53 protein-coding genes (1 of these 53 running past the window's edge) are annotated in these 56715 nt (G+C 61.1%); 24 read left to right on the top strand and 29 right to left on the bottom strand.

What is annotated here, in order from left to right; all coding sequences use genetic code 11:
* Window positions 1-51: 51 nt before the first annotated feature.
* Entirely contained in the window at window positions 52-1752 is a 1701-nt protein-coding gene (locus O0882_RS09145) for an MFS transporter (RefSeq protein WP_289947220.1), read from the bottom strand.
* Between the two features lie 243 nt (window positions 1753-1995).
* Here O0882_RS09145 and O0882_RS09140 point away from each other — a divergent pair, with 243 nt between their 5' ends.
* The 4 genes from O0882_RS09140 (at window position 1996) to O0882_RS09125 (ending at window position 5188) form a co-directional block, all read left to right on the top strand.
* Window positions 1996-3174: an acetyl-CoA C-acyltransferase gene (locus O0882_RS09140; RefSeq protein WP_289947216.1), complete on the top strand. Its 1179-nt coding sequence runs from the start codon at window positions 1996-1998 to the stop codon at window positions 3172-3174.
* Window positions 3175-3302: 128 nt separating this feature from the next.
* The gene (locus tag O0882_RS09135; RefSeq protein WP_289947214.1) at window positions 3303-3605 is read left to right on the top strand and encodes a Dabb family protein; all 303 of its coding nucleotides are present in this window, start codon (window positions 3303-3305) and stop codon (window positions 3603-3605) included.
* 101 nt (window positions 3606-3706) lie between these two features.
* A complete protein-coding gene (locus O0882_RS09130; protein ID WP_289947213.1) occupies window positions 3707-4702 on the top strand; it encodes an NADP-dependent oxidoreductase in 996 nt (331 codons plus the stop codon).
* A gap of 60 nt (window positions 4703-4762) precedes the next feature.
* The gene (locus O0882_RS09125) at window positions 4763-5188 is read left to right on the top strand and encodes a GNAT family N-acetyltransferase (RefSeq protein ID WP_289947212.1); all 426 of its coding nucleotides are present in this window, start codon (window positions 4763-4765) and stop codon (window positions 5186-5188) included.
* Window positions 5189-5260: 72 nt separating this feature from the next.
* Here O0882_RS09125 and O0882_RS09120 read toward each other — a convergent pair whose 3' ends face one another.
* From O0882_RS09120 to O0882_RS09080, 9 genes are all read right to left on the bottom strand, one after another.
* Window positions 5261-6268 carry a ribose ABC transporter permease gene (locus O0882_RS09120; protein ID WP_289947211.1) on the bottom strand — a complete coding sequence of 336 codons (1008 nt, stop codon included), beginning with the start codon at window positions 6266-6268 and terminating at the stop codon, window positions 5261-5263.
* A gap of 26 nt (window positions 6269-6294) precedes the next feature.
* Entirely contained in the window at window positions 6295-7794 is a 1500-nt protein-coding gene (locus O0882_RS09115; protein WP_289947209.1) for a sugar ABC transporter ATP-binding protein, read from the bottom strand.
* An 83-nt stretch (window positions 7795-7877) separates the two neighbouring features.
* On the bottom strand, window positions 7878-8813 hold the full coding sequence (locus O0882_RS09110) for an ABC transporter substrate-binding protein (protein WP_096235540.1): 936 nt from the start codon (window positions 8811-8813) through the stop codon (window positions 7878-7880).
* Between the two features lie 56 nt (window positions 8814-8869).
* Window positions 8870-9817 carry a transaldolase gene (tal, locus tag O0882_RS09105; RefSeq protein ID WP_289947203.1) on the bottom strand — a complete coding sequence of 316 codons (948 nt, stop codon included), beginning with the start codon at window positions 9815-9817 and terminating at the stop codon, window positions 8870-8872.
* Window positions 9817-11304, bottom strand: coding sequence for a xylulokinase (xylB, locus tag O0882_RS09100; RefSeq protein ID WP_354670258.1), 1488 nt, complete (start codon window positions 11302-11304; stop codon window positions 9817-9819). Before xylB ends, tal begins: the two co-directional genes overlap by 1 nt.
* Window positions 11305-11334: 30 nt before the next feature.
* Complete coding sequence (locus O0882_RS09095; RefSeq protein WP_289947198.1) at window positions 11335-12342, bottom strand: LacI family DNA-binding transcriptional regulator; 1008 nt, start codon at window positions 12340-12342, stop codon at window positions 11335-11337.
* 211 nt (window positions 12343-12553) lie between these two features.
* On the bottom strand, window positions 12554-13291 hold the full coding sequence (locus O0882_RS09090; protein WP_289947196.1) for an NRDE family protein: 738 nt from the start codon (window positions 13289-13291) through the stop codon (window positions 12554-12556).
* On the bottom strand, window positions 13282-13572 hold the full coding sequence (locus O0882_RS09085) for a DUF4936 family protein (RefSeq protein WP_096235535.1): 291 nt from the start codon (window positions 13570-13572) through the stop codon (window positions 13282-13284). Before O0882_RS09085 ends, O0882_RS09090 begins: the two co-directional genes overlap by 10 nt.
* Window positions 13573-13579: 7 nt before the next feature.
* A complete protein-coding gene (locus O0882_RS09080) occupies window positions 13580-14695 on the bottom strand; it encodes a folate-binding protein (protein ID WP_289947191.1) in 1116 nt (371 codons plus the stop codon).
* Window positions 14696-14871: 176 nt separating this feature from the next.
* Here O0882_RS09080 and mltG point away from each other — a divergent pair, with 176 nt between their 5' ends.
* The 3 genes from mltG to O0882_RS09065 are packed head-to-tail and all read left to right on the top strand — an operon-like array spanning window position 14872 to window position 17569.
* Window positions 14872-15858 carry an endolytic transglycosylase MltG gene (gene mltG / locus O0882_RS09075; RefSeq protein ID WP_289947189.1) on the top strand — a complete coding sequence of 329 codons (987 nt, stop codon included), beginning with the start codon at window positions 14872-14874 and terminating at the stop codon, window positions 15856-15858.
* Window positions 15859-15882: 24 nt separating this feature from the next.
* Complete coding sequence (tmk, locus tag O0882_RS09070; RefSeq protein WP_289947188.1) at window positions 15883-16524, top strand: dTMP kinase; 642 nt, start codon at window positions 15883-15885, stop codon at window positions 16522-16524.
* A gap of 16 nt (window positions 16525-16540) precedes the next feature.
* Complete coding sequence (locus O0882_RS09065; protein ID WP_289947187.1) at window positions 16541-17569, top strand: DNA polymerase III subunit delta'; 1029 nt, start codon at window positions 16541-16543, stop codon at window positions 17567-17569.
* A 70-nt stretch (window positions 17570-17639) separates the two neighbouring features.
* On the opposite strand, the gene O0882_RS09060 is transcribed toward O0882_RS09065, so the two are convergent.
* Entirely contained in the window at window positions 17640-17999 is a 360-nt protein-coding gene (locus tag O0882_RS09060) for a hypothetical protein (protein WP_289947186.1), read from the bottom strand.
* A gap of 183 nt (window positions 18000-18182) precedes the next feature.
* Between O0882_RS09060 and O0882_RS09055 the strand changes: the two genes are divergently transcribed.
* From O0882_RS09055 to O0882_RS09030, 6 genes are all read left to right on the top strand, one after another.
* Window positions 18183-18815, top strand: coding sequence for a carbonic anhydrase (locus O0882_RS09055; protein WP_071077253.1), 633 nt, complete (start codon window positions 18183-18185; stop codon window positions 18813-18815).
* 81 nt (window positions 18816-18896) lie between these two features.
* Window positions 18897-19676, top strand: a complete 780-nt coding sequence (locus O0882_RS09050; protein ID WP_289947184.1) for a TatD family hydrolase — start codon at window positions 18897-18899, stop codon at window positions 19674-19676.
* Between the two features lie 16 nt (window positions 19677-19692).
* Complete coding sequence (locus O0882_RS09045; protein ID WP_289947181.1) at window positions 19693-20349, top strand: ankyrin repeat domain-containing protein; 657 nt, start codon at window positions 19693-19695, stop codon at window positions 20347-20349.
* A 252-nt stretch (window positions 20350-20601) separates the two neighbouring features.
* Window positions 20602-21525, top strand: a complete 924-nt coding sequence (locus O0882_RS09040) for a methyltransferase domain-containing protein (RefSeq protein WP_289947179.1) — start codon at window positions 20602-20604, stop codon at window positions 21523-21525.
* A gap of 100 nt (window positions 21526-21625) precedes the next feature.
* A complete protein-coding gene (locus O0882_RS09035; protein ID WP_096235524.1) occupies window positions 21626-21874 on the top strand; it encodes a hypothetical protein in 249 nt (82 codons plus the stop codon).
* 163 nt (window positions 21875-22037) lie between these two features.
* The gene (locus O0882_RS09030) at window positions 22038-22235 is read left to right on the top strand and encodes a hypothetical protein (RefSeq protein WP_096235523.1); all 198 of its coding nucleotides are present in this window, start codon (window positions 22038-22040) and stop codon (window positions 22233-22235) included.
* Between the two features lie 65 nt (window positions 22236-22300).
* Here O0882_RS09030 and O0882_RS09025 read toward each other — a convergent pair whose 3' ends face one another.
* Window positions 22301-23419 carry a phospholipase A gene (locus O0882_RS09025; RefSeq protein WP_289947175.1) on the bottom strand — a complete coding sequence of 373 codons (1119 nt, stop codon included), beginning with the start codon at window positions 23417-23419 and terminating at the stop codon, window positions 22301-22303.
* A 300-nt stretch (window positions 23420-23719) separates the two neighbouring features.
* Here O0882_RS09025 and fusA point away from each other — a divergent pair, with 300 nt between their 5' ends.
* Both fusA and O0882_RS09015 read left to right on the top strand, forming a co-directional pair.
* Complete coding sequence (fusA, locus tag O0882_RS09020) at window positions 23720-25825, top strand: elongation factor G (RefSeq protein WP_289947173.1); 2106 nt, start codon at window positions 23720-23722, stop codon at window positions 25823-25825.
* Between the two features lie 81 nt (window positions 25826-25906).
* On the top strand, window positions 25907-26437 hold the full coding sequence (locus O0882_RS09015; protein WP_289947171.1) for an SRPBCC domain-containing protein: 531 nt from the start codon (window positions 25907-25909) through the stop codon (window positions 26435-26437).
* A gap of 298 nt (window positions 26438-26735) precedes the next feature.
* On the opposite strand, the gene O0882_RS09010 is transcribed toward O0882_RS09015, so the two are convergent.
* From O0882_RS09010 to O0882_RS08975, 8 genes are all read right to left on the bottom strand, one after another.
* Window positions 26736-28085 carry an IS1182 family transposase gene (locus O0882_RS09010; protein ID WP_289947170.1) on the bottom strand — a complete coding sequence of 450 codons (1350 nt, stop codon included), beginning with the start codon at window positions 28083-28085 and terminating at the stop codon, window positions 26736-26738.
* Window positions 28086-28184: 99 nt separating this feature from the next.
* Window positions 28185-28736, bottom strand: coding sequence for a hypothetical protein (locus O0882_RS09005; RefSeq protein ID WP_289947168.1), 552 nt, complete (start codon window positions 28734-28736; stop codon window positions 28185-28187).
* Window positions 28737-28853: 117 nt separating this feature from the next.
* Window positions 28854-29213 carry a hypothetical protein gene (locus tag O0882_RS09000; protein WP_289947166.1) on the bottom strand — a complete coding sequence of 120 codons (360 nt, stop codon included), beginning with the start codon at window positions 29211-29213 and terminating at the stop codon, window positions 28854-28856.
* A gap of 47 nt (window positions 29214-29260) precedes the next feature.
* Window positions 29261-29770, bottom strand: coding sequence for a hypothetical protein (locus O0882_RS08995; RefSeq protein WP_289947164.1), 510 nt, complete (start codon window positions 29768-29770; stop codon window positions 29261-29263).
* Window positions 29771-30139: 369 nt separating this feature from the next.
* Entirely contained in the window at window positions 30140-30445 is a 306-nt protein-coding gene (locus O0882_RS08990) for a cyclic-phosphate processing receiver domain-containing protein (protein WP_211549638.1), read from the bottom strand.
* Window positions 30446-30567: 122 nt separating this feature from the next.
* Window positions 30568-31173 (bottom strand): DUF6624 domain-containing protein, encoded by a 606-nt coding sequence (locus O0882_RS08985; protein WP_289947160.1) that lies wholly within the window; start codon window positions 31171-31173, stop codon window positions 30568-30570.
* Window positions 31174-31651: 478 nt separating this feature from the next.
* A complete protein-coding gene (locus O0882_RS08980) occupies window positions 31652-32161 on the bottom strand; it encodes a hypothetical protein (protein ID WP_289947158.1) in 510 nt (169 codons plus the stop codon).
* Window positions 32158-33063, bottom strand: coding sequence for an alpha/beta hydrolase (locus O0882_RS08975; protein ID WP_289947156.1), 906 nt, complete (start codon window positions 33061-33063; stop codon window positions 32158-32160). Before O0882_RS08975 ends, O0882_RS08980 begins: the two co-directional genes overlap by 4 nt.
* 140 nt (window positions 33064-33203) lie before the next feature.
* On the opposite strand from O0882_RS08975, the gene O0882_RS08970 reads away from it, so the two are divergent.
* Window positions 33204-36404, top strand: coding sequence for a PAS domain-containing protein (locus tag O0882_RS08970; protein ID WP_289947154.1), 3201 nt, complete (start codon window positions 33204-33206; stop codon window positions 36402-36404).
* A 3-nt stretch (window positions 36405-36407) separates the two neighbouring features.
* Here the strand turns inward: O0882_RS08970 and O0882_RS08965 are convergent, their stop codons facing one another.
* Genes O0882_RS08965 through O0882_RS08950 form a run of 4 tightly spaced genes read right to left on the bottom strand, consistent with a single transcriptional unit; the run spans window position 36408 to window position 44838 of the window.
* Window positions 36408-39290, bottom strand: a complete 2883-nt coding sequence (locus O0882_RS08965) for a PAS domain-containing protein (protein ID WP_289947152.1) — start codon at window positions 39288-39290, stop codon at window positions 36408-36410.
* Between the two features lie 7 nt (window positions 39291-39297).
* Window positions 39298-40488 carry a hybrid sensor histidine kinase/response regulator gene (locus tag O0882_RS08960; protein ID WP_289947150.1) on the bottom strand — a complete coding sequence of 397 codons (1191 nt, stop codon included), beginning with the start codon at window positions 40486-40488 and terminating at the stop codon, window positions 39298-39300.
* Window positions 40478-41359: a CheR family methyltransferase gene (locus O0882_RS08955; RefSeq protein WP_289947149.1), complete on the bottom strand. Its 882-nt coding sequence runs from the start codon at window positions 41357-41359 to the stop codon at window positions 40478-40480. Before O0882_RS08955 ends, O0882_RS08960 begins: the two co-directional genes overlap by 11 nt.
* Entirely contained in the window at window positions 41359-44838 is a 3480-nt protein-coding gene (locus tag O0882_RS08950) for a response regulator (RefSeq protein ID WP_289947148.1), read from the bottom strand. The genes O0882_RS08955 and O0882_RS08950 overlap by 1 nt, the downstream gene beginning before the upstream one ends.
* 278 nt (window positions 44839-45116) lie before the next feature.
* On the opposite strand from O0882_RS08950, the gene O0882_RS08945 reads away from it, so the two are divergent.
* Window positions 45117-45569, top strand: a complete 453-nt coding sequence (locus O0882_RS08945) for an Hsp20/alpha crystallin family protein (protein ID WP_289947147.1) — start codon at window positions 45117-45119, stop codon at window positions 45567-45569.
* Window positions 45570-45652: 83 nt separating this feature from the next.
* Here the strand turns inward: O0882_RS08945 and O0882_RS08940 are convergent, their stop codons facing one another.
* The gene (locus O0882_RS08940) at window positions 45653-46999 is read right to left on the bottom strand and encodes an MFS transporter (protein WP_289947146.1); all 1347 of its coding nucleotides are present in this window, start codon (window positions 46997-46999) and stop codon (window positions 45653-45655) included.
* 217 nt (window positions 47000-47216) lie between these two features.
* Between O0882_RS08940 and cyoA the strand changes: the two genes are divergently transcribed.
* The 7 genes from cyoA (at window position 47217) to O0882_RS08905 (ending at window position 53982) form a co-directional block, all read left to right on the top strand.
* Window positions 47217-48200, top strand: a complete 984-nt coding sequence (gene cyoA, locus O0882_RS08935; RefSeq protein ID WP_289947145.1) for a ubiquinol oxidase subunit II — start codon at window positions 47217-47219, stop codon at window positions 48198-48200.
* Between the two features lie 84 nt (window positions 48201-48284).
* Entirely contained in the window at window positions 48285-50288 is a 2004-nt protein-coding gene (cyoB, locus tag O0882_RS08930; RefSeq protein WP_289947144.1) for a cytochrome o ubiquinol oxidase subunit I, read from the top strand.
* The gene (gene cyoC, locus O0882_RS08925; RefSeq protein ID WP_219134396.1) at window positions 50281-50919 is read left to right on the top strand and encodes a cytochrome o ubiquinol oxidase subunit III; all 639 of its coding nucleotides are present in this window, start codon (window positions 50281-50283) and stop codon (window positions 50917-50919) included. The genes cyoB and cyoC overlap by 8 nt, the downstream gene beginning before the upstream one ends.
* Window positions 50916-51302, top strand: a complete 387-nt coding sequence (cyoD, locus tag O0882_RS08920) for a cytochrome o ubiquinol oxidase subunit IV (RefSeq protein WP_071077270.1) — start codon at window positions 50916-50918, stop codon at window positions 51300-51302. The genes cyoC and cyoD overlap by 4 nt, the downstream gene beginning before the upstream one ends.
* On the top strand, window positions 51299-52123 hold the full coding sequence (locus tag O0882_RS08915) for an SURF1 family protein (RefSeq protein ID WP_289947138.1): 825 nt from the start codon (window positions 51299-51301) through the stop codon (window positions 52121-52123). The genes cyoD and O0882_RS08915 overlap by 4 nt, the downstream gene beginning before the upstream one ends.
* A complete protein-coding gene (locus tag O0882_RS08910; RefSeq protein ID WP_100873101.1) occupies window positions 52107-53456 on the top strand; it encodes an ATP-binding protein in 1350 nt (449 codons plus the stop codon). Before O0882_RS08915 ends, O0882_RS08910 begins: the two co-directional genes overlap by 17 nt.
* Window positions 53446-53982 carry a response regulator transcription factor gene (locus tag O0882_RS08905; protein ID WP_289947131.1) on the top strand — a complete coding sequence of 179 codons (537 nt, stop codon included), beginning with the start codon at window positions 53446-53448 and terminating at the stop codon, window positions 53980-53982. Before O0882_RS08910 ends, O0882_RS08905 begins: the two co-directional genes overlap by 11 nt.
* A 133-nt stretch (window positions 53983-54115) precedes the next feature.
* On the opposite strand, the gene O0882_RS08900 is transcribed toward O0882_RS08905, so the two are convergent.
* From O0882_RS08900 to O0882_RS08885, 4 genes are all read right to left on the bottom strand, one after another.
* The gene (locus O0882_RS08900; RefSeq protein WP_289947129.1) at window positions 54116-54550 is read right to left on the bottom strand and encodes a hypothetical protein; all 435 of its coding nucleotides are present in this window, start codon (window positions 54548-54550) and stop codon (window positions 54116-54118) included.
* 81 nt (window positions 54551-54631) lie between these two features.
* Complete coding sequence (locus tag O0882_RS08895) at window positions 54632-55039, bottom strand: hypothetical protein (RefSeq protein WP_289947127.1); 408 nt, start codon at window positions 55037-55039, stop codon at window positions 54632-54634.
* A gap of 160 nt (window positions 55040-55199) precedes the next feature.
* Window positions 55200-55940, bottom strand: coding sequence for a hypothetical protein (locus tag O0882_RS08890; RefSeq protein ID WP_289947126.1), 741 nt, complete (start codon window positions 55938-55940; stop codon window positions 55200-55202).
* A 547-nt stretch (window positions 55941-56487) separates the two neighbouring features.
* Window positions 56488-56715, bottom strand: the 3' portion of a protein-coding gene (locus O0882_RS08885) for a hypothetical protein (RefSeq protein ID WP_289947123.1). 171 nt of this gene lie beyond the right edge of the window; the window shows 228 of its 399 coding nt (coding positions 172-399); its start codon lies off the right edge, out of view; it ends in the stop codon at window positions 56488-56490.

Below are 56715 nucleotides of genomic sequence, written 5' to 3'. Positions count from 1 at the left end.
GCGGCGTTTTGCATTGCGGGCCCCGGCATTGCGGCCGGGGCTGGCGCCGTATCAATCGTCGGCGTAGATATTGTTATCCTTGGTTTCCTTGACGAACAGGGTGCCGATGACCACCGTCGCCAGGGCGATGACGATCGGGTACCACAGGCCGTAATAGATGTCGCCCTTGAAGGCCACCAGCGCGAAGGCCGTGGTCGGCAGCAAGCCGCCGAACCAGCCGTTACCGATATGGTAGGGCAGGGACATCGAGGTGTAACGTATACGCGTCGGGAACATTTCCACCAGCATGGCAGCGATCGGGCCATACACCATGGTCACATACAGCACCAGGATGAACAGCAGCAAGACTACCATCGGCTTGTTGATCTGGTCAGGGTCGGCCTTGGCCGGGTAGCCCGCTTCCTTGACGCCGGCGCCGATTTCTTTCTTGAACGCCGCTTCCTTGGCTTTGCTGTCCGCGTCGAAATTCAAGCCGTCGGCCGTCATGACGGCGTTAAACGAGGTCAATTCCTTGGTGCCGATGCGTACCTTGGCCACGCTGCCGGCCGGTGCGTCTTCCTTCGTGTAGTTCACCGAGCTGTTCGACAGGAAAGCCGTGGCGATGTCGCACGAGGACGGGAATTTCTTCTGGCCCGTCAGGTTGAACTGGAAGTGGCACGATGCGGGATCGGCCACCACCACCACTGGCGAGTTCTTCAGTGCCGCTTCCAGCTGCGGATTGGCGAAGTGGGTCAGGCCGCTGAAGATGGGGAAGTAAGTCAGGGCAGCGATCAGGCAGCCGCCGAGGATGATGTACTTGCGGCCGATGCGGTCGGACAGGCTGCCGAAGAACAGGAAGAACGGCGTGGCCAGCAGCAGGGCGATGGCGACCAGCACGTTGGCCGTTGCCAGGTCCACTTTCAGGGTCTGGATCATGAAGAACAGGGCGTAGAACTGGCCCGTGTACCACACGACGGCCTGGCCGGCGGTCAGGCCGACCAGGGCCAGGATGACGATCTTCAGGTTCTTCCACTTGCCGAACGCTTCCGTCAGCGGCGCTTTCGAGGTCTTGCCCTCGGCCTTCATCTTGGCAAATGCAGGCGATTCATTCATGGCCAGGCGGATCCACACGGAAATACCCAGCAGGATGACGGAGACGAGGAAAGGCACGCGCCAGCCCCAGGCTTCGAACTCTTTTTCACCCGTGGCCAGGCGGGTGCCCAGGATGACCATCAGCGACAGGAAGAAGCCCAGGGTTGCCGTCGTCTGTATCCACGCCGTAAATGCGCCGCGCTTGCCTTCAGGTGCGTGCTCGGCCACATAGGTGGCTGCGCCGCCGTATTCGCCGCCCAGCGCCAGGCCTTGCAGGATGCGCAGGATGACGAGGATGATCGGTGCGGCGATGCCGATGGAGGCATGGCCCGGCAACAAGCCGACGATGAAGGTAGAGCCGCCCATGATCAAAATCGTGATCAGGAAGGTGTACTTGCGGCCGATCATGTCGCCCAGGCGGCCAAAGACCAGCGCGCCGAACGGACGCACGATGAAGCCGGCGGCAAAGGCCAGCAGCGCGAAGATGAAGGTGGTGGTGGGGTCGCCGATGAAGAATTGCTTGGCGATGATGGATGCGAGCGAACCGTACAGGTAAAAATCGTACCATTCAAAGACCGTGCCCAAGGATGACGCAAAGATGACCTTGCGTTCCTCGGGTGTAATCGGCGTTCCCTTGGTGGAAAATTTCCGTACGTCGGCCGAGCCGGATGGTGATGCCATGGTTTGTCTCCCTATGTTTTATAGTGAACTGGTGCCGAGGTCTTTTTGACCATTCTTGCAACAGCTTGGGGCGAGTGTGTTCTTCGAACCTTACGTCATGCTTGCTTGAAACTTACGCCAAGCTTACAAATTACCATCCGTCACAACTTTGCGAACGACCGTACTTAAATGTGCTATTCTGCTTCCGAGACAGCATGAATGACCCATCATTGACCACATAACATTCCCACAAGGAGACACAGCATGAATGAAGCCGTCATCGTATCGACCGCCCGCACGGGCCTGGCCAAGTCCTGGAAAGGCGCGTTCAACATGACGCACGGCGCCACCCTGGGCGGCCACGTGCTGGCCGCTGCCATCGAGCGCGCGCGCATCGAGGCGGAGGAAGTGGAAGACGTGCTGGTCGGTTGCGCCTTCCCCGAAGGCGCCACGGGCGGCAACATCGCGCGCCAGGTGGCCTTGCGCGGCGGCTGCCCCGTCACGACGGCCGGCATGACCGTCAACCGCTTTTGTTCCTCGGGCTTGCAGGCCATCGCCCTGGCGGCGCAGCGCATCATCGCCGGCGAAGGCGATATTTACGCGGCGGGCGGCGTGGAATCGATTTCCTGCGTGCAAAATGAAATGAATACACATATGTACCGCGATGTCTGGCTGCAGCAGCACAAGCCGGAAGTGTACTGGCCCATGCTGCAGACGGCCGAAACCGTGGCCAAGCGCTACCAGATTTCGCGCGAGCGCCAGGATGTGTATGGCGCGCAAAGCCAGCAGCGTGCAGCAAGCGCCCAGGCGGCCGGCCTGTTCGACGCGGAAATCGTGCCGATGACGACCATCATGGGCGTGGCCGACAAGGCCAGCGGCATGCTGGTGTCGCGCGAAGTGACGATCTCCAGCGACGAAGGCATCCGCTTTGATACCACCTACGAAGGCGTAGCCAAGATCCGTCCGGCCATGCCGGGCGGCGTCATCAGCGCCGGCAATGCCAGCCAGTTTTCCGACGGCGCTTCGATGGCCATCGTCATGAATGCGAAAGTGGCGGAAGCAAAAGGATTGCAGCCGCTGGGCATCTTCCGCGGCTTCGCTGTGGCCGGCTGCGAACCCGATGAAATGGGCATCGGCCCCGTCTACGCGATTCCGAAACTGCTGAAAAAGGCGGGCTTGACTGTCGCCGACATCGGCCTGTGGGAACTCAACGAGGCATTTGCCGTGCAAGTGCTGTATTGCGCCGACACCCTGGGCATTCCCATGGAGCGCCTGAATGTGAACGGCGGCGCGATTGCCGTGGGCCATCCGTACGGCGTGTCGGGCGCGCGCCTGACGGGTCACGCCCTGATCGAAGGCAAGCGCCGTGGCGTCAAATACGTGGTGGTGACCATGTGCATCGGCGGCGGCCAAGGCGCGGCTGGCCTGTTCGAAGTGCTGTGATGTTTGCTTGAACCCAGTCTGCGGGCGGCTTCCAGGGCCGCCCGCTTGCATTGCCTGCCCTGTTCCTGCAAGGCGCGCCGATAGCGGTTACAGTAATGCTTCATTGATAAACAACCTAGCCTGCCACCATGATCAAGCACATCGTTTTCTGGAAACTGTTAGACCACGCCGAGGGCGCCGACCGCGCCACGAACGCCTTGAAACTGAAAGCCTTGCTCGATTCCTGTTCGGACCTGGTCCCCGGCATATTGAAATTCGAAGCGGCCGTGGCCCAGCCTGGCCTGGAAGCGACCTACGACATCGTCCTGTACAGCGAGTTCGCCAGCCGCGCTGCGCTCGACGCCTACCAGAACCATCCCGAGCACGTGAAAATCAAGCCGTTTTTTGGGGCCGTGCGGGAGGCGCGGCAGTGCATGGACTACGAGATTTGAAAACCCGTTAACCCCAAAGCGAAGGGCTGGGGTCAGACCCTGAGGGTCTGACCCCGGTCTTTGCTCTAGGGTTTAGATTGTTCGTCCAACAAGGAGCATTCATGAGCACCTACCAATGCATCGTCCTCGCCTCGCGCCCGACAGCCGAAGTGCAGCCAGATAACTTCCGTCTGGAAACGAAAGACATTCCCGCCATCAAGGATGGCGAATTGCTGGTGCGCAACCAGTACCTGTCGCTCGATCCCTACATGCGCGGGCGCATGAGCGCCAATAAAAGCTATGCGGCGCCGCAAGCGCTCGATGAAACCATGATCGGTGGCACGGTGGGCGTGGTGCTGGAATCGAAGCATCCGAAGTTTGTCGTGGGCGACACCGTCGTGGGGACCCTGGGCTGGACGGAAGTGGCCGTATCGGATGGCACCATGCTGCGCAAGGTCGACACGACGCATATTCCCGCCTCGGCCTACCTGGGTGCCGTCGGCATGCCGGGCATGACAGCCTGGTATGGCTTGAACCAGATCATGGCGCCGAAAGCGGGCGAAACCGTGGTGGTGTCGGCGGCCAGCGGCGCCGTGGGCAGCGTGGTGGGCCAGTTGGCGAAACTGAAAGGCTGCAGGGTGGTCGGTATCGCCGGCGGGGCAGAAAAATGCGCGTATGTCGTCAAGGAACTGGGTTTCGATGCCTGCGTCGACTACAAGGCGGGCAATCTGGAGGCCGACCTGGCGGCGGCGACGCCGGACGGCATCGACGCCATCTATGAAAACGTGGGCGGCGCCATCTTCGATGCGGCCCTGGCGCGCACCAATCCGTTTGGTCGCGTGGCCGTGTGCGGCTGGATCGCCGGCTACAACGGCGAACCGACGCCGCTCGACAACGCGCGCCTGATCCTCACCAACCGCCTCACCGTGCGTGGCTTCATCGTCTCGGAGCAGCCGGAATTCTGGCCGCAAGGCCTGGCGGAACTGGGTACCCTGGTGGCGACGGGCAAGCTGAAATTCCGCGAATCCGTGGCCGACGGCCTGGCCAACGCACCGGAAGCGTTCATCGGCCTGTTGAAAGGCCGCAACTTCGGCAAGCAGTTGGTCAAGCTCAGCTGATCTCTCTGTGGAAAGGCGGGCCGTGCGACAATAACGGCCTGTCTCTTTCTCCATTACATCATGACCAAGCACACCATCCGCCTCGGCGACTGGGCCACCCTGGGCCCCGACGCCACCGCCATCCGTTTTGAAGTTTTCGTCGATGAACAGAAAGTGCCGGCCGAGATCGAACTCGACGACATGGACGCCGTCTGCCTGCACGCCGTCGCCTATGACGACGCGGGCAAGGCCATCGGCACGGGCCGATTATTGCCGGACGGCCATATTGGTCGCATGGCCGTGCGCCAGCCGGGCCGCGGCACGGGCGTGGGCGGTGCCATCCTGACCTTGCTGATGGACAAGGCGCGCGAACGGGGCGATGCAGCGGTGGTGCTGAACGCGCAAACCGTGGCCGCGCCATTCTATGCGCGCCACGGTTTCGTGCAGCAGGGAGAACAATTTGAAGAGGCGGGGATTGCGCATGTGGAGATGCGGCTGGTGTTTTAAGCGTTAACCCAGGAGCAAGGACTGGGGTCGGACCCTACAGGGTCCGACCCCGGCAGTTCATGGGTTAAGGGTTTAATTCTGCGCGTGCGACTGGCGCCATTTATCCAGGATCACGGCCAGCACGATCACGACACCCTTCGCCACATACTGCCAGAACGACGACAGGCCCAGAATTGTCAAGCCATTGTTCATCACGCCGATGATCAGGGCGCCGATGACGGTGCCCCAGACGGAACCCACGCCGCCCATCAGGCTGGTGCCGCCCAGCACGACGGCCGCGATGGCATCGAGTTCATAACCGGTACCCCAGTTGCCGTTGGCCGCATACAAACGGCTGGCCGACATGGCGCCGCCCAGGCCGGCGAACAGGCCGCTGATCGTGTAGACAAACATCAAGACGAGGCCGACCTTGATGCCCGTCAAGCGCGCCGCCTGGATATTGCCGCCGACGGCGTAGATATGCAGGCCCAGGGTCGTCTTGCGCAGGATAAACCACGTCAGCACGACGACGGCCGCCGCCAGCCAGATCAGCCAGGGCACGGCCAGGAAGCTGCCGTTGCCCATCCATTCGAAGCTGGGGATTTCCGTGTTCAGCACGCTGGTGCCGTCGGCCAGCAGATAGGCCGCACCGCGCAGGGCCGTCATGGTGCCCAGGGTGACGACGAAGGGGTTCAGGCCGACGAGGGCCACCAGCACGCCATTGAGCGCGCCCAGCAGCAAGCCGACGATCAAAAACGTGGGGATCGAAAAGCCGGCGAACTGCGCCGACAAGGACATCAGCATGCCTGCCACGGCCGAGACGGCCAGCACGGAGCCGACCGATAAATCGATGCCACTGGTGAGAATGACGAAGGTCATGCCGGACGCCAGCACGATATTGATCGACACCTGGCGGAAGATGTTCATGGTGTTGTTGCTGGTCATGAAGGTCGACGTGCCATCGGCCGAGAAATACACGGTCAGGCCGTACATGGCCAGGTAGAGCACCACCAGCACGGGCAGCATGCCCAGGCGGCGCATCAGGTTCGAGGCATTGAAGGGTTCGCCGGCGCGCGTGGCGCCGCTGGTGGTAGTTGTCATGATTTGCTATCTCCTGTTGATTATTCTTATGCCGCTTCCAGCTGCGTGGCATAGGCGAGAATGTTTTCCTGCGTAATGTCGTCGCCCGTCACTTCGCCCGTCAGGCGTCCTTCGCACATCACCATCACGCGGTCGCAAATGCCGACCAGCTCGGCCAGTTCGCTGGAAATGCACAGCACGGCCGTGCCCGCGTCCGCCAGCTGGTGGATGATCTTGTAAATTTCGCTCTTCGCGCCCACGTCCACGCCCCGTGTCGGTTCGTCGAGGATCAGCACTTTCGGTGCAATGGCCAGCCAGCGCGCCAGCAAGACTTTCTGCTGGTTGCCGCCGGACAATCCCCCCACGATGCCGTCCGGCCCCGAGACCTTGACGTTCAGGTTGCTGATCGCCTCGCGCGTGAGCTGCGTCAGGGCGCCACGGTTGACCACGCCTGCCGTGGAGTGCCTGGACAGGATATTCATCGACATGTTTTCCATGGCCGACAATTGCATGAACAGGCCCAGGCTCTTGCGGTCTTCCGGCAGGTAGCCGATGCCGTGGCGGATGGCTGCCAGCGGTTGCTTGATGTGTACTTCCTGGCCGTCGAGCCACACTTGCCCCGATTGCTTCTTGTCGGCGCCAAAGATCAACCGCGCCAGTTCCGTGCGGCCCGCGCCGACCAGGCCGGCTAGTCCCGTCACTTCGCCCGCATGCAGGCTGAACGAGGCGGGCTTGACCTTGCCGCCGCCCACGTTTTCCACGCGCAGGCGCTCGGCGCCCCGCGTGGTGCGCCGCTGGTGTGAATAAAAGTCGTCGGCGGGGCGGCCCACCATCATTTGCACGACTTTCTTTTGATCCAGTTCGTCCTTGCCCAGTTCGCCTACATAGGCGCCGTCGCGCAGCACCGTGATGCGGCGCGCCAGGCGCTCCACCTCGGCCATGCGGTGGCTGATGTACAGCACGGCCAGGCCCTTGTCGCGCTGTTCTTCGATGATGCGGAACAATTGTTCGGTTTCCCGGTCGGACAGGGCGGCAGTGGGCTCGTCCATGATCAGGATGCGGCTTTCGTGCACGAGGGCACGGGCGATTTCCACCTGCTGCTGCTCGGCGATTGACAGGGTCGACACCATGGTGTCCGCGTCAAAGCGGGAACCGAGGTCGGCCAGGATGGCATTCGTGCGCGCGCGCATTTCGCCGCCCTTGACGGTCCAGAACGGTCCCTGTGGTTCGCTGCCCATGAAGACGTTCTGCGCCACCGTCATGTTCTTGGCCACGCTCAGTTCCTGGTAAATCAGGTTGATGCCCAGCGCGCGTGCCTCGCCCGGGTTGCGGATCTTGATCGGCTTGCCGTCGAGGATGATCTCGCCCGCGTCCGGCGTGTACACGCCTGATAAAATCTTCATCAGGGTGCTCTTGCCGGCGCCATTCTCGCCCATCACGGCATGGATTTCACCGCTGCGCACCGTCAGGTGCACGCCGCGCAGCGCGCGCGTGGCACCGAAGCGCTTCTCGATGCCGCGCATTTCAAAAATAATATCGTCGCTCATGACTGTCCTTCCTTGCTTTTGAAACTGTTGCCCGCCCTTGGGCCGGGGCCGGGGAGGGCAACACGTGGTTCAGGTCAGGCAGATCAGTTCTTTACCCAGCCAGTGTAGGTGGCGACGTTTTCCTTGGTGATGGCCGGCGTCGGCAACAGCACCATGGTCTGTTTCGGTGTGCGGCCGTTCATGATGTCGTAGCCCATCTGCACGGCGTCGGTGGCCATGCGGTACGGGTTTTGTGCCGAGGTGGCGGCAAACAGGCCGGCCTTGTTTTTCAGGGCGTTCTGGCCATCGGGCGCGCCATCGACGGCCGTGATCAGTTTGACATCCGTGCGCTTCGATTGCTTGATCGCCAGTTCGGCGCCGATGCCCGTCGGGTCATTGATGGCGAATACGGCGTCGATCTTCGGATAGGCCGTCAGCAAGTTCGACATCACGGTCATGCCGCCGTCGCGGCTGCCGCCCGCGTTCTGGTTGTCGGACAGGATCTTGATATCCTTGAACGCGGCCAGGGTTTTCTTGCAGCCGTTGACGCGGTCGATCACGGACGTGACCGGCGGGCCGTTGAGGATCACCACATTGCCCTTGCCGCCGATCTGCTTGGCCAGGTAGGCGCACGACACGTCGCCCGCCATGGTGTTGTCGGACATCACGGTGGCCGAGGCGCCCACGGCACCCACGTCGACGGCGATCACGACCACGCCCGCATTGCGCGCTTTCTTGATGGCCGGTGCGATGCCCTTGGAATCGACGGCGTTCAGGATGATGATGTCGGTCTTGTTGGCGATGAAGTTTTCGATCTGGTCCACCTGGGTGTTCAGGTCATACTTGCTCGACACCGTGGTGACTTTCACGCCCGGGCCGCCGAGCTTTTTCGCACTTTCTTCCGCGCCGCGGCCAATCGCCACGAAGAAGGGGTTGGCCAGGTCGCCCACGCTCACGCCGATCGATTTCAATGGCTTGTCGGCGGCAAAGGCGCCGCAGGCGGCGGACAGCAGCAGGGTGGCGGTAATGACTTTTTTCATGAGGATCTCCAAGGGTTTTTATTGTAAAAACAAACGGTGCTACGGGTGAAAAACTATTAAGTTCTTAACTTTTCAATCATGGCGTCCAGCTTGCCCGCATCGACGGCAAAGCCGCGTATGCCTTCGGCCAGCTTTTCGGTCGCCATCGCATCGTCGTTCAGGGCGTAGCGGAAAGCGGCTTCGTCATACGTGATGGCCGGCTGCGCCGCGCCCAGGTCGCCGCCCAGCGCGCGCTCGAATGGCGCGTCAAGCGCTTCCAGCTTGGCCAGCAAGTCCGGGCTGATGGTCAGCAAGTCGCAGCCGGACAAGGCCGTGATCTGCCCCACGTTGCGGAAGCTGGCGCCCATCACTTGCGTGGCGATGCCCTGTTGCTTGTAGTAATTAAAGATGCGCGTGACCGATTGCACGCCTGGATCGTTGGACAGGCTGCGCGCCGCTTCGTCCCATGCCGCGCCCAGCGATTTTTTATGCCAGTCGTAGATGCGGCCCACGAATGGCGAAATCAGGCGCACTTTGGCGTCGGCGCAGGCGACGGCCTGGCAAAACGCGAACAGCAGGGTCAGGTTGCAAAAGATGCCGTCTTTTTCCAGTTCGCGCGCCGCCTGGATGCCTTCCCAGGTGGCGGCGACCTTGATCAGCACGCGTTCGCGTTTTACTCCAGCCTGCTCGTACAGGGCGATCAGGCGGCGCCCGCGGGCCACGGTGGCGTCACGGTCAAAGCTCAAACGGGCATCGACTTCCGTCGAGACGCGGCCCGGCACGACTTTTAATATCTCCAGGCCGAAGCGCACCAGCACCTGGTCGACGATATCGTCCAGCGAGGCGGATTTGTGCTCGGCGACCGTACTTTCCAGCAAGGGCGCGTAATCGGGCTGCAGCACGGCCTTTAAAATCAGCGACGGATTGGTGGTGGCGTCTTGTGGCGCGAAACGCGCCAGTTGCAAGAAGTCGCCCGTGTCGGCGACGACGGTGCTGGTCTGTTTTAATTGTTGCAGCTGATTCATTACTCTTCCTTATCACTGAGTTGGTGCAAGGCTTGCACGGCGGGAAACAGGCTACGGTAGCGGCCGTAACGGATGCTCAAGGCTGCGCTGTGCGCGGCATCGGGCAGGAAAGTGTTTTTGATGGGCAAGCCCTGCGTCAGCAGGCTGGTATCTCCGATGGCGGCAAAGCCCAGCTTGGCCGCGCCCAGGCTGGCCGACAGTTCGCTGCTGTGCAGGGTGCGCATGTCGCGCCCCAGCACATTGGCCAGCAGCTGCGCCCAGTACTGGCTGCGCGCGCCGCCGCCCACCAGCATGCAATGGGGAACGACGGCGCCCGTCGAGGTGACGGCCGCCATGGCGTCGCGCAAGGCAAAGGCCACGCCTTCGAGCACGGCGTAGCCCAGCTGCGCCGGCGTGCTGTCATGGCCCAACTGCAAGAAGGCGCCGCGCACTTGCGGGTCGTTATGCGGCGTGCGCTCGCCCGACAGGTAGGGCAGGAACAGCGGTGCGGATGGCGCGATGACGGTGTCGAGCGGCAGGGCGCTTTCCACCAGCGCCAGCAGGGCTGCCTCGTCGGGTTGGCCCAGCACGCCCGTGGCCCAGCGCAAACAGCTGGCGCCGGATAAAATCGCGCCCATCGCATACCAGCGGCCGGGCAGGGCGTGGCAAAAACTGTGCACGCCGCCGGCCGGGTTGCCCAGCGGCGCTTCGGTCACACTGACGATGGCGGCGCTGGTGCCCAGTGAAATGAAACTGTCGCCGCCATTGACGGCGCCGATGCCCACGGCCGAGACGGGATTGTCGCCGCCGCCACCGGCCACCACCACGTCCATGGGCAAGGCCAACTGGTCGGCGATGGCGGCCAGTACCGTACCCGTGGCGGCGTCGCCTTCGGCCAGTGCCGGCATCTGTTCCGCACGCAAACCGCAGGCGGCCAGCATGGGGGCGAACCAGGCACGCTTGGCCTCGTCCAGCCACAGGGTGCCGGCCGCGTCGGACATGTCCGTCAGTTTGATGCCCGTCAAGCGCAGGCGCAGATAATCCTTTGGCGACAGCAGGCAGGCAATGGCGGCGAAGGCGTCGGGCTCGTGCGTTTGCAGCCACAGCAGTTTCGGCGCCGTCAATCCCGCCATGGGCAGGCTGCCCGTCACGTCCGCAAACGCGGGATAGTCGCGCGCCAGGGTCGCCGCTTCGGCTTCGGCGCGCGCATCGTTCCACAGGATGGCGGGACGGATCACGTTGTCGTTACTATCGAGCAGCACGGCGCCATGCATCTGGCCCGACAGACCGATGCACGCGATGCGCGCATAGTCCTGCGGCCAGCCGGCGCGCAGCTGGCCCAGCGCGTTGACGCAGGCGGCCCACCAGTCCTGTGGCGACTGTTCGGACCAGCCCGGCTGCGGGCGGCTCACGTCCAGGCGCACGGAGGCCTGGCCGCGCACGGCGCCAGTGCTGTCCATCAGCACGGTTTTCAGTTCGGAGGTGCCGAGGTCGATACCGAGGGAAATCGCTGGATGCATGTGTTTTACTGTAAAAGGTCAGGGGCAGCCGCAGGAATTGCGCACGCGCAAGGTCGGCGACAAGCGTTGTACGTGCTGGGCGCGGCCCGGATTGGCGATACGGTCGATCAAGAGGTCGACGGCCATGGCGCCCAGTTCTTCGAGCGGTTGCGCCATCACGGTCAGGCGGGGGCTGAAGTAATCGGCCCAGTCGAAATCATCGAAGCCGGCCAGCGCCACGTCTTGCGGAACCGCAATGTGGGCGTCGCGCAAGGCATGCATGGTGCCGATGGTCATCAGGTTATTGCCAGCCACGATGGCGGTCGGACGCTGCCCAGGTGGCAGGGCCAGCAGTTCGCGCGTCGCCGCGCCGCTGCGCTCCAGGTTGGAGTCGCCCGAGCGCAGCAGTTCAGGATCAAAGACGATGTCGGCGCGCTGCAAGGCCAGGCGGTAGCCGTCGATACGCTCGTGGGTCGTGGACAGGCCGGGCGCCCCCGCGATAAAACCGATGCGGCGGTGGCCGTGGGCCGCGATCAAGTGGCTGACCAGTTCGGCCGTCGCCTCGATGTTTTCGACGCCCACCTGGTCAAATGGTTGCGGCGACATGCGGTCGACCAGCACGGAAGCGATCTTGTTGCTGGTTAAATAGGCCAAGGCCCGGTTGTGCGGATCGCCGGACGGCGCCAGCACGATGCCGTCGACGCGCCGCTGGTGCAAGTTCTGCACCACTTTGAGTTCCTGTTCGGGATCGTCGTGCGTATCGGAAAACAGCATCATCAAGCCGTGGCGCGTGCAGGCCGCCTCGATGGCGCGCACGGTTTCGCTGAAGTAATGATTGGTGAAGGCGGAAATGGCCACGCCGATGGTGCCCGACGACGAGCCGGCCAGCGCGCGCGCCAGCATGTTCGGCACATAGCCGATCTGCTGCATGGCCGCGTTGACGGCGGCGACGGTTTTCGGGCTGACCTTGCGGGTGCCGTTGAGTACGTGCGAGACGGTCGACAGCGATACGTCCGCCGCCCGCGCTACATCTTCCATGGTGGCCATGGTGTCTCCTGATGGTTTTATTATTATTGTGTGCTGCGATAGTGTGCGGCTGTGTCGCCGCGTTTGAATCTATCGTAAACAAAAGAAAGCGCTTGCGCAAGCGCTTTCTTTTTTTGCGCGCAAACGTTTTAAGCAGTGACTGGAAGGTAATGCCGAGGCAGTGGTGGCGGTATTTGGGGTCTGACCCGGCAGGTCAGACCCCAGTATTGGCTTACTGAATCACCAGCTCATGCAGTTCGCCGGGGGAATCCGGGAACAATTTGACGACGGTGGAGGTGCGCGTGCCGTAGCCCGGCGTTTCGATGCAGACGGCGGACAGCACGCGCTCGAGGTCGAGCGGCACGCCCGTGTCCGGCAAGCGGAAGTCGGGCGCGCGCGTGGTGTCGGCCAGCATGTCGAAATACGCGTCGTCGGGTGCGCCCTGGCACAGCAGGCTGGCGAACTGGGCCTTGGTCTTCAAGACTTTCGGCCACGGCGCATCCAGCAGGGCGTTCGACAGGCCATAGATGCCCGGTTCCAATGGCTGGCCATTGCGCGCATCGCCATCGCCCCGGTTGGAAAACCAGATCAGCGTCTGCGCGTCGCCCAGCACCAGATTAAAACCGTTGTAGGCTTGGCATCCGGGGCGGATTTGCGCGATGTAGTCTTGCGGCGACATCGTGCCGGCCAGATAGTCGGCCACCAGGGCGCCGCGCGAGGGGGCGTCCGGGTTGCGGTCTTGCGGGCTGCGGATGTTGGTGATGGCGGCAAAGCGCGAACCGCCGCTGCCGGCCTGGGTGATGCCCATCCAGCTGCCGCCCGCCTGCAGGTCGCGGCCCGCATACACTTGCGGGTGCTCGGGCCAGGCACCGGCGGGGGCGCTGGCGCGTTCGTAGAATTCGTCGCGGTTGGCGGCGGCAATCAGCGGGATGTGCGGATTGACTTTCCAGGCAAAAACGATCAGGCACATGGAGGCAAATCCATGAACACTTCCGTATGCCGCGCGCCGGCCGTCAATGACAGCAAGCCCGCCTCGTCGGACGCGCTGGCCAGCAGTTCGGCAAAACCTTCGCCGACGACGGGATAGATTTCCATCCACGTCTGCAAGCCATCCTTGACTTCCGGGCGGCGCTTCAGCTGCGGCGCCACGCCGGAGGCGGCCGCCAGTTTCGCTTGCAAGGCACGGACCCTGGCTTCCAGCGCCTGGGCGTGCTCTTCCTTTACCTGATAGTAAATGTACAAATCTTTCATGGCATTCTCACAAATCGAGTGCGTCGAGCACGTAAGGCATGGGCAGGAATTGCACGGCGGCGCCCTGGGCCGAGCCGTAGCGCACGGCCCCGGCGGCGCTTGAACCTTCCGCTATCGCCCCCAGCTTCATTTCGACGAGGGCGTCGATGCCACCGCTGCCGTTCGGCGCGGCGTTGACGAGCATGCCGCAAGGCTGCTCCGGGTCGCTGACGGTGTACAGTTCGCCACCGGCCACTGCCGCTGCATCAGCGATGCTGACGAGGGTGGTGCGGCGCTTGAGCTTGCCCAGATACTGGCTGCGCGCGACGATTTCCTGGCCCGGATAGCAGCCTTTCTTGAAATTGACGCCGCCCAACAACTCGAAGTTGACCATCTGCGGCACGAATTGCTCTTGCGTGGCGGCCGTGATTTGCGGGATGCCCGCATGGATCTCCGACAGGCGCCAGGCCTCAGTTCCGCCTTTCGCCAACTGTTGCGCCAGTTGCGGCCACACGTCGCGCGCCGTGGCGGCGGACGTCAGCCATTCATAGCGGGGGCTGCCAAAGGCATCGGCCACGCGCAGCAGCGTGCCCAGCGGATGCTCGACCTTGCTGAACGGCGTGGCGGGCAGGGTGGGGAACCAGGCGGCCAGGGCCGCGCTGGCTTGCTTTCCGCCGAGGCCCAGGATGACTTGATTGGCATCATCAACGGACGCATCGTGCAGCTTGGCCTTGGCGCGCAGCACGAACATTTGTAAACGCTTCTGGATGGTCGGATGTATGGCGCGCGGCAATTGCAGATAAATGGTGGTGGCGTTGCGCCACATCAGGAAACTGGCCAGCAAGCGGCCTTTCGGCGTGCAGTAGCCGGCCAGGCGCACTTGCTGCTGGTCCAGGTGTTCCACGTCGTTGGTCAGCTGGCCATGCAGGAAACTGGCTGCCTCGTCGCCGTTCAAGCCGATCAAGCCCTGGTCCGTGATGGCCGCGACAAAACCTTCTTGCAGCTGGGATACTGTCAGGGACTGGCCGAAATCGGCGATGTGGGCGGCGGCGGTGGGGGCTGTGCTGTCAGGCGCGCCATCGATGGCAACGGGGCGGGCGCCTTGGGCGGTTAAAAATTGATTCCAGTTATTCATAATTTCCATTAGATCAGCGATTAAGCATTATCATTACGGGTTCATTATAGTGATGTCGCGCAGATCGCGTCGGCAGCGGCAAGATTGCCAGTGTTGGCGCCGCTTTGCGCGCACTTGCTTCACAAATGAACGATCATAACAAGCGCGCGCTGCCCGCCAGCGAGCGCATCACAAGAATCGGAACAATGGCTTTCTTTAAAAAACTTGTAGTCAGTTCGGTCATCGCCGCCATCGGCGTCGGTGGCACTTTTGTGTATTGGGCGCAGCAGCCCATCACCACGGAAGGCGAGGCGATCCCGTTTACGATCACGCCGGGCAGTGGCGCGCATGCGGCCGGCCAGCAGATCGCGGACGCGGGCGTGCCCATCGTGCCCATCCTGTTCAACCTGCTGGCGCGCGTCGAAGGCAAGACGTCGAAGATCAAGGCCGGTTCCTACGAGCTGAAACCGGGCACGACGCCGCAGCGCCTGATCACGCAGCTGGCGCGCGGCGAGTTCGCGCAAGAGTCGCTGACCATCATCGAAGGCTGGACTTTCAGGCAGATGCGCATGGCCATGGCCAGTCATCCGGGCCTCAAGCACGATACCGTGGGTCTGTCCGACAAGGAGCTGATGGCGAAAATCAGCCCCGAGTTTGTGCTGCCGGAAGGCCTGTTCTTCCCGGATACGTATCTGTTCGCCAAGGGCGCCAGCGAAATGCAGATTTTCAAGCAGGCGCACACGGCCATGATAGGCCGCCTGTCCGAAGCGTGGGACAAGCGCGATCCGGCCTTGCCGTATAAAAACCCGTACGAGGCGCTGATCATGGCGTCTATCGTGGAAAAGGAAACGGGGCAAAAATCCGAACGCGCCATGATCGCCGGCGTCTTCGTCAACCGCCTGAAAACGGGCATGCTGCTGCAGACGGACCCGACCGTGATCTATGGCATGGGCGACAACTACCAGGGCAAGATCCGCAAACGCGACCTGGAAGCGGACACCCCGTACAATACCTACACGCGCGGCGGCTTGCCGCCCACGCCGATCGCCCTCGCTGGCGCGCAATCGCTGACGGCGGCGCTGGCGCCGGCCCGCACGCAAGCGCTGTATTTCGTCGCGCGCGGTGACGGCACCAGCCAGTTCTCGGCCAACTTGCCCGACCATAACCGCGCCGTGAACCAGTACCAGCGCTAATATCATTATCAGATCAAGAGTTTCATGACACAACACTATCAACCCCGTTTCATCACCTTCGAAGGCATCGATGGCGCGGGCAAGTCGACGCATATCGGCTTTGTCGCCGACTACCTGCAGCAGCGGGGCGTCAGCCTCGTATCGTCGCGCGAACCGGGCGGCACCAGCCTGGGGGAAAAGCTGCGCGACCTGCTGCTGCATGAAAAGATGCACCTGGAAACGGAAGCCTTGCTGATGTTCGCCAGCCGCCGCGAACATATTGCGCAAGTCATCGCGCCGGCGCTCGAGCGTGGCGAGTGGGTCATTTCCGACCGATTCACCGATGCCAGCTTCGCCTACCAGGGCGGTGGGCGGGGCATGGACTTGCGCAAGATGGAGGCGCTGGAAGCGTGGGTGCATCCGCACCTGCAGCCGGACCTGACGTTTTTGTTCGACGTGCCGCTGGCCGTGGCCCGCGCCCGCCTGGACGCCACGCGTGAGCTCGACAAGTTCGAGCAGGAGCGATCGGACTTCTTTGCCGCCACGCGCAACGAGTATCTGCGCCGCGCGGCCCAGTTCCCGGAGCGTTTCCGCATCATCGATGCCACGCAAAGCATTGCCGATATTCAAGTGCAGCTTGCGCAACTGCTTGATGTTTTGCTTGAGCAAAGCACTGTAACACGCTGATTTAAAAGAAGATGACATGACCAGTTCTCTGTATTCCTGGCAGCAGGACGCCTGGCAGCAATTGCAAGCCTTGCGCCCGCGCATGCCGCACGCCATTCTGTTCCATGGCGCGCAAGGCATCGGCAAGGCCGACTTCATCGAGCATTTTGCGCAAGCCTTGCTGTGCGAAGACGTGCGCGCCGACGGCCATGCCTGCGGCACCTGCGCCTCGTGCGGCTGGTTTAGCCAGGGCAACCATCCCGATTACCGCCGGGTCCGTCCGGAAGCGCTGGAAGATGAAGTGGCGGACGATGGCGAAGAGGGCGAGGGCGCGAAGAAAAGCGCCAAGACCAAGACGCCGTCGAAAGACATCAAGATCGAGCAGATCCGCAACCTGGCCGACTTCATGAACATTTCCACGCACCGGCAAGGCTTGCGCGTGGTGGTGCTGTACCCGGCCGAGGCGCTCAACACGCCCGCCTCGAACGCCTTGCTGAAAACCCTGGAAGAACCGCCGCCGGGCACCGTGTTCCTGCTGGCATCGAACAGCCTGGACCGATTGCTGCCGACGATCTTGTCGCGCTGCCGCAAGTTTGCCTTGCCCATGCCCAGCCACGAGCAGGCCCTGGCCTGGCTCAAGGCCCAGGGCTTGAACGATGCGGACAGCTGGCTGCGTGAGCAGGGCGGCGCGCCGCTGGCCGCGCTGGCCCAGTCCGAATCGGGTGGCCGCGAAGAAACGGAACAATTGCTGCAAGTGCTGGCCAATCCCGGCGTGGAAGCGGCGTTGAAGGCGGCGGACAAATTGCAGAAGGCGCCGCTGGCGCCGCTGGTGGCATCCTTGCAGCGCTGGCTGTACGACGTGTTTTCCGTCAAGTTGTCCGGCACCATCCGCTACTACCCGCGCCACCGGCGCGAGCTGGAAGCCCTGGCAGGACGCATCAACGTCAGTCGGCTGATGGCCGCCATCAAGGCTGCCAACGAGCGCCGGGCGATCGCCGAGCATCCTTTGTCGCCCAAGCTGTTTCTGGAAGATATGCTGCTCGACTACGCATCAAGCTGTCAATAGAATCAAGCACTTACGTTGCCAAGTTCATCCAGATTGTTTGGTGCTTGGCGCGCTTGGCGATTGGAGTGACTCAGCCGCAGGCGCGCGTGCAACTGCGGTAGCGCACTTCGCACGCTTGCTGGCGTTCGGCGCGCCGGGCACGGAAGGCCTGGGCTTCGGTGGGGCGCAGCTGCTCCGCTTGCGCGTCGACATTCCTGCCGGCGGCAACGTAGGGATTGCTGCTGGGTTTCATCGACAAGATGGGACTGGTGTCGTTTTCCGTCGCGCCTTGCGCTTGCGCGCGGCAATCCTGGCGTGCCGATGCGCACACGGGTGCGCACAAGCCCGCCTCGGGGATGGCCTTGGGTATGTCGCGTTTGTCTTGCGCATGCGCAGGCGTTGTCAGGGCCAGGCAGGCCAGCAGTATCAAAGGGCCGGCAACTTTCAGCATGAACACTCTCCACGTTTCCGCGCGCAACCCCATGGCTGCGCACCGGCCGCTCACTATACATCTTGACAACTTTTTTGACCAGGGCGCCATGGCCGTTTGCCACGCCCGGGACCGACTCAGAATAAGGCCAGCCAGGCGCCAGATCAGCGATAATATCGGCTCTGCCAACCATTCTATTTATTTATGCGCGACATTATTGCTGGATTTCTACGCTTCCAAAAAGAGGTTTTTCCCGCGCGCCGCGAGTTATTCAAGACCCTGGCCACGGGACAAACCCCGAAGGCCCTGTTCATTTCCTGCTCGGACAGCCGCATGGTGCCGGAGCTGGTGACGCAGCGCGAGCCAGGCGAGCTCTTCGTAATCCGCAACGCGGGCAACATCGTGCCCTCGTATGGCCCGGAACCGGGCGGCGTGAGCGCCACGGTGGAATTTGCCGTGTCGGCCCTGAACGTGAGCGATATCGTCATTTGCGGCCACTCCGATTGCGGTGCGATGAAGGCGATCGCCACCTGCGCCTGCCTGGACCACATGCCTGCCGTACGCAGCTGGCTGCACCATGCCGACGCGGCGCGCATGATCAACGAGTCGGTCGAGCATCCGACGGAACAGTCGCGCATCGACGGCATGGTGCGCGCCAACGTGGTGGCGCAACTGAATAACCTGCGTACCCATCCCTCGGTGGCGCTGGCCATGGCGCAAAACCGGCTGACCCTGCACGGCTGGGTGTACGACATCGAGAACGGTTCCCTCGACGCGCTCGACGAGTCGACCGGCAACTTCGTTCCGCTGGCGGAACACCCGGCCTCCCAGCTATAAGCATCCGCACCGCCAAGGCAGGGGGGCTGCGCCCAGCGCTTCCCCTGCCAGTTTTTGCTCCCTCCGGTACAATCCCGCCTTATGTATATCGATTCCCATTGCCATATCAATTTCCCCGAGCTGGCCGCTCGCATGCCCGAGATCCTCGCCAAGATGGCCGAGAACAAGGTGACGCACGCGCTGTGCGTGTCCGTCGACTTGCCGGACTTCCCGCAGGTGCTGGCCCTGGCCGAGCAGTATCCGCACATTTTCGCTTCCGTCGGCGTGCATCCCGACTACGAAGACACGCCTGAACCGTCCGTGGAAGACCTGGTGCGGCTGGCCGATCACCCGAAGATCATCGCCATCGGCGAGACGGGCCTCGACTATTTTCGCCTGACGGGCGACCTCGAATGGCAGCGCGAGCGTTTTCGCACGCACATCAAGGCGTCAAGAATCACGCGCAAGCCCTTGATTATTCACACCAGAGCGGCCAGTGTAGACACCATCCGCATCATGCGTGAAGAGGGTGCGGGCGTATCCGACGGCGGCGTGGCCGGCGTCATGCATTGCTTTACGGAATCCCTGGAAGTGGCGCGCGCCGCCATCGACATGGGTTTCTATATTTCCTTTTCCGGCATCGTCACCTTTAAAAGCGCCAAGGATTTGCAAGCCGTGGCGCTGGAAGTTCCGCTCGAGCGCATCCTGATCGAGACGGATTCGCCGTACTTGGCGCCCGTACCGTTCCGCGGCCGCATGAACGAACCGGGCTACGTGGCCCATGTGGCGGAATACCTGTCGACCCTGAAAGGCATTCCCCTGGCCCAGGTAGCGCAGCAGACGACGGATAATTTCTTTAAGCTATTCAATCAGTTGCCGTAACTTCTTAAGGTTAACCATGATGAAAAAACTCGCGCTGGCGATGCTGCTGTGCTGCGCAGGCAGCAGCTACGCGGCGCCGGATCCGGATCCGGACAGCTTCTTCCGCGCCGTGTCCGTCAACAACGCCAGCGGCGTGCGCGGCATGCTGCTTGAGGGCATGAATCCGAACCAGCCTGATACGCAGCGGGGCGACATTCCCCTCGTGCTGGCTCTGCGCGACGATGCGGACAAAGTGTTCAAGCTGCTGCTCGACACACCCGGCATCGATATCGAAGCGCGCTCGGCCAATGGCAACACGGCGCTGATGATGGCGGCCTACAAGCACAAGCAGGAGGCCGTGAACGCCTTGCTGGCCAAGGGCGCCAAGGTCAACCAGAGCGGCTGGACGGCGTTGCACTATGCGGCCTCGGCCGGCGACTTGCCCATCATGAAGATTTTTCTGGAGCGCGACGCCGTGGTCGATGCGCGCGCGCCGGCCAACGTCACGCCGCTGATGTTCGCCGCCCGCGAAGGGCAGGAGGGCGCCGTCAAGCTGCTGCTGTCCTGGGGCGCGGACGCCAGTCTGAAAAGCGATCACGGCTGGACGGCCGCGCAGTTCGCGCAGGCGGGCGACAAGCCCGGCGTGGTGGCCATCATCGAAGCGGCACAGAAGGCGCGCGCGGGACGAAAGTAAACTTCTAGCAATATTTTCCATGCCAGCGCTGAAACTGGCATGGAATTGCCTCTCACCTCAGCCCTTTGTTCTCCTTGCCGATTAACGATAATGAGCGTGTCGCATTAATCAGGAGATCGTCGCATGGGCCATCACACCACCGTCAGGCGCCGGCTGTATTGTCGCCGCCCCGCGCGCAGCCCGTGCGATATCACTGCTTTCTGGAATGACAAAACCGATCGGCCATCGGAGCCAGACTCCAAGAGGACAGACATGCTGAATGAACGAGAAATCGAGAGTTGTTACCTGGGGCAATTTATCCCCGTCCATTACCATCACAATATGTTGATGGACCAGAACCGCATGCACGGGTTCAAGTCGGCGATCGATTACGCGGTAAAACCCGGCATGAAGGTGCTGGAACTGGGCGGCGGCACGGGCGTGCTGTCGTGGTTTGCCGCCGCGCGCGCCGACAAGGTGTGGTGCGTGGAGTTCAATCCCGACATGGTCAAGGAAGCGCGCAAGATGTTGGCGCTCAATCCCAACGGGGAAAAAGTCGAAGTCGTCCACGCGGACGCCTTTGAATACCTGCCGCCCGAGCCCGTCGACGTGGTCATTTGCGAAATGATCCATGTCGGCATGCTGCGCGAAAAGCAGGTGGAAGTGATCGAATCGTTCAAGCGCCGCTACCTGGCCCGTTTCGGCGGCCCGCTGCCCATCTTCCTGCCCGAAGCCGTCATCATGGCCGTGCAGCCCATGCAGCAGGAATACGACTTCGAGGGCTTTTACGCGCCCATCGTGCAGTTCCAGGAAACCGCGGCCATCCACCCGGGCGTGCAGGAACTGGCGCCGCCGTCCGTGTACAGCATCATCGACTTCAGCCAACCGACGGACAGCGTGTTTGGTTTCGACGGCAAGTTCGTCGTCGAGCGCAGCGGCACCCTGAACGCCTTGCGTTTTGTCACCAAGAACATCCTGGCCGTCGTGCCCGAGCGCTCGACCACCATCGACTGGCTGAACCACTACATGTGTCTGCCGCTGGCCACGCCGGTGGCCGTGAAGGCGGGCGACGTGCTGCAAGTAAGCTTCCAGTACCGCGCGGGCGGTTCGATTCCCTCGCTGGAAGCGTCGATCCGCGCGCAGGTGATTTACGATGTCAACTTGCAACCGGTAGTACAAAACGCCGTCTACGCGTAAGTATCATTAATGTAAAGGCAACGCCGCAGGCATTTCGTCCTGCGGCGTTTGTCCATTCAGGGTATATTCCGTCTTTTACCCACTGGACAGCTTTATTATCATGGAACAGATCGATCAGCGTTACCTCGTGCAACAGAACAAAATCAGCGATGGCGAGACCAAGCCACCCGTGTTTGCCAAGGTAATGCGCAGCAAGGAAGGCGTGTTTGAAGGCGTGTCCTTCATCAAGTCGAAGGAAAAGGCCAGCATCCTGACCATCGAAGAGGCCAACCAGGCCATCAAATGGGCCGGCAGCAAGAAGCCGAACGCGCATGAGTACATCACGAAAGTGATTTGCGTCGGCCAGTAAGCTGCTCGCCAACTACCGCTCATCCCCGTTTTTACCCAGTCCATCCCCGCATTGTGCAGTTCATCGCATGGCTGTTGCCGCCGTGGCGGCGCCTTACTATAGTGCTGTCACGGTAGCGGGGCAAGCACGGCTTGCTCCGCACATTTTATTCGAGGGGAACGCGATGCTGGGATTCGTGCTGTGGCTGCTGCTCTTGCTGGTGTGCTGGCCCCTGGCCTTGCTGGCGCTCGTGCTGTATCCGCTGGCCTGGCTGCTGTTGCTGCCATTGCGCCTGATCGGCATCGGCGTGGAAGGCGTGTTCGAATTGCTGCGCGCCATCGTCATGCTGCCGGCGCGCGTCCTGGGCGGCGGCCGGCGTTGAAATTTACTTCCCCACAATAAAAAATGGCGCCCTTGGCGCCATTTTCATTTCTGTCACTGTGCTGCTTACAGGTCGACCATGAAACCGGCGCCGATCGATTTCTGCGAATAGTTGTAGTCGATCAAGCTCTGGCCATAGCCGGAGAACAGTTGCAGGTAGCCTTTCAGGTTGGCCTTCAATGGGAAAGCCCAGCTGGCCTGCATCGAACCATGCTTCTTGCTGAAATTGCGGCGGGCCGTCACGGCATACTCGTGACCCTTGTTGCGGTAGCTCACGCGCAAGTCGCCATGTCCCATGTAATCGGTGATGTCGATATTGTCATTGTCGGTCTTGCCATTGTCGAGGCGGTGCCAGATGCGCGTCGTGACGGCCAGGTTGTCTTTTTCCACGCCCAGCTCCGCATACACGCGGTTCCAGCTGCGCGACAGGGTCGAGGTCTGGCCATTCGACTGGTGCACCAGGCCCAAGTTCAGGTAATTGAACTCCAGACCCGCGAAATTTTTGTTGATCGGCAAGATCAGCATCAATTCCGGCTGGTAGTTGGTCTCGCGGAAGGGGCTCGATGCCTTGCGGTTATACGCCTGCCAGAAACTTTGCTGCGTGTAGCCGAACCACATGTCGATGGGTGTGCCGGCGATGTCTTCCAGCAGCTTCATCTTGAAGCTCAGCTGGAACGTCAATTCCACATGCTGGCTCTTGATGCCGGCTGGCGTGAAATCCTGGAACGGCTCGTCGTTCGAGGCGTCGCTATAGTTGGCCAGCAGCAGATAGGTGTCGCGGTGCGGGCGGAAGTTGAACAGGCCGCGCTTCGAGGCATCGTTGAGTTCCCACGATTGTTGCGTGCGCGAAATCGGCGCTTCCGGCGGCGCCGCGCCAGCCTGGGCGATGGCGGGAATGGCGGCGTTGACGGCGTCCGGCGTGGCGACGCCTGGCGGGCTGACAAACGTGAGGGGGGCGACCTCGGCTGCTGCCGCCAGGGTGATGGCCGCCGTGGCGGAATCGCCGCCGGCGGCAATGGTGGCCTTTTCCGCCGCCTTGGCCAGGGTGTCGAAGCAGCCCAGACGGGCACTGGCGTCACCGAGCACGGCGCAACGCTGCATTTGCTGTTCCAGTTCGCCGGCCATGGCCAGCGCTGGCGACGCCAGCAGGGAGGAGAGAATTATTTTTCTTAGTCGGATAGTCATAGGCTGAGTGGGGCATGTCATTCGGTGCGCACCTGGGCTGGCATGCCGGCGGCGTCGCCTTGCACGATAAATCACCGTGCGTATTGATTTTTATTAATCTTTGTTGAATTAAAGTTCAAAAATTAAAGTCCGGGAAGTATAGCCGAATCCGCAATCAGCCTCCGTGCGCCTGGCGTGCGCGTGACGGCAAGTGTTGTACGCGTGGTAAACGGCCCGCTGCCGTGCCGCCCAAATCGATGTCTGCTACACTGGAAAACCGGCGCAAACCAAGTCGTACCGGGGCTAGCCATGGAGATTGTGATGACCCGCAAAACACCTATCGAGCGCTACCGCAACATCGGCATCAGCGCCCATATCGACGCCGGCAAGACCACCACCACCGAGCGCATCCTGTTTTATACGGGGGTCAATCACAAGATCGGCGAAGTGCACAATGGCGCCGCCACCATGGACTGGATGGAGCAGGAGCAGGAGCGGGGCATCACCATCACCTCGGCCGCCACCACGGCGTTCTGGAAAGGCATGGCCGGCAACTTCCCCGAACACCGCATCAACATCATCGATACGCCCGGCCACGTGGATTTCACGATCGAGGTGGAACGCTCGATGCGCGTGCTCGACGGCGCCGTGATGGTCTACGATGCCGTCGGCGGCGTGCAGCCGCAATCGGAAACCGTCTGGCGGCAAGCCAATAAATACCACGTGCCGCGCATCGCCTTTATCAACAAGATGGACCGGGTGGGCGCGGATTTCTTGCGCGTGCGCAAGCAGATCGGCGAGCGCCTGAAAGGCGTGGCCGTGCCCATCCAGTTGCCCATCGGCGCCGAAGAGCATTTCACGGGCGTGATCGACCTGCTGAAAATGCGCGCCATCACCTGGGACGACGCCAGCCAGGGCGTGCAGTTCAGCTATGGCGAGATTCCCGCCGACCTGCGGGAACAGGCGCAGGAATGGCACGACCACATGGTCGAGCACGCGGCAGAGGCCACCACCGAGATGACGGAACGCTACCTGAATGGCGATACGTTCACGGAAGCGGAACTCAAGCAAGCCTTGCGCGCGCGCACCATCCGCAACGAGATCGTGCCCATGCTGTGTGGCAGCGCCTTCAAGAACAAGGGCGTACAGGCGATGCTGGACGCCGTCATCGAATACCTGCCGTCGCCGATGGAAGTGCCGCCCATCATGGGCCACGACGAGCACGACAACGAGGTGGAGCGCCATCCGACGGATGAGGAGCACTTTGCCGCGCTGGCCTTCAAGATCATGACGGACCCGTTCGTGGGGCAACTGACCTTTTTCCGCGTGTATTCAGGCGTCGTGAACTCGGGTGACATGGTCTACAACCCCACCAAGAGCGCGCGCGAGCGGCTGGGGCGCATCCTGCAGATGCATGCGAACGAGCGCAAGGAAATCAAGGAAGTGTATGCGGGCGACATCGCCGCCGCCGTGGGCCTGAAAGCCGTCACCACGGGCGACACCCTGTGCGCCATCGACCACATCATCGTGCTGGAAAAGATGATTTTCCCGGAACCCGTGATTTCCCAGGCGGTCGAACCAAAGACCAAGGCGGACCAGGAAAAGATGGGCATCGCCCTGAACCGCCTGGCGCAGGAAGACCCGTCGTTCAGGGTGCATACGGACGAGGAATCGGGCCAGACCATCATGTCGGGCATGGGCGAGTTGCACCTGGAAATTCTGGTCGACCGCATGCGCCGTGAATTCGGCGTGGAAGCGAACGTGGGCAAGCCGCAGGTGGCGTACCGCGAAACCATCACGCGCACGGTGGACGATATCGAGGGCAAGTTCGTCAAGCAGTCAGGCGGACGGGGCCAGTACGGCCACGTGGTGCTGAAACTGGAACCCTTGCCGCCAGGTACGGGCTACCAGTTCGTCGACGCCATCAAGGGCGGCGTGGTGCCGCGCGAATTCATTCCCGCCGTCGACAAGGGCATCGTCGAAACCTTGAAGGCCGGCGTGCTGGCCGGCTATCCGGTGGTGGACGTGAAGGCAACGTTGACCTTCGGTTCCTACCATGACGTCGATTCGAATGAAAACGCGTTTCGCATGGCCGGCTCCATCGCCTTCAAGGATGGGATGCGCAAGGCGCATCCCGTGCTGCTGGAACCGATGATGCAGGTGGAGGCGGAAACGCCGGAAGAGTTCATGGGCAACGTCATGGGCGATTTGACGGCCCGGCGCGGCATGGTGCAAGGTGTGGACGACATCCCCGGCGGCGCGGGGCGCATCGTCAAGGCCCTGGTGCCGCTGGCCGAAATGTTCGGCTATTCCACCACCCTGCGTTCGTTGACCCAGGGCCGCGCAACCTACAGCATGGAATTCAAGCACTATGCGGCCGTGCCCAAGCATATCCTCGACCAGGTGGCGGCAGGCAAGACGCGGTAGCGGCCGCCGGGCGTGCGGGCCTTCCCGTTTATCGGTGCCGCTGGTACATTAAGGGCCAGTTCACCAACACAGGGAGAGAGCATGAGCACCGCAGAACAGAAGCAGGAAGGACAGCACCGCGACAGCAGCGACTTTGTCATCACGCAAACTTTCGACGCGCCGCGCGAACTGGTGTTCCAGTCGTGGGTGGAACCGGAGCGCCTGGCCCAGTGGTGGGGCCCCGTCGGCTTCGAATTGAGCGTGCTGGCGCTGGACTTGCAGCCGGGCGGCATTTTTCATTACGGCATGCGCGCCGACAATGGCTACGAAATGTGGGGCAAGTTCACCTACCAGGCCATCGAAGCGCCTGAACGCATCGTCTCGATCCTGTCGTTTGCCGACAAGCAGGGCAATGCCGTGCAGCACCCCGTCAGCGCCACCTGGCCGCTGGAATCGTTCAATACCATGACCCTCACCGAGGAAAATGGCAAGACGACGATGACGTTAAGGTCAACGCCGCACAAGGCGACGGATGAGCAGCATGAGACGTTCAGGCAGGGGTTTGAGTCGATGAAGCAGGGGTTCAAGGCGACGTTTGGCCAGCTGGCCCAGTATCTTGCCCGTGTTCAGTAATATTTAAGAACAGCGGGCCGGAGTCGCGGGCCTGAGAAAACGGCCATGGCTGCGTTGCTTGGGCTCGCCGTACTAAGCGTACTGTCTTCGCCCGCGCGCCTTGCCCTGGCCATTTTTCAGGCTCGCTGGGCCCGGGGAGCCTTTGTTTTGGGCGCGGGCGAGTTCTTGCTGTCGTTGCCGGTTCGCGGTTGAGGGACGTCTGCATTCGCCCTATTGTGTTGAAAAACTCTTGGTCAAGACCTGTCACAATGCAATAAATGTACAGGAAAATTGTACGCAGTGGCGGTGCTGGGCTCGCTTAGCTCATCACTAGTGTCACCTTCTGTTTTGGCGGAAGCAGCTTTTTGGCCATTCTCCGCAGATTTTGTGCCGTCGCCGCCAGCAGAAACTCATCGTGGGCACCGCTGGGGCCACGCAAGCGCAATTGGCTGAGTTTAAGGATGCGTTTGAGGTGAGCAAATAGCATCTCGACCTTTTTCCGTTCTTTACGCGATTGTCGATAAGCGTCTGTCTTGCCAATGGCTCGCGCCACGTCGCGTGCAGGTTCATGCGGGCTACGGTCGATTTTACGGATGTTCATGTTGGGACAGCATTTCAATTTGAGCTGGCAGGCTTGGCAGTCATACAGGCTGGCCCGATAGCGAAATGGGTTTTTCTGCAGGCTACGCTGAGCAGGTTTCAAGTACTTGCCAGCAGGGCAAACATAACGATTGTTTTCTCCATCGAAGATGAAATCGGTACGGCTGAAAGTGCCGTCGTGATGCTCGGATTTATCCCAGACAGGGACGTGTGGGGCGATCTTCTTTTCATCGACCAGCCATCCCAGCATTGCAGCCACACCGTAATTCGTATCGCCCACCAATCGCTGTGGCTTGATAGCGAATTTCTCCTCAACCCGGTTGATCATCGTTTTGGTCGCTTCGACCTCGGCTATCTTGTTTACGGCTGATGCCTCGACATCGACAATCATTCCCGCTTTCAAATCGATCAGGTAATTTGTTGAGTAAGCAAAAATAGCCGGCCCTGCAGCGGCAGTCCAGGTTGCAGACGGATCCGTCAGCGAGATTCTTTTGGGCAGCACTGGATTCGCTTGCTCCAAAGCTGCCAGATATTCTCGCACCGGTCGACTTGCCTGCTCAGGATCACCCCAATCGATAGCGGAATCGCCTGAACAGGAACGTTGCCGCTGGGCGTCAGCCTTGATCATGCTGGCGTCGGTTGCAAACCCCTCGCCCTGTACCAGGCCTTCTGCCATGCAACGTCGAAGAACCGCATCGAATAGCTGGCGAAATGCATCGTGATCGCGAAAGCGGCCGTGTCTATTTTTGGAAAAACTTGAGTGATCCGGCACCTTGTCCTTCAGACCCAACCGGCAGAACCAGCGGTAAGCCAGATTCATGCCGACTTCTTCGCACAGCCTCCGTTCAGAACGTATGCCATAGCAGTAGCCAATGATCAGCATGCGGGCCATGAGCTCGGGATCGACCGATGGCCTACCGGTATGGCTGTACGACTGAGCCAAGTTCTCGCGAAACGTGCTCAGGTCGAGGTACTGGTCCACCGCTCTTAGTAGATGGTCTTCGGGAACGTATTCGTTTAGACTAATCAAGACGAACAGCTCCCGTTTGGTTTCCTGACGTCCCATCATCGCAGCCTCCGTCTTTTCTTTGCTTAGACAGCGGCAAATCGTGAAGATCGCGTGCTCAACTGGAGTTTTTCAACGCAATAGCCCCAAAGCGGACATTACTTATGTCGCGGAGCATTCGACACCACGCAAGCGAAGCGAACGACAAAGCGTATCCACCTTAAATTCATTATCTTGCACGCTCACAAAATATCTTTCATTTTGCAGAGCCTCAAATCCAGACGGCAGCGCCCAAATTGGCTCAAGATAATTTCTGAGTGAGCCTTCTAAATAATAGTCAAATCCGTCTATAAATCCGCGTTTGGCGTCATTGGCAAAGACGCAGTCGAACCCCTCAATCCATTTTGCGAACTGGGTACTAATTCTGTGTAGCCCCGGATATAAACGACGTAACGGCGTCGTCAGAAATCGAACCTCGCCGATGGTCCAAATGACGTCGCGGCGAACCTTGGAGAGCAATACAGTCGCCAAAGGCGAAGCATCGTCATCAATCGAGCCGTCAGAGCGGTACTTGATCTCACCGAAATCCTTGAAGTGCAGAGCAGCGCCCCAGTCAGTAAGTGTCACCGCTGGGGGTGCTGCGAGCGCACGAAACCAATCAAGTATTTCAGAGCAGGCTTCTGGACTGGCGGCAAATCGATATGTCATAGCCATCTGGATAGAGCTCCTTTATGAGGTGATTCGCAGACGAATTCCTACGTCTGTTTTTGGCCGGTTGCCGTCGTTGGCAGGTGCCGCCCCAAGGCAGTCGTACCCGAGCGAACCATGGCGTTAATCAAAGACCGTCCAGGGATTCATTACTGCCGGAGAGAACCAGGCTATTCCCTGTGCGGCCAAGATACGTTCTTGCTCAAACCATATTCGGTGACATTGACCACGATTGACTGCCGGTCCAGCAACGATCTTCGCTTCCTCCTTCGCAGCGCGAATTTGCTCCCACAGCGCTGGTTCATCTTCGATTGGGTCGTACAACTGGCTCTTTCCAGATTGGTTTAGTGCAGCCTTGAGTACTCTCGACCGCAACAAGGGTTCCATTGATAACAGTGCTGTCTTTGCCGTCATCACTGGGCAGCCGGTTGCCTTGTGATACGCAATGAGATCCGAATTTCTGAGCGGTTCGTCGTTTGTCATGGGTTATAGATACAGGTCGTGCAATGTCCGCTTCTGGCCGACACCCGTCAGGTCGGTGAAAGCGACAGCACTCTATCAGAAAGAATCACGCTATCCTTTTCATGCTGCCCGTGACGCCAAGATGCATCTTCGTAGCGCACATAATACTCAGCACTACGCGCAGCCAAGGCCAACTTGCTTAACATCGACAGGAAATCTATGAGTTTGAAGGTTTCGCCCTCAAAGTCCTGGGGGAAAAACGTGATCTCACAGAATACTCTGTCTGGTTCATCCCAGTGGAAGTACGCTTGGATATGCTCAGGGTTGCTGCCGCCATTCCAAACAGTGGATAGCGAGCCAGATGCCTGTCGAAGATTGCCTTGCAACTCGGCTTTTGCAATATCATCGCCTTCACCCGTCATCGCCTGAACCAAAGTCCAAGATGATGCTAGAACCCTTAAGACGTCAATGGCTCCAGATGTCGAAATGCATTCGGCGAAGTTGATATCTCTACACGAACCATCACAGTCCAGAAGAGCGGTTTCAACGCGACGTCGAGTAAGTTCGTCTATGTTCATCAGAATTGTAGTTTGGGCGGGTAGGTCCGCTTTTGGCCGAAAACGGAAGCACTACGCGGCTCTCCAAATTGATTCGAACTCTTGATGGGAAATCGCACTGTACCCTGGCTCTGATAAATCGAGAGGTTTTTTTGATATCCCGCCAAATTCGTCGCTCTCATTGTCGGCACTATAGCAAAGCTGCGGACCAGAATCGTACTGTTCAATTTGTCGGGTAACCCAGCCCGCACCATCGACTTCAAAGTACCACCAGGACGTGCCCCATGCATCGTACCTGTCACCTCTAGTCTCGTCCCAGTGTCTTTTTACGTAACTTGGCATACTTAAATTGAGTAATGAAGGGTCATGTCAGTCGTCCGCTTCTGGCCGTCAACTGACTTTACGCTCGATAGCCATCCGGCGGATCGCAGCGATTCCAGCCTCCATCTTCTGACGTGCTGAGCTATTGGCCGAATGAACGAAGATAATTGGAGGATTAAAGCCGCGCAACGCGACCGCTTCCTCAATCCACAAGATAACGTCATACCCGGTGCCTCGTTCATCATCGCCAAGATCATGGTCGAGGCTGATCTCGACAACCGCACCGGAGGTCAATAGTGATACGGCCTCATCAGGCCAATACACTCGAGTCCATCCTTCAGGCGTATTTCGCTCGTCGTCGAGGTAGACCTTCATTTCTTATACTCCGGAGATAGTGGCAGGTGCCCCCGTCGTGATGATACCTTACAAGCTGAATTCACCGAACGTCACAGTCTCATTCCGCCCCAGAGCAGTCATTAGTTTTTCTGCTCATTCATTTAACTTTGACAATCAGGCGGAATAAAACGCCTGCGTCCTTCGGCCTCGTATTCCTCAAGACTTTGCAGTCCAATAGCCAAGCGGCGACGGTTGACCAGCTCTCGGTTATCGACCGGATCAAGTATTAAATGACAGCGATCCGACTTTGAAAATTGCGTCCCATACTCTTGCGGACGGCCTTCGTTGGCAGCGATGCGGTCGGCAAGATAGGCAAGATCACGCGGTGCTGCGATGCCGACTTTGACAGACGCCTCGAGAAGCCCTCTCGCAAGGCGTTGAAAGGCAAGGTCGCTGTCCGCATGTTGAGCCAGCAACCAGGCACTGTTACTGTCCTTCTTCGTTTTTGGCCAGCCACATGCTGCAATGATTTCCTTGAACTGCTGCAAGTTTTCGCTATCGATAGTGCGCCAGCGCCGCTGCAGGTCATCTCTTTCGGCGGCGGTGTTTTTAGGGTTCTGCTCAAGCAAGTTCGACTCTTGTCGGATTTGCTGGTCCGCACTGGCCAGCTCATTCAAGTGGGTGCCGACATTTTCACAGTCGAGTTGGTGAGCTGCTGCCTGCAAGGCAAAACCTAAAAGAACTAAAAAAACGAGTCGTTTCTGCACTGGCATTCTTTCAAGTTGGTACCGGATTGTCCGCTCCTGGCCGCTTGCCGTCGTCGGCAGGTTCCGCCCTGAAGCGAATTGAGACGCTATCGAGCGAAGTGAGGTTTGAACCTAATTCTTTTTTGACGGCCAGATAAAAGCTATTGTTGCGCAAAATATACCGACAAAGGCAGCACGCCCCCAATCGAACTCATGAGCTTCCCCAAGGAAGCGAGTGTAAAGCAAGGTTCCGGTAGCAACCCCCAAACCAACACTGACGAACTGTGGAAATATTTTTTTCATATGTTCCCTGAGTGATGCGATCTGAATCGCCACTATTTCAATATACACTGCTGCCGCAGGTGTACTACTCCAAGCGCAAGAATTTGGCAACGACCTCGTTTGGACGGTCGCGACCGACTGCGGCAATGAGCATAACGAATTAGTGAGCGAGAAAAGTCACGCATTGTCACGTCAACATGACTGGCCGCTACTGGCGTCACGACTCATCACGCTCGGCATCGCGCTCGCGGCAGCTCAGGGACGCATAGTGCGCCTTGGGCACCTTTTTCTTGATCGCCACTTCGCGCAGTGCATGTGCAAAATCAATATGATCGGTCAGTGTGCAGCGGTTGGCGCGGGCGAACTGTTGCAGATTCTTGAGGCTGCCATGGACTTTCAGCGTGATCCCGACGCCGGGGCTGGCGCAGCAGCCTATGTATTTGCTGCGGTATTCCTCTTCGATCAGCACCAGTTCGTGGCCCATGAAGGGCGCTGGCTTGTCCAGCAGGTAGTAGTCGGTGTAGTCGAAGCGCTGGCGGGGCGTCTTGCTGACCAGGCCCGCGTGCTGGTAGGCGCGGATGGCTTGGCCGGACGTGCCCGTGCGCTCGGTCGTGCCCTTTTTGAGTTGCATGGCATGCAGCAAGCCGCTTTCGAGTGAATGGGTATCTGCGGCGAACGCCATGGCGGAGCAGGCGGCAAGCAGCGTGAAGGCGATGGCGCGTTTCATTTCGCCTCCATTGCCAGCATCTGTTCGATTACCGGCAAGATCATCCGCCATGCATTCGACGTGGCCGCAATCTCGTCATAGTGGCTGGCGCCGGGCAAGATCAGCACTTCCGCATGGTCGCCGGCCAGCTTGGCTTTGGCCGCATAGTCGTGCGCGACTCTGGGCGGGGAGATGGTGTCGAGCTCTCCCGTGGCCAGCACGGTGCGGCTGCCGTTGGGCATCAGGTCGGCCGCGTTGGTGTCGCTGTAGATGTCGGGACGCTCAGTGCTGGCGCTGCCTGCCAGTTGCGCGATGTCGCGCTCGCAACTGCTCTTGATCAAGTCCTTTTCATGGCGCAGGTCGGCCAGGCCGCCCAGGCTGAGGATATTCTTGATCGGCAGGTACTGTTCGCGGTACAGGGGGCTGGTCTCCGGCAGCTTTTCCCTGCCGGCGATCCATTGCACCAGCTGGCCGCCGGCCGAATGGCCCATGGCGACGATGCGCTTCACGTCCAGCTGGTACTGGGGTGCGTGCTGCCGCAAGCTGTCCAGTGCCGCGTGCATGTCTTCGTAGGTGCCCGGGTAGCCGCCGCCCGGCTCGTCGACCCGGCGGTACTCGACATTCCACACGGCAATCCCTTGCGCGACGAGGGCGCCGGCCACGTTGCGCATCTGCTTGATGCCGCCGAAGGCCACCGTCCAGCAGCCGCCATGCACCAGTACGACGACGGGGAACGGTCCGCTGCCCTCGGGCTGGAACAGCTGCGCGTATTGCGACGGTGCGGGGCCATACGCGAGCTGCGCCGTGGGGGCGGGGCCGTTCAGGGCCAGGTAGTCGTCCAGGTTCATGGGGGCGGCGACGGCGCCGTGGACGGAGGCGAGCAGGGCGCTGGCGACCAGGGAGGATGGCAGGGACGTGGGCATCGTTGGTTTCGCTTGAGAAGAGAGCAACACTTTAGCATAGGGCCGCGTGGATGCCGGGATCAAGCGGCACGCTGTTTTCCTCCTGCAAGAGGGGTGCCCCATGGTATATTTCGGGCATCAGTTTTCCCCATATCGACACGGTGCACGCAAACAACATTCTTTCCTTGCTGGACGCCGAGCATAGTGCGCTGGGCAGTATCGCGGCAGGCGCCGACCTGGCCCATGCATTGGAGCATTTGTTGCTGGCGTTGCAAGACCTGGCCGACGGCGGCGCGCATGCCTGCCTGCTGCTTATCGACGAGGCCGACCACTTTTGCGGCTTGTCCTCGCCCAGCCTGCCGCAAGACCTGTGCCTGGCCCTGCGCCACGGCGGTGAGCAGCCTTCACCGTTCGGCACGGCGGCCTTTTCCGGCGCGCCCGTGTATTGCGGCGACATCACGCGCGACGTGCACTGGAGCGCGGGCCGCAAGGAAGCCATGCTGCACGGCTACCGCGCCTGCTGGGTCGCCCCCGTGTTCGGCGCCAAAGGGCATATCCTGGGCGTGCTGGGCCTGTTCTTCCCCGCGTCATGCCATCCCACGCAACCGGAAATCGAACTGTTGGCGCTGGCCGCGCGCGTGGCCGCGCATGTCATCGAACGGGGCCAGTTGGAAAGAGCGCTGCACGACAGCCGCGAACACTTTCATTACGCCATCGAACTGAACACGCAAGTGCTGTGGACGGCCGACACCGACGGCAAGCTCGACTATGTGGCGCAGCGCTGGCGCGAATGGACGGGCGGCAATGGCCTGGGCACCAGTTGGCTGGACGCCATCCACCCCGACGACGTGCCCCATTCCCTGGCGGCCTGGAGCGCAGCGATGAGCAGCGGCCAGCCCCTGGACCAGGAAATGCGCGTGCGCCGGCAGGACGGCCGCTACCGCTGGGTGCACTCGCGCGCGTATTGCCGGCTTGACGAGCGGGGCCAGCCCGTGAAATGGTATGGTTCCTGCGAGGATATCGACGAACACTGGCAGGCGCGCAATGCCTTGCTCGACAGCGAGGCACAATTCCGTTCGCTCGCCTCGACCATGCCCAACCAGGCCTGGCTGGCGCATGGCAGCGGCGCCACCTACTGGGTCAATGAGCAGGTGTGCGAATACACGGGGCAATCGATGAAGTCGCTGGTCACCAGCGGGTTTCGCCACTGCGTGCATCCGGACGACGTGCAAGCCACGCAGAAAAGCTGGGAGCGGGCTGTCGCCACGGCCAGCGCCTACGAACACGAGTTCCGCATGCGCCGCGCCAGCGACGGCGCCTACCGCTGGTTCCTGGCGCGCGCCTTGCCCCTGTTCGACGAGACAGGCAAGGTGCTGCGCTGGGTGGGCACGAATACGGACGTGCAGGAACATAAAAACGTGCTGGAAAAGATGGCCTACCTGAATTCCTCACTGGAAGTGGAAATGGCCAACCGTACGGCTGACCGCGACCGCATGTGGCGGCTGTCGACCGACATCATGCTGGTGGCGGACCTGGCCGGCATGATCATCGCTGTCAATCCCGCCTGGAGCCAGATCCTGGACCGCCCTGAAATCGAATCGCTGGGCATGGATTTCATCAGCCTCGTGCATCCGGACGACCGCATGGCGGCCTTGAAGGATTTGTCGCGCCTGGCCCACGGCGCGCCCACCTTGCGCATGGAAAACCGTTACCGGCGCCGCGATGGCGGTTACCGCTGGATTTCCTGGACGGCCGTGCCGGCACAAAAGCTGATCCATGCCATCGGCCGCGACGTCACCGATGAAAAAGAGGCGCGGCTGGCGCTGGTGCGCAGCGAGCAAGCGTTATTGCAGGCGCAAAAGCTGGAATCGATCGGCAAGCTGACGGGTGGCGTGGCCCACGATTTCAATAATGTGCTGCAAATCATTTCCGGCAATTTGCAATTGCTGAAACTCACGGTGGCCGATAATCCGCAGGCAGCCAGGCGCCTCGATTCGGCCGCCTCTGCCGTCGAGCGGGGCGCCAAGCTGTCGTCGCAACTGCTGGCCTTTGCGCGGCGTCAACCGTTGAAGCCGCTGGTGACGGACCTGGGACGCCTGCTGCGCCGCATGCACGAGCTGATCCGCCGCGCCCTGGGCGAGGCGGTCACCGAGGAAACCTTCATCAGCGACGGCTTGTGGCATACCCTGGTCGACCCGAACCAGATGGAAAACGTGCTGCTGAACATGGCCATCAATGCGCGCGACGCGATGGACAAGGGCGGACGCCTGACGTTCACCTTGAGCAATGTCACGCTCGATGCCGCTTACGCCAGCTTGCATGCCGATGTGCTGGAGGGGCAATATGTGCTGCTGACCATCACCGACACGGGCCATGGCATGGAGCGCGACGTGATCGACCAGATTTTCGAACCATTCTTCACCACCAAGCGCGAAGGCGAGGGCACGGGCCTGGGCCTGTCCATGGCCTACGGCTTCATCCGCCAGAGCGCGGGCCACATCAAGGTGCACAGCGCGCCCGGTGCCGGCACGACGTTTAAAATTTACCTGCCCCGTTCGCTGGAAAAACTGGCCGAGCCGCCAGCGGGCCTGACGGGCCCCGTGCTGGGCGGCGGCGAGACCATCCTCGTGGTGGAAGACGATGCGCCGGTGCAGCACACGGTGGTCGACATGCTGCGCGGCCTGGGCTACGACGTGCTGCATGCGGACGACGGTGCCTCGGCGCTGGCCCTGCTGGGCACGGGCGTGGCCATCGACCTGCTGTTTACGGACGTGGTCATGCCGGGCCCCGTCAGCAGCAAGGAGCTGGCGCAGCAAGCCAGGCTGCTGCTGCCGGAGCTGGCCGTGTTGTTTACCTCGGGCTATACGCACAATGCCATCATGCAGGGCGGGCGCCTGGACCCGGGCGTGGAGCTGTTGAGCAAGCCTTACCAGCGCGAAGACCTGGCGCGGCGCATCCGCCATGTGCTGGCCGACCGCCGCCTGGTGGGCGCGCCCGACCCGTCGGGGCGGCGCATTCTGCTGGTGGAAGACAATGACGATGCGCGTGAAATGACGACGGAAATGCTCAATATGCTGGGGCATACCGTGCATGGCGTGGCCAGCGCCGAGGCAGCCTTGCCCCTGCTGGCCATGCCGGGCCTGGACGTGCTGGTGACGGACATCAGCTTGCCCACCATGTCCGGCCTGGAACTGGCGCGCCATGCGCGCGCCCACTGGCCGCAGCTGGATGTAGTGTTTGCTTCCGGACACGACTGGGGCGCCAGCCTGATGCAGGACACCAGCGCGCGCTTCCTGCGCAAACCGTTTGGCCTGGAAGAACTGGCCGGCGCACTGAAGGCGCACCGGCAGGACGTTTACTAGGCTCTAAGCCGGCGGTAGCAAGGCGTGCTGCAATTGCTCGATGGTAAATGGTTTGACGAGGAAGCGTGCGGCCGGGTCCAGCACGCCGGAATTGGCGGGCGCATGGCCCGTGGAAAACACCACTTCCAGCTGTGGATAGTCGCGCGCCGCGACCTCGGCCAGCTCGGTGCCCGACATCTGAGGCAGGCTGATATCGGTCAGCAGCAGTTCCAGTCCCGGCGTGCCCAGCAGGGGCAGGGCTGCCTCGGCCGTGCCCACGGCCTGCACCGTGTGACCGAGCATGGCCAGCAGTTCGCCCGTCATGGCGCGCGCATCCGGATTGTCTTCCACCAGGAGGATATGGCGTCCTGCCGGCAGTGCCGGCGTAGGTTGCGGCGCCAGTTGCGCGCGGTACTGGTGCAGGGCCGTCACGTGGCGGCCGTTGGCCAGCAGGTGGCGGATGCGCCGCGCCAGGTCTTCGCGCCGGTACGGTTTGCTCAACAGCTCGACGCCCGGCTCCAGGCGGCCGCCCTGCATGATGGCGTCCTGCGTGTAGCCCGAGGTAAACAGCACGGCCAGATGCGGCAGCAGCAGCCGTGCCTGGCGCGCCAGTTCCGTGCTGGCGACCTTGCCCGGCATCACCACATCCGTAAACAGCAGGTCGATGGGGACGCCGCTGCCGACGATGGCCAGCGCGCTTTCGCCATCGCTGGCGCGCAGCACGCCATAGCCGAGGCCGCGCAGCATGTCCACCACCGTCGTCTGCACCTGCACGTCGTCTTCCACGACGAGTATGGTTTCCTTGCCGCCCAGCACGGGGCCGCTCAATTGCAGCGGCAATTCCGTTTCCGCTTCGAGCGAGCGCGGCAGATAGATGCGGAAGGTGCTGCCATGGCCGGGCACGCTGTCCACCGTCAGGTGGCCGCCGCTCTGGCGCAGGAAGCCATACGCCATGGACAGGCCCAGGCCCGTGCCTTCGCCTTCCTTCTTCGTCGTGAAGAATGGTTCGAAAATCTTGTCCAGCAAGTCGGCGGGAATGCCCGTGCCCGTGTCCGAGACGGTCAGCTGCACGTAGTCGCCGGGCGCCACGTCCGCATGGCGCGCCGCGTAGTCGCTGCCCAGCACGCTGTTGCCCAGTTCGATGGTCAGCTGGCCCTGGCCCTCCATCGCGTCGCGCGCGTTGATGGCCAGGTTGAGGATGACGTTTTCCAGCTGGTGCGGGTCGACCAGGGCGCGCCAGCAATCGTCGGCCAGCAGCAAACGCGTCTCGATGCTTTCGCCCGTGGCGCGCCGCAGCAGCTCTTCCGTCGAACGCAGCAATTGCGCCAGATCCGTCACCAGCGGTTTCAATGGTTGACGCCGCGCAAAGGCCAGCAGCTGGGCCGACAGCTTGGCGCCCCGTTCCACGGCGGCCGAAGCGCTGGCGATGCGCTTGGCGGCCAGCGGGTCGTCGTCCAGGGTCATTTGCAGCAGTTGCAGATTGCCCGAGATAATTTGCAGCACGTTATTGAAATCATGGGCCACGCCGCCCGTCAGCTTGCCCAGCGCTTCGAGTTTTTGCGATTGCAGCAGGGCCATTTCGCTGTGGCGCAACGATTCCTGCATGCTGCGCAAGGTGCTTTCCGCTTCCTTTTCCAGGGTGACGTGGCGTCCGGTGGCAAACACCAGGTCGCCTTCGGGCGCCGCCGACCAGGATAGCCAGCGGTGGCCGCCATCGCGGTGCCGGTAGCGATTTTCAAAGCTGGGCATGGCTTCTTGCGACACGTGCGCCAACGCCTGGCGCGTGGCGGCGGCATCCTCGGGCAGCACGAAGTCAAACAGGCTGCGGCCCAGCATTTCCTCGGGCAGCCAGCCCAGGATGGCGGTCGAGGCCGGGTTGACGGCGGTAAAGCAGCCGTCGGCATCGATGGCCACCATCAAGTCTTGCGCGCTGCGCCACAGCCGCTCGCGCTCGCTGTTGCGCGCGGCCAGGTCCGCTTCCAGCTTCTTTTCCACCGTGATGTCGCGCGCGCTGCAATACACCTTCTCGCCCTCGGGCACGGCCACCCACGACAGCCAGTGCCAGCCGCCCAGCTTGTGGCGGTAGCGGTTTTCGAAGCGCAGCGCCGGCTGCCCCTGGTTGGCCGCCTCCCAGGCCGCATGGGTGCGCGGCAAGTCGTCCGGGTGCACCAGTTCCAGGAAGCGCGTCGTGCGTATTTCCTCCACCGACCAGCCCAGAGTGGCTTGCCAGGCGGGGTTCGAGTGCTCGAAATAGCCGTCGAGGTTGAGCACGCCCAGCAAATCGGGGCTGACGTTCCAGGTGCGGCCGAACTCGCGCGTGCGCTCGGCAACCTGCATTTCCATGCTGGCACTGAGGGCGCGCAGGCGCGATTCCGCCTGGGCCCGCAAAATGGTCGACCAGACCCGCTCCGACACTTGCACGGCCAGTTCGATTTCGTCCGCATGCCACAGGCGCGCCGCGTTGCTATGCACGACGAACAGGGCCGCCAGCCGGCCTTCCTTGGCGATGGGAATGTTCAGGAAGGCACGGATGCCCAGGCGCGCAAACGTGGCCAGGGCGGCCGGCGTGGCCGTGCGCGGGTCGCTGGCCACATCGCTGACGGCCAGCGCCTGGCCCGCGGCCAGCGCATCGGCCAGGCGGGCGGCATAATCGCCGAGGAAATATTCGCCGGCGGCGCCGGGCGCCAGGCCATCGCTCCACGCATGCTGGAGAGTGGGGCATTGCAGGGTCTGGTCGATATCAAAACATGCCACTTGCTGGGCGCCCAGACGCTGTCCCAGCAGCTGCGCCGACAAGGCGAGAATCTCGCCCGTATCCTGCAGCAGGCGCAGCCGGCGTTCCAGTTGCAGCAAAAAGGCTACGCCGCTGGCGCCGGCCTGGCTGCGGGGGGACTGTGTACTGCTCATGCCGGGCTCAGCTGCCGGCCAGCGGCAGGGTGACGCTGAACAGGGCGCCATTGCCGGGCTGGCTTTGCAGAGTGATGGCGCCGCCATGCGCATCGACCAATTGCTTGGTGATGAACAGCCCCAGGCCCAGGCCGCCCGTGCGGTCCTGGTGCATGACGCGCTCGAAGGCGTCGAAGATGCGTTCCTGGTCGCGCGCATTGATGCCGATGCCGTGGTCGCGCACTTCGATGACGGCGCTGTTCTGCGTGTGCGCCAGGCTGATTTCCACGGGCTGGCCCTGGCCGTAGCGCACGGCATTGCTGATCAGGTTGACAACGATCTGCTCGACGCGGAAGGCATCCCAGTAACCCTGGATCGGTTCGAAGGCCATCACTTCCAGCACGCTGCCCGTCGTGGCCGCATACGGTGCCAGGTCGTCCGCCACCCGGCGCACGAGGCTGGTCAGGTCGACGGCTTCGCGGCGGATCGACAGCTTGCCGCTGGTGATGCGCGAGACGTCGAGCATGTCGTCGATCAGGCGCACCATGCTGCGGATTTGCCGCCCGTCGCGCGCTACCATCTTGTTCAGCTTGTCCGGCTCGAAGGCGGTCAGGTTGCCCCGTTCGAGGTTGACGGTGCGCATCTGTGTTTCCAGGAACAGCGTGTTTAACGGCGTGCGCAGTTCATGCGCCACCATGGACATGAATTCGTCGCGCAAGCGCAACGAGCGCTGCAGTTCGGCCTGGGTAGCGCGCAATTCCTTCAGCAGCGCTTCCTGTTGCTGGCGGCTGTGCTCCAGCGCCTGCACCTGGCGCCGCGTTTCGCTGCGCTGCTGGTGCAGGGCCACGAAGACATTGACCTTGCTTTGCACGGCATTGATATCGAGCGGCTTGTGCAGGAAATCGACGGCGCCGCTTTCATAGCCCTGGAAGGCGAAATTCATTTCCTTGCCGGCCGCCGTGACGAAGACGATGGGGATGTGGCGCGTCTTTTCCGTGCCGCGCATCAGTTGCGCCAGCTCAAAGCCATCCATTTCCGGCATTTGCACGTCGAGGATGGCCAGCGCGAAATCGTGTTCCAGCAGCAGGGCCAGCGCTTCCTCGCCCGAGGAGGCCTGATAGACGCTGCGGTCGCTCTTGCGGATCAGCGCATTGAGCGCGCGCAAGTTTTCCGGCAAATCGTCGACGATCAGCAGTTTGGTGCTTGTTTCATTCATCATGTTTCATTCCTGGCATGTGCCGTCCAGCGTAATGGGAAGCGGCGTGCGACGGCGCACGCTTGCGGTAGAGCTTTTCGGGACCCGGCAATGGCTCGAATTCGGCGGCAAAGCGGGTGAAATGTGTACTTTCCTTGCTGCCCAGGCCCAGGAAGCCCCGGTGGCACAGCGAGTCGTGGAACAGGCCCAGGGCCCGCTCCTGCAAGGTTTTATTGAAGTAAATCAGTACGTTACGGCACAAAATCAATTGCGTTTCGATAAAGACGCTGTCCGTGGACAGGCTGTGGTCGGCAAAGTTGATCCGGTCGAGCAGGCGCTGCTGGAAATGCGCCGTGGCATGCTCAACCGTGTAGTACTCGGCCAGCTGGCCCAGGCCGCCCGCAGCCAGGTAGTTGTCGCCGTAGTCGGCCATGCGGTGCAGCGAATACACGCCGCGCGCGGCCGTGGCCAGCGCCTGCGGATTGATGTCGGTGGCGTAAATCGTGCTGCGCTCGAGCAAGCCTTCCTCGTGCAGCACGATGGCCAGCGACAGCGCTTCTTCTCCCGTGCAACAGCCGGCCACCCAGATCGTCGGCGACGGATAGGTTTTCAGCACGGGCACCACCTGCTCGCGCAAGGCGAGAAAAAACGCCGGGTCGCGGAACATTTGCGTGACGGGCACGGTCAAAATCTGCAGCAGCTTGCCAAAGGCGGTCGCGTCGTCCAGCACCAGCTGCTGCAAGGCGGGCAAGTCGGCGCAGTGGAAGCGCTCGAGCGCCTGGTTCAGGCGCCGGCGCTGCGAGGGCAGGGAGTAGTCGCGAAAATCATAGCTGTAGCGCTGACAGATCGCCTCCATCAGCGCATGCAGCTGCGCGTCCGTGGTGCGCTGGGGCATCACATGCGTTCCATCTTCGGCATCCACACGCGCAGCAGCGAATACAGACGGTCCAGGTCGATCGGCTTGGCCAGGTAATCGGACGCGCCCGCTTGCAGGCATTCTTCCTGGTCATTCTTCATGGCCTTGGCGGTAATGGCGATGATGGGCAGCTTGTTGTAGCGGCCATCGGCGCGGATCAAGCGCGTCGCTTCCAGGCCATCCATGCCCGGCATCATAACGTCCATCAACACCAGGTCGATATCCTCCACGCTGTTGAGCTTGCTGATGGCTTCGAAACCGTTGCGGCCGATTTCCACCACCACGCCTTTCTGTTCCAGCGCATTCGTCAGCGCAAAGATATTGCGCACGTCGTCGTCCACCAGCAAAATCTTGCGGCCTTCAAACACGCGTTCGCGGCTGCGCACCTGCTGCAGCATGCCCTGGCGCTCGCTCGACAGTTCCGACTCCACCTTGTGCAGGAACAAGGTCACTTCGTCGAGCAGGCGCTCGGGCGAGCGGGCACCCTTGATGATGATCGAGCGCGAGTATTTCATGAGGTCCGCTTCTTCCTCGCGGCTCAGGTTGCGGCCCGTGTAGACGATGACGGGCGGGAACGAGCACAGCTCCTCATGCTCCATGCGTTCGAGCAATTCGTTGCCCTGGATATCGGGCAGTTTCAAGTCGATGATCATGCAGTCGAAAATCTGCGTTTTCAGCAATTCCAGCGCCTGCTCGCCCAGCGCCACGGCCGTGATTTCCACATCGTCGTCGCTGATCAGGTGCACCACGCTTTCGCGCTGGCGTTCGTCATCTTCGACCAGCAGGATGCGCTTCATTTTTTGCGTAAACTTCGATTCGAGCTTGCGGAACACTTCCTTCAATTGCTCGCGCGTGCGCGGCTTGGTGGCATAGCCGATGGCGCCCAGCTGCATGGCTTCCTGGATCTGGTCATTGCCGGAGACGATGTGCACGGGAATGTGGCGCGTCAGCGGGTTTTCCTTCAATTGCTGCAAGACCAGCAAGCCCGGGCGGTCCGGCAAGCCCATATCGAGCAGGATGGCGTCGGGCAGGAACTCTTGCGCCAGGCGCAAGCCTTCGTCGGCGCCGTGCGCCACCAGGCAGCGGTATTGCATTTCATGCGCAAGGTCGAACAGGATGCCGGCAAACGACGGCTCATCCTCGATCACCAGTACGGAACGCTGGCCCGTCTTGCCTGGGGGCGCGCTGTTCCGGTCATCCTGGAAGGTGGGCAGCGGCACGGGCTTGGCGACGGGCGCCGCCTTGGGCGCGATGGCGATTTTTGCGGGCGCTTGTGGCGCCGCTGCCGGCACTGTCGTCGCTTCCACGGCGCGTTCCGGCATGACGGCCGGCAGCACCAATGTAAACGTGCTGCCCTGGCCTGGCGTGCTGGTCAGCTCGATGCTGCCGCCCAGCAAGGCGGCCAGGTCGCGCGAAATCGACAGGCCCAGGCCCGTGCCGCCATAGCGTCGGCTGGTGGTGCCGTCGGCCTGGTGGAAGGCGTCGAACACCTTTTGTTGCTGGTCGTCGGCGATGCCGATGCCGGTATCCTGCACCTGGAAGCGCACCTGGCCAGCCGCATCGGCGCTCACGTGCAGGGACACCGTGCCCGTATCGGTGAATTTGATGGCGTTCGACAGCAGGTTTTTCAGGATTTGCTCCAGGCGCTGGCGGTCGCTGACGAAGGACGGCGGTGCCTCCGGCGCCACGCTGATATTCAACGCCAGTTTCTTTTGCTGCGCCTGGGCGCCGAACAGCATCTTCATGCTGCTGAGCAGTTCGTCAAAGGGCACGGCTTCCGGCGTCAACTCCAGCTTGCCCGCCTCGACCTTGGAAATGTCGAGGATATCGTTGATGAGGGTTAATAAGTCGTTGCCGGCCGAATAAATGGTTTGCGCAAACGTCACTTGCTCCGGCGTCAGGTTGCCGCTGCTGTTGTCCGACAGCAGCTTGGACAAAATCAGCGAGCTGTTCAATGGCGTGCGCAGCTCGTGCGACATGTTGGCCAGGAATTCGGATTTGTAGCGGCTGGCACGCTGCAGCTCTTCGGCGCGGGCTTCCAGCTGGGCGTGCGCCTGGCCGATCGCCATGTTCTTTTGGTCCAGCGACAGCGCCTGCACGGCCAGCTGTTCGTTCGACTGCTCCAGCGCCGCTTTTTGCTCTTCCAGGTGGGCTTGCGACTGTTCCAGCACGCGCGACTGCTCGCCCAGCTCTTCATTGGCCGTGCGCAATTCCTCCTGTTGCACTTCCAGCTCTTCATTCAGTTGCTGGGTTTCTTCCAGCACATTTTGCAGGCGCTGGCGGTACAGGGCCGCTTCCAGCGAAGTACCGATATTCGCCGCAATCAGGTTCAGCCATTCCTTGGTGCGGGCGCTGACGGGATGCGTAAAGCCCAGTTCGATGACGCCGTTGACGACGCCTTCATTGTTGACAGGCGCCAGGACCAGTTCCAGCGGCGCGCCGTGGCCCAGGCTCGAGGTCACGGTCAGATAATTGTCGGGGACTTGCCGCACATGCTTGAGACGTTTTTCGCGCGCGGTCTCGCCCACCAGGCCTTCGCCCGGCTTGAAGAGCTGTTTTTCCTTCACGCCCTGTTCATTGAAGCCGTACACGGCCGTGCGGCGCAGGCTGCCATCCTCGTCGACGACGTACAGGGTGGCCACGGCCACTTCCAGCCGGTGGGCGAGGAAATCGAGTACGTGCCGTCCCAGCTGCGGCAGGCCCAGCTGGCCACTCGTATGGGCCGCCAGCTCCGTCTGCCCCGTGCGCAGCCAGGCTTGCTCCTGCAGCACCTCGTTATCCTTGCCGCGCTGCTCCAGTGCATCGTTGTAGATATCGGACAGGCGCAGCAGTTCACGCCGTCCCAGGTAGGCCAGCAAGCCGGACAAGCCCAGGCTGAGGATCAGGAATACCACCACGGCCAGCATGGTGCGGCTCTCGGCCGTATCGGCCCGTTCCTGGCGCAGTCGTTGTTCCATGGACAGGAAGGCGAGGAATTCGCGACGGATTTCATCGAATTCCAGCTTGCCTTCACCCTGGCGCACGCGCGCGAGGAATTCCTGGTTGCTGCGGCGCTGCGCGATCACGCCTTCCGCATACTCCATCCACTGGTTTTGCAGCGCGCGGATGCGGCGCAGGCGGTCCGTCTGGATGGGGCTGTCGGACACGAGGTCCAGCAGGGTCGTCATTTCCACGGCGATCTTGGCCTTGCCCGATTTATACGGCGCCAAAAACGTTTCGTCGCCCGTCAGCAGGTAGCCGCGCATGCCCGTTTCCAGGTCGACCGATAGCTTCATGACTTCGTTCGCATTGCCGATCACCCGTTCCGAATGCTCGACCGAGCGCAGGGCCGAGAGCAGGTAGGCGATCAGGCCGACAAACACGAGGGCGGTGACGACCCCGATGACCAGCGGCAAGGTCACGTTGCGGGCGAGGATGCGGCGAAAGCTGAAGGAATCGATCGGGGTCTTGGTATTCATCATGTCCGTGGTAGGCTGTCGCGAAAAAACAATTTTAATTGAAATGCAAGTTTTCTGGAGCTCAAGCAAAGCGTGCGCTAGCATAACAGTCTTGCGCTCAATTGCCGACCCGCAAGTCGCTGCAAAGCGCGATAGCACACAGATGAAATTTAGGGAAAATCAAGCTTATTACGATTGAGGCAGATCAAAGAGATTGGCTGTTCGCATCCTAAGATGCAGGTGGTGGTGGCGTCCTGTAAACGTCGCCATGTGCAAGCCAGCCCATGCAGGAGGACATCATGGCCAATCATGTGATCCATCGCGATCCGCAGCACCCCTTGGGACGTTTCGATCCCTTCAGCGACATGGAAGAATTCATGCACGACTTTTTCGCGCCCGCCTTGCGCATGCGCGAGGGAGTTTCGTCACGCATGCGCGTCGACATCTCCGAAACCGCACAAGCCTATCAGGTGCAGGCGGACATTCCCGGCGTCAATAAGGACGATATCCACGTCTCCATCGACGGCAACCGCGTCTCCATCAGTGCCGAACTCAAGGATGAAAAAGTGACGCGCGACGGCGGGGGCAAGACCGTGCGCAGCGAGCGCGAGTACGGCCAGCAGTACCGCAGCTTCGTGTTGCCGCATGAGGTGGACGAGGCCGGTGCGCAGGCGCGCTACCAGAATGGCGTGTTGCTGCTGGACTTGCCGAAGAAGGAGGGCACGGGCGCGCGGCAACTGGCGATACAGTGATGCGGGGACGGCATAAAAAAACGCCGGACGGTGCCGGCGTTTTTCAGTTGCTTGCGCGCTGCCTCTGCCTCTATATATATATGTCAGTCGCGTATTTCCAGCGCCCGGTTCAGGCTCAGGGCAGCCAGCGAGGCGACGGCGCCCGACAGCAGGTAGAAGCTGACATAGGCGAGGCCGAAGTTGGCCGACAGGCCCAGCGCCACCAGCGGGGCGAAGCCGGCACCGACCAGCCAGGCCAGGTCGGACGTCAGGGCCGCGCCCGTGTAGCGGAAGCGGGCAGGGAAGTTGGCCGTCACGGCGCCGGCTGCCTGGCCGTAGGACAAGCCCAGCAGGCTGAAGCCCACGAGGATGAACACGTCCTGGCCCGCATTGCCGCCGCCCATCAGGGTCGGCACGAAGGCGCTGAAGATGGCGATCAGCACGGCCAGCACGCCCAGGGTGGTGCGGCGGCCCACTTTGTCGGCCAGCAAGCCGGAAATCACCACGCCGACGGCAGCCAGCACGGCGCCCAGCATCTGCACTTGCAGGAAGTCCGAAGCGGAACGCGTCTGGTAGACGGAAATCCAGGACAGCGGGAACACGGTGACCAGGTGGAACAGGGCGTAGCTGGCCAGCGCGGCGAGGGCGCCGATCAGCACGTTGCGGCCCTGGCCGCGGCCCATTTCAAATACGCTGACCGGTTGCAGCTCGCGTTCGTCGAGCAGGCGCGCATATTCATTCGTCGACACCAGGCGCAAGCGGGCAAACAGGGCCACCACGTTGATGGCGAAGGCCACATAGAAAGGATAGCGCCAGCCCCAGTCGAGGAACTCTTCATCCGTCAGGCTGGTCAGCATGTACCAGAACAGGCCGGCGGCAAGCAGGAAGCCGAAGGGCGCGCCCAGCTGGCCCAGCATGGCGTACCAGCCGCGCTTGTTTTCCGGCGCATTCAGGGCCAGCAGCGATGGCAAGCCATCCCACGAACCGCCCAGCGCCACGCCCTGGCCGATGCGCAGCACGGACAGCCAGATGATGGCGGCAAAGCCCAGGTGCGCGTAGGTCGGCAGGAAGGCGATGCCGGCCGTCGACACACCCAGCAGGAAGAGGGCGATCGTCAGTTTGGCGCTGCGCCCCATGCGGCGCTGGATCTCCATGAAGATCACGGTGCCGAACGGGCGGGCGATGAAGGCAAACGAGAAGATCAGGAAGGCATACAATGTGCCCTCGAGGCGTTCTTCGAACGGGAAGAAGACGCGTGGAAACACCAGCACCGAGGCGATGGCGTAGACAAAGAAGTCAAAGTATTCGGAAGCGCGACCGATGATCACGCCGACGGCGATCTCACCGGGGTCGATATGCGATTCGACCGTGCCGGCCCCGCTTGCGTCGCGCAGGGAGTGAGGGGAAAAATCGGCGGGTACATCCCCGCTGGGTATGCGCGTGCTGGACATGATGATCGTCTCCAATATAGTTTCGAGTTCGGCCAACGCGTAACATACTCCGGGTGTCTCACGCCCGGAGTAGGACTATTCATCAGGTAGTCGTAGGAAAAATCCGCGCCTACGCAGTGAAAGTCCGAGCAAGGGGTAGGACAAAACGTCCAATTGCCAACGCGCTCCAGTGAGAATACAGTACCATATCTTCATCCCCTGTACTGGACTTTCCTGTATGTTTTCATTAAAAGTTCGTCGCGGACTGCTACTCTTACCTCTCGCATTGTTGGCTGGTTGCAATACGGTAGTACTGAATGCGTCCGGTGACATCGCAGTTCAGCAAGGCAATCTGATTGTCATCTCGACATTGCTGATGCTGTTGATTATCGTTCCGGTAATCGCCCTGACCCTGCTGTTTGCATGGCGCTATAGAAAAAACAATACCGCGGCCAAATACGAGCCGGACTGGGACCACTCGACTCGCCTCGAGCTGATTATCTGGGGCGCGCCCCTGCTGATCATCATCGTGCTGGGCCTGCTGACCTGGATCAGCACCCACACCCTCGATCCGTACCGCCCATTGAGCCGTATCGACGCCAACCGCCCGATTCCTGCCAGCCACAAGCCGATGATCGTCGAAGTCGTGGCCCTGGACTGGAAATGGCTGTTCATCTACCCGGAGCAAGGCATCGCTTCCGTGAATGAACTGTACGCGCCCGTCGATCGTCCGATCCGCTTCAAGATCACCGCCTCGTCCGTCATGAACTCGTTCTTCATCCCCGCACTGGCAGGTCAGATCTACGCCATGCCGGGCATGGAAACGCAGTTGAATGCCGTCATCAACAAGCCTGGTGTCTACAAGGGCTTCTCCGCCAACTACAGCGGTGCCGGTTTCTCGGGCATGCGCTTCAAGTTCCACGGCGTGAATGATGCGGACTTCGATAAATGGGTGGAGTCGGCACGTGCCGGTGGCGGCGCGCTGAACCGCGACGACTACCTGTCGCTGGCCCAGCCTAGCGAACGCGATCCGGTGCGCCGCTACAGCGCCGTACCTAGCGATCTGTACAAGGCAATCCTGAACCGCACCATCGTTTCCGACGCCCTGTGCGTGACGCCGGTCGAGCCATACAAATTGACGATGGCAAAAAGCCCGGTAGCGTTTGTCACGCCAGTAGTCGCTAGCGATGCAGTGGTTGAAAAGGGCGTTCAAGCCAAGTAACAACTGCATGAATCCCGCAGCGCATTGCGCTGCAGATACTGGCGCCGCTTGCCTGGCGCCTCCCTTTTTTCTCTGAGAGTAACAATGCTAGACCATATTGATCTGACGAAGCTTATCTTCGGCCGTCTGACTTGGGATGCAATTCCATTTCACGAACCTATCCTGCTGGCGACCTTTGCAATGGTCGCCCTGGGCGGTATCGCACTCGTTGCGGCACTGACGTATTTCCGCGTCTGGGGTACCCTGTGGCGCGACTGGATCACCAGTATCGACCATAAAAAAATCGGTATCATGTACATGATCCTGGGCCTGGTCATGCTGCTGCGCGGCTTTGCCGACGCGCTGATGATGCGTACCCAGCAGGCGATCGCCTTTGGCGACAATGCCGGCTTCCTGCCACCGCATCACTACGACCAGATCTTCACCGCCCACGGCGTGATCATGATCTTCTTCGTCGCGATGCCTTTCGTGACGGGTCTGATGAACTACGTGGTGCCGCTGCAAATCGGCGCGCGCGACGTGGCTTTCCCTTTCCTCAACAACTTCAGCTTCTGGATGACCACCATGGGCGCCGCCCTGGTCATGGCTTCGCTGTTCGTCGGCGAATTCGCCCGCACGGGCTGGCTGGCGTATCCACCGCTGTCGGGCATCGTCGGCAGTCCGGACGTGGGGGTAGACTATTACATCTGGTCCTTGCAGATTGCCGGGGTCGGGACGCTATTGTCCGGTGTCAACCTGATCGCCACCATCGTCAAGATGCGCGCGCCAGGCATGACCTGGATGAAAATGCCCGTCTTCACCTGGACCGCACTGTGCACCAACATCCTGATCGTCGCCGCCTTCCCGGTACTGACGGCTGTGCTGGCCATGCTGTCGCTGGACCGCGTGGCAGGCTTTAACTTCTTCACGACGGAACTGGGCGGCAACGCCATGATGTACGTCAACCTGATCTGGATCTGGGGTCACCCAGAGGTCTACATTCTGATTCTGCCGCTGTTCGGCGTGTTCTCGGAAGTCGTCGCCACGTTCAGCAGCAAGCGCCTGTTCGGCTACGCCTCGATGGTGTACGCCACCTGCGTCATCATGATTTTGTCGTACCTGGTATGGCTGCATCACTTCTTCACCATGGGTTCGGGCGCCAGCGTCAACTCCTTCTTCGGCATCACGACGATGATCATCTCGATCCCGACGGGCGCGAAGATCTTCAACTGGCTGTTTACCATGTACCGCGGCCGTATCCGCTTTGAACTGCCTATGCTGTGGACGATCGGCTTCATGGTCACCTTCACCATCGGCGGCATGACCGGCGTGCTGCTGGCCGTACCACCAGCTGACTTTGTATTGCACAACAGCCTGTTCCTGATTGCCCACTTCCATAACGTGATTATCGGCGGCGTGGTCTTCGGTGTGTTTGCTGCAATCAACTACTGGTACCCGAAAGCCTTCGGCTACAAGCTCGACGCGTTCTGGGGCAAGTGCTCGTTCTGGTTCTGGTTCGTCGGCTTCTACCTGGCCTTCATGCCGCTGTACGTGCTGGGCCTGATGGGCGTGACCCGTCGTGTCAACCACTTTGAAGATCCATCCTTGCAAATCTGGACCATCATCGCCTGGTTTGGCGCCGTCTCGATCGCGTTGGGTATCGCTTCCATGCTGATCCAGTTCGTCGTCAGCTACCGCAACCGTCACGCCCTGCGCGACGTGACCGGTGACCCATGGGGTGGCCGTACGCTGGAATGGTCGACGTCGTCGCCTCCGCCAGACTATAATTTCGCCTTCACGCCACAAGTGCACGAACTCGATGCATGGACTGACATGAAGAAACACGGTTACCAGCGTCCGACGTCGGGTTTCACGAAGATCCACATGCCGAAGAACACCTGGGCTGGTTTCGTGATCGCCGCACTCTCCGCACTGGTCGGTTTTGGCCTGATCTGGCAAATGTGGCTCGTCGCCGGCATCGGCTTCGTGATCATGATGATTGCGATCATCGTCCATACCTTTAACTACAAGCGCGATTACTACATTCCTGTGGAAGAAGTGGTCCGTACCGAAGACGCTTACACTAAATTGCTGAGCAGCCATGTCTGATACCATCGCCCATAACACCGGCGCCGCTGGCGCCGCACCAAGCACGCGCAGCTACTTTGTGCGCGAGCACCACCCGGAAAACGGCAGCTTGCTGGGTTTCTGGCTCTACCTGATGAGCGATTGCCTGATCTTCGCCTGTCTGTTCGCCACGTACGCCGTGGTGGGCCGCAACTACGCGGACGGCCCGACGGGCGCCGCGCTGTTCGACCTGCCGCTGGTGGCCGTCAACACGGCCATGCTGCTGCTGTCGTCGATCACCTACGGCTTCGCCATGCTGGCCATGCAGCGCAAGCAATTGCGCAGCACCCTGGTCTGGCTGGGCATCACGGGCCTGTTCGGCCTGGCTTTCCTGTCGCTGGAAATATATGAATTCATTCATCTGATCCACGAAGGCGCCGGTCCGCAGCGCAGCGCGTTCCTGTCGTCGTTCTTCGCCCTGGTCGGTACCCACGGCTTGCACGTGACGTTCGGCGTGATCTGGCTCGTGACCCTGATGTTCCAGTTGAACAAGCATGGCCTGACCCCGGAAAACGGCCGTCGCATGATGTGCCTGTCGCTGTTCTGGCACTTCCTGGACGTCATCTGGATCGGCGTCTTCACCTTTGTCTACCTGATGGGAGTGCTGCCATGAGCGACCACCACACACACGGCGATAGCCACCACCATGACCAACACGATCATGGCAGCCTGAAAAGCTACACCATCGGCTTCATCCTGTCGGTGATCCTGACGGCCATTCCTTTCTGGCTGGTGATGGCGAAAGTCATCACCAACTCGGGCACCATGGGCCTGGTCCTGCTGGCGTTCGCGGCGGTTCAAGTGGTGGTGCACATGGTGTACTTCCTGCACATGAACACCAAGTCCGAAGGCGGCTGGAACATGATGGCGCTGATCTTCACGATCATGATCGTGGGTATTGCCATGGCCGGTTCCCTGTGGGTCATGTACCATATGAACCACAACATGATGCCGGATCTGATGCCTGAGTACATGCATACGAAAACGGCTCCATGATGAGTCAACCGCGCCCAAGCAACACCGGGCGCGCCCCTGGCGCCGCATCGCAAGATGCCGCGCCAGGCCCACGCGGCATGGTCGTGCGATATGCATTGGCCGTGCTGGCGGGGATCTTGTTTGCCGGTTTCTGTGCCTTGGGCACCTGGCAAGTCAAGCGCCTGTTCTGGAAGCTTGAGCTGATCGAGCGCGTCGAACAACGCGTACATGCGCCCGCAACGGACGCACCTGGACCCGCAGCCTGGGCCAGCATTACGCCTCAAACGGATGAATACCGCCACGTGCGACTCTCCGGTACGTATCTCCCGATTTTCAATACCTTGGTGCAGGCAACGACGGCACTGGGCAGCGGTTACTGGCTGGTGACGCCATTGCGCCTGGCCGATGGCAGCACCGTGCTGGTCAACCGCGGCTTCGTGCCGAAGCGCGCCAGCATCGCAGCCAGCACACCGGCAGGCATCGTCAACGTCGACGGCTTGCTGCGCATCAGCGAGACGGGCGGCGGTTTCCTGCGCGAAAATAGTCCTGCCACGCAGCACTGGTATTCGCGCGACGTGGCCGCTATCGGCGGCTCGCACATGCTGACCAATGTGGCGCCATACTTTGTCGATGCGAAGGCCAAATCGGAAACGGCCATTGATGCACCCGTCGGCGGCCTGACCGTGATCTCGTTCCCCAACAACCACCTGGTGTACGCGCTGACCTGGTTTGCGCTGGCCCTGATGGTGGCTGGCATCAGCTGGTGGATCGTGCGCGAGGACAGGCGCCGCCGCGCCCGTGGCGCCCAGCGCCAGGAAAGCGACCATGCCGGGCAGGATTGAGATCCTGCCCAACCGCGAAGTCTTAGAGCGCGGCGCGGTGGCGGCCGAGATGGAACATCCGGCCGGCCACCAGAACATGAAGCTGCTGATCCAGTTGCGCTGGCTGGCCGTCATCGGCCAGATCAGCACGATCTTCGGCGTGGGCGTGGGACTGGGCATCGCCTTGCCCGTGCCCTACATGCTCGAAGTGCTGTCCTGCCTCATCGCATTCAACCTGGCCAGCCTCTTGCGCTGGCACGAACGCCAGCCCGTCTCCAACACGGCCCTGTTCCTCGCTCTGCTGGTCGACGTCACCGTGCTGACGGCCCAGCTCTACCTGAGCGGCGGCATCAGCAACCCGTTTGCCTTCCTGTACTTATTGCAAGTCATCCTCAGCGCCGTGCTGCTGGAAGTGTGGTCGACCTGGATCATGGTGGCCATTACCAGCCTGTGCCTGGCTGGCCTGGCCTTGCTGCCCGGCCCCTTGATCCTGCCGATCGACCCCGAGCGGGGCTTTGCCAGCCTGTACGTGCAAGGCTTGCTGATCTGTTTTATCCTGAACGCCGCCTTGCTGGTGGTGTTCATCACGCGCATCAACCGCAACCAGCGCGCTGGCGACGCCAAGGTGGCGGACTTGCGCCAGCGTGCGGCGGAAGAAGAGCACATCATCCGCATGGGCTTGCTGGCCTCGGGCGCCGCGCACGAGCTGGGCACGCCGCTGGCGACGCTCTCCGTCATCCTCGGCGACTGGCGCCGCATGCCGGAATTGAGCAAGAACAGCGAATTGCTGGAAGAAATCACGGAAATGCAGGCGCAGTTGCGGCGCTGCAAGAGCATCGTCAGCGGCATTTTGTTGTCGGCGGGCGAGGCGCGCGGCGAATCGTCCGTGAAGACGACGATCAACACCTTCCTCAACGACCTGGTGGACGAGTGGCGCAGCAGCCGCCCGATCCAGAGTTTCGAGTACGATAACCGCATCGAGCACGACGTGCCCGTCGTCTTCGATTCGACCCTGAAACAAACCATTTGCAATGTGCTCGACAATGCGCTGGAAGCGTCGCCCGACTGGCTGCGCTTCGAAGCCACGCGCGAGGCGGATGCCTTGCACCTGGTCATTACCGATGCGGGCCCCGGCTTCGAGCCATCGATGCTGACGCACTTGGGCAAACCGTATCAAAGCAGCAAGGGTAAACCCGGTGGCGGCCTGGGTCTGTTCCTGGTAGTGAATGTCGCGCGTACTTTGGGCGGTACGGTGACGGCGCGCAACCGGGTGCAGGGCGGGGCGGTGGTGCACCTGGCCTTGCCGCTGGCGGCTATCAAACTGGAAAGAGAAAGCGACCACCATGCAGGATGACCGTCTGTTACTGATCATCGAAGACGACGCCGCGTTTGCCCGCACCCTGGGCCGCTCGTTCGAGCGGCGCGGCTACCAGGTCATCCTGGCCACCAATTTCGATGAAGCGAGCACCTTGCTGGAGCAGCATTGCCCCGACTACGCCGTCGTCGACCTGAAACTCAATGGCAATACCTCCGGCCTGGCCTGCGTGCAGATGCTGCACCAGCACGACCCGGAGATGCTGATCGTCGTGCTGACCGGCTACGCCAGCATCGGCACGGCCGTCGAAGCGATCAAGCTGGGCGCCTGCCAGTACCTGGCCAAGCCGTCGAACACGGACGACATCGAAGCGGCATTCGGCCACGTGGCCGGCAACGCCGACATCGAACTGACCAACCGCGCCACCAACATCAAGACCCTGGAATGGGAACGCATCCACGAAATGCTGGCCGAGACGGATTTCAATATTTCGGAAACGGCGAGAAGGCTGGGCATGCACCGGCGCACGCTGGCGAGGAAGCTGGAGAAGCAGCGGGTGAAGTGATAACGCTTTTACTTTTTGTGCTGACACTGAATAACGCACCCGCCAATAAAGCTGCCGCCACTCCATTTTCTGCACCTGGATATGCGGATGGCTTTCCAGCGCTTCCCATTCCGGCAAAAAGACAAAGCCCTGCTTAGCCCGCGTCCCGCAAAGTCTTCTGTGCCTGCAGGCAGTTGCTCATGTACGCGCTATCGGCGCCGCGCTTGTTGCCTGCGGCCTTGGTGGCACGCACCACGGCTTCGAGCTCGTCCAGCGACGTGGTAGCGCGCATTTCCTCGATGCTCGGCCCCAAAGCGCAGGCGCAGAGGTTTTTCATCTTGGGCACGATGCTCTGGGTCCATTCCGGCATCTTTTCCAGATGCGCCAGCGTTTGCGCATGATTGGTGAAATTGGCGCCCTGGGTATTGGCCTTGTCCATGTAGATCTGGATCGCCGGTTCCGTTTGGGAACGCATGCAACTGTCCATGACCGTTTCGATAAGGCCGGCCCGGAACTCATTAAATGGCAGTGGCTCCCTGGCGGCCACGCCGTGCAATGGCAAGGTGAGCAGTGAAGCGATGGCGATCAAGTGCTTTGGTATCAAACGCATGACTTTATTTCTTTGCATGAAAACCTGCATGATAAGCCATATTTCCTATTGGCAACAGGGTCAGTTCTGCCATTTGTACAAGACCTCAGCCTTGGCGCGTCTTATGTACAGAAGGTTGCATTTTATGAAATTTATATACAGTTCGACTGACAGTTCGCCTGGCATCGCTGGTTCACTGAACAGGTTCAACCACCTGCGGGCGACGGCGTTGGCTTGCTCCTTGTCCACTGCGACAGCCTTTTCGAGGCTGATCAGGGCCTTGATGCGGCTCGAACGCGCCGCGGCAAAGACGTTGGCCATGCCGTCCCAGCTGAAACCGGCCGCCGCAACCTTGCTGATGCCGGCCTGCGGCAGCGTTTGCGCATAGTTGGCAAGGAAGGCAATATCGGCGGCCAGCGCCTCGACGCCTTCGACGTCATCCGTCATGACGACAGAGCGGGCGCCCAGGCTGCGGCTGGTGATGACCACATGGCCGTGGCTGGCCAGGTATACACACAAAGCGCGGGCCCGCCTCAGGGGCCAGCGAAACGGGAGCGGCCGAAGCGGCCAGCGTAGCGGCCGTGCCCAGGATCAGGAGGACAAGTTTTTCATGTCCAGGTATCGTTGCGAAGTGAGCAGGTATGCGTGGCTAGTCGTTTTCGAACGTCAGCTCCAGCACGCTGTCGTCGCTCCAGTCCTGCTCCCGCAACGGCGGCGTGAACGACGCGCCGCTGAAGGGCACGGGCGCGCTTTGGCCGTTGAAGCTGATCGTCGCAGCCTTGATGCGCCGCCCTTCGGCAAAGCTGTAGGTGCCCTTTTGCGAGACGAAATTGCAGGGTCCGCCCAATGCGCCCATCGCCGTGCGCATGGCGAAAGGCAAGGTGTCCTTGTCGATGGCCCAATGGACTTCGCAGGCCAGCCGCAGGTCGCCCAGGCGGCGGATGGTGTCGCTGGTCGCCGCACTGCGGATGTAGGGAATCCACCTGACCGAGCCCGCCTTGCGGTTCACCGTCAGCTCGGCTTTTTCATACAGAGGACCGAGCCCGACGGGCAAGCTGAAGATATTGCGCTCGCCCAGCTGTATCGCGGTACCGGCCTCGTCACTTTCCAGTCGGAGCGCGATGGCGTGCATATCGATGTCGGCACGGCGCGGTTCGAGGATGAAGCGCAATTCGGCGCCTGGCGCCAGCGCGTGTTTTTCCTCGAAGCGCTTGACGCCCTTGAGCATGGCGCTGTAGGGCTTCCAGTCCGGATCCCGGATACCTTTGACATTGACTGACGCAGCCGCATCCTGGTCGACTTGCTCCGTGGCTTGCGCGGTGTCCGCCTGGGCCTGTACCGCTGCACCGTATAAACACAGCAGAAGAGCCGCTTTTTTGATTGCACGCATGCCCATCTTTCTATTCATTAATGAAAATGTGAGTGTAGAAAAAAACAGAAGTACGAGCAGGTTTTTAAGACAGAATGTCAATTGGGACGAATGGAATGCTTGAAATCGCTGTTTTTCCGCATGAGGTAATGCAAAACAGAAAGCGTGCTTTTCGAAAATTCGCAACCGAATGTCTTGCGGCCTAGGGGCACGGGCGGTTTACTGATTGCCCAGGGAAAGTGCACAGGCTGGTCGCGGCGCGCTTCATTAGATGAAATTGCAACAACCAGGCTATCTTAGAAAATATTTCGGAAGCTGAAAGGATTAATTTTCTTTAAAGAATTTCAATCTGCTTTCTTTGCAGGTCTTTTCGTGCCTGGCCACTGCACATATTCATGACGCTGTCCGTCGGATTATTTGCATCGTTTCTGCACTCTTGAATCGGGTGCTACGCCACTTGAAAGTTCTTTTAAAACTGTACAAGTCCTTCTTCAAGTGCTTTATATTTTTGCATAGTAATTCGATTCGTCATGATAATAAAAAACCCAGCAGGGCCACTCTTGGCCGATTACTGCAGGTGCGCGTAGCAAACGAAGCGCCCGTTCAAGGCCAGTCCGGTGCAGTTTTTGAACAAACATCTTTCCTCAGAAAATCCACCATGTGCAAGCACTTCCAGAAAAGCCTTTTGCGCCGCCACACCAGCCGACTTTTCAGTCAGCTTGCCTGTCACATCTTTCATGGAAAATAAGGGCCAGGTTGTCTGCTCAGGTGCGCATTCCACATACCATCTTTGCGA

The organism is Janthinobacterium sp. SUN073 (genome assembly GCF_030397665.1).
Taxonomy (GTDB): domain Bacteria; phylum Pseudomonadota; class Gammaproteobacteria; order Burkholderiales; family Burkholderiaceae_D; genus Janthinobacterium.
Note: the sequence above shows the minus strand (reverse complement) of the source record. Positions and strands in the feature narration are given on the sequence as shown.

What these genes read in the sequence shown, in the direction of transcription:
- tmk (WP_289947188.1), top strand. Translation starts at nt 15,883, where the DNA reads ATGACACAACACTATCAACCCCGTTTCATCACCTTCGAAGGCATCGAT.
- O0882_RS09115 (WP_289947209.1), bottom strand. Translation starts at nt 7,794, where the DNA reads ATGAGCGACGATATTATTTTTGAAATGCGCGGCATCGAGAAGCGCTTC.
- O0882_RS08960 (WP_289947150.1), bottom strand. Translation starts at nt 40,488, where the DNA reads ATGATGAATGAAACAAGCACCAAACTGCTGATCGTCGACGATTTGCCG.
- O0882_RS09050 (WP_289947184.1), top strand. Translation starts at nt 18,897, where the DNA reads ATGTATATCGATTCCCATTGCCATATCAATTTCCCCGAGCTGGCCGCT.
- fusA (WP_289947173.1), top strand. Translation starts at nt 23,720, where the DNA reads ATGACCCGCAAAACACCTATCGAGCGCTACCGCAACATCGGCATCAGC.
- O0882_RS09040 (WP_289947179.1), top strand. Translation starts at nt 20,602, where the DNA reads ATGCTGAATGAACGAGAAATCGAGAGTTGTTACCTGGGGCAATTTATC.
- O0882_RS09025 (WP_289947175.1), bottom strand. Translation starts at nt 23,419, where the DNA reads ATGACTATCCGACTAAGAAAAATAATTCTCTCCTCCCTGCTGGCGTCG.
- O0882_RS08910 (WP_100873101.1), top strand. Translation starts at nt 52,107, where the DNA reads ATGCCGGGCAGGATTGAGATCCTGCCCAACCGCGAAGTCTTAGAGCGC.
- O0882_RS09120 (WP_289947211.1), bottom strand. Translation starts at nt 6,268, where the DNA reads ATGACAACTACCACCAGCGGCGCCACGCGCGCCGGCGAACCCTTCAAT.
- O0882_RS09010 (WP_289947170.1), bottom strand. Translation starts at nt 28,085, where the DNA reads ATGATGGGACGTCAGGAAACCAAACGGGAGCTGTTCGTCTTGATTAGT.
- O0882_RS09060 (WP_289947186.1), bottom strand. Translation starts at nt 17,999, where the DNA reads ATGCTGAAAGTTGCCGGCCCTTTGATACTGCTGGCCTGCCTGGCCCTG.
- O0882_RS09045 (WP_289947181.1), top strand. Translation starts at nt 19,693, where the DNA reads ATGATGAAAAAACTCGCGCTGGCGATGCTGCTGTGCTGCGCAGGCAGC.
- cyoA (WP_289947145.1), top strand. Translation starts at nt 47,217, where the DNA reads ATGTTTTCATTAAAAGTTCGTCGCGGACTGCTACTCTTACCTCTCGCA.
- O0882_RS08990 (WP_211549638.1), bottom strand. Translation starts at nt 30,445, where the DNA reads ATGAAGGTCTACCTCGACGACGAGCGAAATACGCCTGAAGGATGGACT.
- O0882_RS09030 (WP_096235523.1), top strand. Translation starts at nt 22,038, where the DNA reads ATGCTGGGATTCGTGCTGTGGCTGCTGCTCTTGCTGGTGTGCTGGCCC.
- tal (WP_289947203.1), bottom strand. Translation starts at nt 9,817, where the DNA reads ATGAATCAGCTGCAACAATTAAAACAGACCAGCACCGTCGTCGCCGAC.
- O0882_RS09110 (WP_096235540.1), bottom strand. Translation starts at nt 8,813, where the DNA reads ATGAAAAAAGTCATTACCGCCACCCTGCTGCTGTCCGCCGCCTGCGGC.
- O0882_RS09125 (WP_289947212.1), top strand. Translation starts at nt 4,763, where the DNA reads ATGACCAAGCACACCATCCGCCTCGGCGACTGGGCCACCCTGGGCCCC.
- O0882_RS09140 (WP_289947216.1), top strand. Translation starts at nt 1,996, where the DNA reads ATGAATGAAGCCGTCATCGTATCGACCGCCCGCACGGGCCTGGCCAAG.
- O0882_RS08890 (WP_289947126.1), bottom strand. Translation starts at nt 55,940, where the DNA reads ATGCGTGCAATCAAAAAAGCGGCTCTTCTGCTGTGTTTATACGGTGCA.
- O0882_RS08905 (WP_289947131.1), top strand. Translation starts at nt 53,446, where the DNA reads ATGCAGGATGACCGTCTGTTACTGATCATCGAAGACGACGCCGCGTTT.
- O0882_RS08980 (WP_289947158.1), bottom strand. Translation starts at nt 32,161, where the DNA reads ATGAAACGCGCCATCGCCTTCACGCTGCTTGCCGCCTGCTCCGCCATG.
- O0882_RS09145 (WP_289947220.1), bottom strand. Translation starts at nt 1,752, where the DNA reads ATGGCATCACCATCCGGCTCGGCCGACGTACGGAAATTTTCCACCAAG.
- O0882_RS08940 (WP_289947146.1), bottom strand. Translation starts at nt 46,999, where the DNA reads ATGTCCAGCACGCGCATACCCAGCGGGGATGTACCCGCCGATTTTTCC.
- O0882_RS09095 (WP_289947198.1), bottom strand. Translation starts at nt 12,342, where the DNA reads ATGGCCACCATGGAAGATGTAGCGCGGGCGGCGGACGTATCGCTGTCG.
- O0882_RS08915 (WP_289947138.1), top strand. Translation starts at nt 51,299, where the DNA reads ATGATGAGTCAACCGCGCCCAAGCAACACCGGGCGCGCCCCTGGCGCC.
- O0882_RS08965 (WP_289947152.1), bottom strand. Translation starts at nt 39,290, where the DNA reads ATGAGCAGTACACAGTCCCCCCGCAGCCAGGCCGGCGCCAGCGGCGTA.
- O0882_RS09085 (WP_096235535.1), bottom strand. Translation starts at nt 13,572, where the DNA reads ATGAAAGATTTGTACATTTACTATCAGGTAAAGGAAGAGCACGCCCAG.
- O0882_RS09035 (WP_096235524.1), top strand. Translation starts at nt 21,626, where the DNA reads ATGGAACAGATCGATCAGCGTTACCTCGTGCAACAGAACAAAATCAGC.
- O0882_RS09065 (WP_289947187.1), top strand. Translation starts at nt 16,541, where the DNA reads ATGACCAGTTCTCTGTATTCCTGGCAGCAGGACGCCTGGCAGCAATTG.
- cyoC (WP_219134396.1), top strand. Translation starts at nt 50,281, where the DNA reads ATGTCTGATACCATCGCCCATAACACCGGCGCCGCTGGCGCCGCACCA.
- O0882_RS09090 (WP_289947196.1), bottom strand. Translation starts at nt 13,291, where the DNA reads ATGTGCCTGATCGTTTTTGCCTGGAAAGTCAATCCGCACATCCCGCTG.
- mltG (WP_289947189.1), top strand. Translation starts at nt 14,872, where the DNA reads ATGGCTTTCTTTAAAAAACTTGTAGTCAGTTCGGTCATCGCCGCCATC.
- O0882_RS09080 (WP_289947191.1), bottom strand. Translation starts at nt 14,695, where the DNA reads ATGGAAATTATGAATAACTGGAATCAATTTTTAACCGCCCAAGGCGCC.
- O0882_RS09130 (WP_289947213.1), top strand. Translation starts at nt 3,707, where the DNA reads ATGAGCACCTACCAATGCATCGTCCTCGCCTCGCGCCCGACAGCCGAA.
- O0882_RS08975 (WP_289947156.1), bottom strand. Translation starts at nt 33,063, where the DNA reads ATGCCCACGTCCCTGCCATCCTCCCTGGTCGCCAGCGCCCTGCTCGCC.
- O0882_RS09005 (WP_289947168.1), bottom strand. Translation starts at nt 28,736, where the DNA reads ATGGCTATGACATATCGATTTGCCGCCAGTCCAGAAGCCTGCTCTGAA.
- O0882_RS09000 (WP_289947166.1), bottom strand. Translation starts at nt 29,213, where the DNA reads ATGACAAACGACGAACCGCTCAGAAATTCGGATCTCATTGCGTATCAC.
- O0882_RS09015 (WP_289947171.1), top strand. Translation starts at nt 25,907, where the DNA reads ATGAGCACCGCAGAACAGAAGCAGGAAGGACAGCACCGCGACAGCAGC.
- O0882_RS09135 (WP_289947214.1), top strand. Translation starts at nt 3,303, where the DNA reads ATGATCAAGCACATCGTTTTCTGGAAACTGTTAGACCACGCCGAGGGC.
- O0882_RS09055 (WP_071077253.1), top strand. Translation starts at nt 18,183, where the DNA reads ATGCGCGACATTATTGCTGGATTTCTACGCTTCCAAAAAGAGGTTTTT.
- cyoB (WP_289947144.1), top strand. Translation starts at nt 48,285, where the DNA reads ATGCTAGACCATATTGATCTGACGAAGCTTATCTTCGGCCGTCTGACT.
- cyoD (WP_071077270.1), top strand. Translation starts at nt 50,916, where the DNA reads ATGAGCGACCACCACACACACGGCGATAGCCACCACCATGACCAACAC.
- O0882_RS08995 (WP_289947164.1), bottom strand. Translation starts at nt 29,770, where the DNA reads ATGAACATAGACGAACTTACTCGACGTCGCGTTGAAACCGCTCTTCTG.
- O0882_RS08955 (WP_289947149.1), bottom strand. Translation starts at nt 41,359, where the DNA reads ATGCCCCAGCGCACCACGGACGCGCAGCTGCATGCGCTGATGGAGGCG.
- O0882_RS08950 (WP_289947148.1), bottom strand. Translation starts at nt 44,838, where the DNA reads ATGAATACCAAGACCCCGATCGATTCCTTCAGCTTTCGCCGCATCCTC.
- O0882_RS08945 (WP_289947147.1), top strand. Translation starts at nt 45,117, where the DNA reads ATGGCCAATCATGTGATCCATCGCGATCCGCAGCACCCCTTGGGACGT.